39 protein-coding genes and 2 pseudogenes are annotated in these 46,633 nt (G+C 46.7%); 17 read left to right on the top strand and 24 right to left on the bottom strand.

The window, feature by feature from the left end; all coding sequences use genetic code 11:
• Positions 1-499: 499 nt before the first annotated feature.
• The 5 genes from QUA43_RS25230 to QUA43_RS25210 all read right to left on the bottom strand — a co-directional run bounded on the left by QUA43_RS25230 (position 500) and on the right by QUA43_RS25210 (position 5,384).
• Complete coding sequence (locus QUA43_RS25230) at positions 500-2,713, bottom strand: phosphoketolase (protein WP_333377398.1); 2,214 nt, start codon at positions 2,711-2,713, stop codon at positions 500-502.
• Between the two features lie 216 nt (positions 2,714-2,929).
• Entirely contained in the window at positions 2,930-4,153 is a 1,224-nt protein-coding gene (locus QUA43_RS25225; RefSeq protein WP_333377396.1) for a COP23 domain-containing protein, read from the bottom strand.
• A gap of 32 nt (positions 4,154-4,185) precedes the next feature.
• Entirely contained in the window at positions 4,186-4,425 is a 240-nt protein-coding gene (locus QUA43_RS25220; protein ID WP_333377394.1) for a hypothetical protein, read from the bottom strand.
• A 5-nt stretch (positions 4,426-4,430) separates the two neighbouring features.
• On the bottom strand, positions 4,431-4,652 hold the full coding sequence (locus QUA43_RS25215) for a hypothetical protein (protein WP_333377393.1): 222 nt from the start codon (positions 4,650-4,652) through the stop codon (positions 4,431-4,433).
• Between the two features lie 165 nt (positions 4,653-4,817).
• Entirely contained in the window at positions 4,818-5,384 is a 567-nt protein-coding gene (locus tag QUA43_RS25210) for a COP23 domain-containing protein (protein ID WP_333377391.1), read from the bottom strand.
• Between the two features lie 693 nt (positions 5,385-6,077).
• On the opposite strand from QUA43_RS25210, the gene QUA43_RS25205 reads away from it, so the two are divergent.
• Positions 6,078-6,683, top strand: a complete 606-nt coding sequence (locus QUA43_RS25205) for a hypothetical protein (protein WP_333377390.1) — start codon at positions 6,078-6,080, stop codon at positions 6,681-6,683.
• A 138-nt stretch (positions 6,684-6,821) separates the two neighbouring features.
• Positions 6,822-8,198 (top strand): cytochrome P450, encoded by a 1,377-nt coding sequence (locus tag QUA43_RS25200; protein ID WP_333377388.1) that lies wholly within the window; start codon positions 6,822-6,824, stop codon positions 8,196-8,198.
• A gap of 539 nt (positions 8,199-8,737) precedes the next feature.
• Here the strand turns inward: QUA43_RS25200 and QUA43_RS25195 are convergent.
• The gene (locus QUA43_RS25195; RefSeq protein ID WP_006632921.1) at positions 8,738-9,025 is read right to left on the bottom strand and encodes a hypothetical protein; all 288 of its coding nucleotides are present in this window, start codon (positions 9,023-9,025) and stop codon (positions 8,738-8,740) included.
• Between the two features lie 494 nt (positions 9,026-9,519).
• On the opposite strand from QUA43_RS25195, the gene QUA43_RS25190 reads away from it, so the two are divergent.
• The 3 genes from QUA43_RS25190 (at position 9,520) to QUA43_RS25180 (ending at position 11,970) form a co-directional block, all read left to right on the top strand.
• Positions 9,520-9,780, top strand: a complete 261-nt coding sequence (locus QUA43_RS25190) for a MoaD/ThiS family protein (RefSeq protein WP_333041629.1) — start codon at positions 9,520-9,522, stop codon at positions 9,778-9,780.
• 491 nt (positions 9,781-10,271) lie between these two features.
• A complete protein-coding gene (gene thrC / locus QUA43_RS25185) occupies positions 10,272-11,570 on the top strand; it encodes a threonine synthase (RefSeq protein WP_333377386.1) in 1,299 nt (432 codons plus the stop codon).
• Positions 11,571-11,694: 124 nt separating this feature from the next.
• A complete protein-coding gene (locus QUA43_RS25180) occupies positions 11,695-11,970 on the top strand; it encodes a MoaD/ThiS family protein (RefSeq protein WP_242723592.1) in 276 nt (91 codons plus the stop codon).
• Positions 11,971-12,202: 232 nt separating this feature from the next.
• Here the strand turns inward: QUA43_RS25180 and QUA43_RS25175 are convergent, their stop codons facing one another.
• The 3 genes from QUA43_RS25175 to QUA43_RS25165 form a co-directional block, all read right to left on the bottom strand.
• Positions 12,203-14,092 carry a ribonuclease J gene (locus QUA43_RS25175; RefSeq protein ID WP_333377383.1) on the bottom strand — a complete coding sequence of 630 codons (1,890 nt, stop codon included), beginning with the start codon at positions 14,090-14,092 and terminating at the stop codon, positions 12,203-12,205.
• Between the two features lie 364 nt (positions 14,093-14,456).
• Positions 14,457-15,380 carry a 4-hydroxy-tetrahydrodipicolinate synthase gene (gene dapA, locus QUA43_RS25170; protein WP_333163212.1) on the bottom strand — a complete coding sequence of 308 codons (924 nt, stop codon included), beginning with the start codon at positions 15,378-15,380 and terminating at the stop codon, positions 14,457-14,459.
• A 106-nt stretch (positions 15,381-15,486) separates the two neighbouring features.
• Positions 15,487-16,530 carry an aspartate-semialdehyde dehydrogenase gene (locus QUA43_RS25165; RefSeq protein ID WP_333377381.1) on the bottom strand — a complete coding sequence of 348 codons (1,044 nt, stop codon included), beginning with the start codon at positions 16,528-16,530 and terminating at the stop codon, positions 15,487-15,489.
• Between the two features lie 118 nt (positions 16,531-16,648).
• On the opposite strand from QUA43_RS25165, the gene QUA43_RS25160 reads away from it, so the two are divergent.
• The 5 genes from QUA43_RS25160 to QUA43_RS25140 all read left to right on the top strand — a co-directional run bounded on the left by QUA43_RS25160 (position 16,649) and on the right by QUA43_RS25140 (position 22,141).
• The gene (locus QUA43_RS25160) at positions 16,649-16,858 is read left to right on the top strand and encodes a hypothetical protein (protein WP_333377380.1); all 210 of its coding nucleotides are present in this window, start codon (positions 16,649-16,651) and stop codon (positions 16,856-16,858) included.
• A 711-nt stretch (positions 16,859-17,569) separates the two neighbouring features.
• A complete protein-coding gene (gene tig / locus QUA43_RS25155) occupies positions 17,570-18,985 on the top strand; it encodes a trigger factor (protein WP_333377378.1) in 1,416 nt (471 codons plus the stop codon).
• A 328-nt stretch (positions 18,986-19,313) separates the two neighbouring features.
• Entirely contained in the window at positions 19,314-20,003 is a 690-nt protein-coding gene (gene clpP / locus QUA43_RS25150; RefSeq protein ID WP_333377376.1) for an ATP-dependent Clp endopeptidase proteolytic subunit ClpP, read from the top strand.
• Positions 20,004-20,012: 9 nt separating this feature from the next.
• Entirely contained in the window at positions 20,013-21,356 is a 1,344-nt protein-coding gene (clpX, locus tag QUA43_RS25145; protein ID WP_333377375.1) for an ATP-dependent protease ATP-binding subunit ClpX, read from the top strand.
• A gap of 26 nt (positions 21,357-21,382) precedes the next feature.
• Complete coding sequence (locus QUA43_RS25140; RefSeq protein ID WP_333377373.1) at positions 21,383-22,141, top strand: GNAT family N-acetyltransferase; 759 nt, start codon at positions 21,383-21,385, stop codon at positions 22,139-22,141.
• 2 nt (positions 22,142-22,143) lie between these two features.
• Here the strand turns inward: QUA43_RS25140 and QUA43_RS25135 are convergent, their stop codons facing one another.
• Positions 22,144-24,204, bottom strand: a complete 2,061-nt coding sequence (locus tag QUA43_RS25135) for a DNA polymerase III subunit gamma/tau (RefSeq protein WP_333377400.1) — start codon at positions 24,202-24,204, stop codon at positions 22,144-22,146.
• Positions 24,205-24,328: 124 nt separating this feature from the next.
• Here QUA43_RS25135 and QUA43_RS25130 point away from each other — a divergent pair, with 124 nt between their 5' ends.
• A complete protein-coding gene (locus QUA43_RS25130; protein ID WP_333377371.1) occupies positions 24,329-25,597 on the top strand; it encodes a transposase in 1,269 nt (422 codons plus the stop codon).
• 536 nt (positions 25,598-26,133) lie between these two features.
• Entirely contained in the window at positions 26,134-27,045 is a 912-nt protein-coding gene (locus tag QUA43_RS25125) for a hypothetical protein (protein WP_333349268.1), read from the top strand.
• A gap of 17 nt (positions 27,046-27,062) precedes the next feature.
• On the opposite strand, the gene QUA43_RS25120 is transcribed toward QUA43_RS25125, so the two are convergent.
• From QUA43_RS25120 to QUA43_RS25110, 3 genes and pseudogenes are all read right to left on the bottom strand, one after another.
• On the bottom strand, positions 27,063-27,785 hold the full coding sequence (locus QUA43_RS25120; RefSeq protein ID WP_333377369.1) for a DevA family ABC transporter ATP-binding protein: 723 nt from the start codon (positions 27,783-27,785) through the stop codon (positions 27,063-27,065).
• Between the two features lie 57 nt (positions 27,786-27,842).
• Positions 27,843-28,135 (bottom strand): annotated as a pseudogene (locus QUA43_RS25115) (Uma2 family endonuclease); the annotation flags it as partial.
• Positions 28,136-28,526: 391 nt separating this feature from the next.
• On the bottom strand, positions 28,527-29,963 hold the full coding sequence (locus tag QUA43_RS25110) for an NB-ARC domain-containing protein (protein WP_333377367.1): 1,437 nt from the start codon (positions 29,961-29,963) through the stop codon (positions 28,527-28,529).
• 814 nt (positions 29,964-30,777) lie between these two features.
• On the opposite strand from QUA43_RS25110, the gene QUA43_RS25105 reads away from it, so the two are divergent.
• The gene (locus tag QUA43_RS25105) at positions 30,778-33,684 is read left to right on the top strand and encodes an interleukin-like EMT inducer domain-containing protein (protein WP_333377365.1); all 2,907 of its coding nucleotides are present in this window, start codon (positions 30,778-30,780) and stop codon (positions 33,682-33,684) included.
• A gap of 92 nt (positions 33,685-33,776) precedes the next feature.
• Here QUA43_RS25105 and QUA43_RS25100 read toward each other — a convergent pair whose 3' ends face one another.
• From QUA43_RS25100 to QUA43_RS25085, 4 genes are all read right to left on the bottom strand, one after another.
• A complete protein-coding gene (locus QUA43_RS25100) occupies positions 33,777-33,911 on the bottom strand; it encodes a hypothetical protein (RefSeq protein WP_333377363.1) in 135 nt (44 codons plus the stop codon).
• Positions 33,912-33,980: 69 nt separating this feature from the next.
• Positions 33,981-35,141, bottom strand: coding sequence for an ABC transporter permease DevC (gene devC, locus QUA43_RS25095; protein WP_333377362.1), 1,161 nt, complete (start codon positions 35,139-35,141; stop codon positions 33,981-33,983).
• A gap of 268 nt (positions 35,142-35,409) precedes the next feature.
• Complete coding sequence (locus tag QUA43_RS25090; protein ID WP_333377360.1) at positions 35,410-37,053, bottom strand: HlyD family efflux transporter periplasmic adaptor subunit; 1,644 nt, start codon at positions 37,051-37,053, stop codon at positions 35,410-35,412.
• A 71-nt stretch (positions 37,054-37,124) separates the two neighbouring features.
• A complete protein-coding gene (locus tag QUA43_RS25085; protein WP_333377358.1) occupies positions 37,125-37,862 on the bottom strand; it encodes a phycocyanobilin:ferredoxin oxidoreductase in 738 nt (245 codons plus the stop codon).
• A 139-nt stretch (positions 37,863-38,001) separates the two neighbouring features.
• Here QUA43_RS25085 and tatA point away from each other — a divergent pair, with 139 nt between their 5' ends.
• A complete protein-coding gene (gene tatA, locus QUA43_RS25080; protein WP_006632937.1) occupies positions 38,002-38,193 on the top strand; it encodes a twin-arginine translocase TatA/TatE family subunit in 192 nt (63 codons plus the stop codon).
• A gap of 61 nt (positions 38,194-38,254) precedes the next feature.
• On the opposite strand, the gene panB is transcribed toward tatA, so the two are convergent.
• From panB to QUA43_RS25050, 6 genes are all read right to left on the bottom strand, one after another.
• Complete coding sequence (gene panB / locus QUA43_RS25075; RefSeq protein ID WP_333377357.1) at positions 38,255-39,031, bottom strand: 3-methyl-2-oxobutanoate hydroxymethyltransferase; 777 nt, start codon at positions 39,029-39,031, stop codon at positions 38,255-38,257.
• Positions 39,032-39,559: 528 nt separating this feature from the next.
• Positions 39,560-39,976: a hypothetical protein gene (locus tag QUA43_RS25070; RefSeq protein WP_333377355.1), complete on the bottom strand. Its 417-nt coding sequence runs from the start codon at positions 39,974-39,976 to the stop codon at positions 39,560-39,562.
• A 66-nt stretch (positions 39,977-40,042) separates the two neighbouring features.
• Positions 40,043-40,885: a hypothetical protein gene (locus tag QUA43_RS25065; RefSeq protein ID WP_333377353.1), complete on the bottom strand. Its 843-nt coding sequence runs from the start codon at positions 40,883-40,885 to the stop codon at positions 40,043-40,045.
• A gap of 95 nt (positions 40,886-40,980) precedes the next feature.
• Positions 40,981-41,415: a hypothetical protein gene (locus QUA43_RS25060; RefSeq protein ID WP_333377351.1), complete on the bottom strand. Its 435-nt coding sequence runs from the start codon at positions 41,413-41,415 to the stop codon at positions 40,981-40,983.
• A gap of 64 nt (positions 41,416-41,479) precedes the next feature.
• A complete protein-coding gene (locus QUA43_RS25055; protein WP_333377350.1) occupies positions 41,480-43,237 on the bottom strand; it encodes a serine/threonine-protein kinase in 1,758 nt (585 codons plus the stop codon).
• Between the two features lie 301 nt (positions 43,238-43,538).
• Positions 43,539-43,694 carry a hypothetical protein gene (locus QUA43_RS25050; protein WP_333377348.1) on the bottom strand — a complete coding sequence of 52 codons (156 nt, stop codon included), beginning with the start codon at positions 43,692-43,694 and terminating at the stop codon, positions 43,539-43,541.
• Between the two features lie 155 nt (positions 43,695-43,849).
• On the opposite strand from QUA43_RS25050, the gene QUA43_RS25045 reads away from it, so the two are divergent.
• From QUA43_RS25045 to QUA43_RS25035, 3 genes are all read left to right on the top strand, one after another.
• Entirely contained in the window at positions 43,850-45,280 is a 1,431-nt protein-coding gene (locus QUA43_RS25045) for a form I ribulose bisphosphate carboxylase large subunit (protein WP_333377347.1), read from the top strand.
• Positions 45,281-45,417: 137 nt separating this feature from the next.
• Entirely contained in the window at positions 45,418-45,831 is a 414-nt protein-coding gene (gene rcbX, locus QUA43_RS25040; protein WP_333377345.1) for a RuBisCO chaperone RbcX, read from the top strand.
• Positions 45,832-45,876: 45 nt separating this feature from the next.
• Positions 45,877-46,212, top strand: a complete 336-nt coding sequence (locus QUA43_RS25035) for a ribulose bisphosphate carboxylase small subunit (protein WP_333228670.1) — start codon at positions 45,877-45,879, stop codon at positions 46,210-46,212.
• An 80-nt stretch (positions 46,213-46,292) separates the two neighbouring features.
• Here QUA43_RS25035 and QUA43_RS25030 read toward each other — a convergent pair.
• A pseudogene (locus tag QUA43_RS25030) lies at positions 46,293-46,633 on the bottom strand (hypothetical protein); the annotation flags it as partial.

Below are 46,633 nucleotides of genomic sequence, written 5' to 3'. Positions count from 1 at the left end.
TTAATTAATCCGAAACATCTCAAAAACTGGTTTACTAATTGCTGCTACTGTACCTCATAACATCCGGAAGTGCTGTAAAGCTGCACGTGTAGCTGTAGAATCCTATCATATCAAATCCGGTAGCATCGTCGGGCGTCAAATCTAGTCAATAGTCAAAAATCACGGACTGTGCAACAGGAATTTATCTAATTCATATGCGTTAATCTGTGTTTATCTGCCTGTATCTGCGGTTAAAAAAAGAGAATGTATTAACCGCCCCGGACAAGGGATTGACGCTGATTCACGCAGAGGTCGAGAAGAGAAATAGGAATAATTCCGCTCCTAATAGATTTAATATCAAAGTTATAAATTTTCATATTAGCGAGCGCTTTTTTAAAGCTTTCATGTTCTTCGCCTTTCTTCTAAAATTTTTGCTGTCATAGGTATCACCATCATATTTTAAATATTACTAGCCCCTACCCAGCACAAACCAGGCAGGGGCATTCACTCACATTCTAACTTAATGAACTAGCTCGATCGCCCTTTTCGTCAACGCCTCAGCAGTCAACCCGTTAAACGCCATCAACTGACCAGCACTAGCAGTAGTTTCCCCCCGCTTCCAAGCGAAAGTATCCCGCTTGCAATTGCTGCGAAGCATCACAGGTTCTAACATCCCAGAAGCACCGCCTGTCACGCCAATCAAGGCATCTCCGCCAAACATTTCGGCAAATTTATCATCGCTCAAAAAGCCGCCGTCAGCTTCGGAACAAGTATCCCAAGCAACATCGCTAGCACGATACAAACGCCGGGGATTCACAACAGAAACAATCCGCACTCCAATCCCTTCTGTTTCTAAAAATGCCGCCGCTTCAAACACTGGCATTAACGTCATGTCGCCGACAACTGCAAACACAACTTTCTTATCTCCTGCTATTTCGTGTAGCACTATTCCACCGTCTTGCAAACCTTGGCGAGTCTGTTCAAAAGTAGTGCGAATTGGCAGTGGTGACTTGCTCGCAGTAATCACAACTCCCTTATTCTTAGCAGTCAAAGCCCACTCGTAACAAGCTTGAATGCTGTTAGCATCCGGTGGAAACAAAGGAAACACATTTCCATTCCGCATCATCGCCGCAAAATAAGCCTCAATTTCCGGCCGCTGGTGCGTCCAACCGTTGCGACCTTGTTCCAATGCACCCGCTGTAAATAAGGTGACAGTTGCCGGAGTTGGACGGCGCAATTCTGCCATTGCTTGGGTTACAGTTTGCCAAATTGGTAAACCGTTAATGGCAAAAGATTCGTAGGAACACCACAAACTCCGCGCTCCGAATAGCGATAAACCTACCGCTAAACCGGCGCAAGCATCTTCGCTCAAAGGTTCGTAAACTTGACCGTTTGGCGATTGATTGTACAGGGCATCTGTCGTCGGGTGAATAATCTTAAGAGCTTGGTTGATATTGGCAATTGCCGATGCTTCATTGCCGTCAGCATTAGTGACAAGAAAAGTCCGATCGCGCTCGCCAACTTTCCCTACCAAACGTCCCATTGCTGTTGTCGAAATCTTCGCTTCTCCCCCAACTGCAAATTCTTCCAAAGGCAATTCACCTAAATCTGCCAGTGGCAATGTAAACTCAGTAACAACTGTTTTTGCCGCCGGCCCGCCGCCCGCACGCTCGCAATTTGTCCGCACCAACTCCCAAGCGGCCGCAGTCAAAGCGCGCTCTTTTAAAGCACTGATAATGTGGGGAGCATCCAGCGTATCTTTCGGATAAAGGTTGTGAGATTTTGCGCCGCGCGCGTGGACACCGGCACCTTTCAACTGTTTGATAATAAACACAGTTAACTTGCCGCCGAGAGCAGATTTTGCCGCTTTGTCAACTCCTTGTAAAACAGCTTTGGTAAATGCCATGCGCTGTTCGAGCGAAAAAGCAGTGCTGTCAACATAATCTTCCGGTTGATTTTTATCGTCAAATTCCTTAGCATCAACTAAGATAACTTCTTCAAAACCGTTGCCTTGCCAATAAGCAATCATTTCAGCATTAGTTTTAGTCGAAACCATGCTGTGATGTTCCTGAGAATATCCGTTCCAAACCAACACAGGCAAAAAGTTAGTAACGCTCGGATAAGCTGTGTGGAAATGCGCCATGCTGCTCATCGGATAGGGTTCGCCCATGCCGCCGTCGCCCATTGTGAAAGCAAACAGTTTTTCGCGGTGCAAAAGCGCTCCTGCCATTGCGAAATGCTGCCCTTGTCCGAGGGGGCCTGCAGGCGCTAAAAGGCCGGGAATGAAACCGGAAAGATGTCCTAACAAACCGTCTTTTTCTCGGAATTTATCGCGCACTTGCTGCACGTTGAAAATTCCCATATCCTCTAAAGATCGATCGAGAAACATGGCACTGTAAAAGCCGGGGGCGTGATGGCCGACTTCGGTGACAATGTTCTTGTGTCCGAGCATCACCAAAGCGGCATAAGCCTCAGCTTGGCTAGCAAAACCCCCTGGATGTCCCGATGCCTTGCTAGCGGTGACTTGCAGCGTCAGGTAGCGCAGCGCGTCTGCTCCCAGCATCGTTTGAAAGACGGCGACGGGATCGGCAGGATCGGCGATCGACTTGCTCCCCTCGGCGATCGCAGGTGTTTTCCCATAAGTATCAAAACCAGGGACTGTTTCAGAAAAATATTGAATGCCTTCGCAAAAAGCGGGCGTTGTTGACGTTGCCTGCGGGGTAGTTGCTGTCATGCTTGATACCGGAAAAATTTGAATTGGATTAATGTAAGAGTAATTTTATAGCTTCCGTGTTCCAAAAAATCATTAGTTCTATTATGTGAATGATAAATAAGTAAAATATCTCAATTTTTAAGCTAATAAGTAGTTGTTTGAGAACCCCGACTTCTGCAAAAAGTCGCGGTTCTGTGTTTACCCATTACTAATCCATCACAAATATCAAATCCCAATCTAAAATTGTTCCAGCCGTTCCCGGACATCGATATAAAGCACAGTACCGCTTTCAGAAAGAGAAGGCACAGCCTTTTGATTCCCCAGCCAAACAAAAAAACTGCTAAGTGCAGGAGTCGGATCTTGATCGCGGCGCAGCGTGTAGATCAAACCTTCGCAAGGCCCATTAACGCGGCTACTCGTGCAAATCGCTTTCTGGTTATTTATAATACCCACAGTCACATAATTTAGCTGTTTATTGCGGTTATAATTCTCAAGGCGCTGAGTCACTTGTTGGCAGCGAGTTAGAGGATCGTAGCCCGAACTAGAAAAGAAATTAGAATTCCAGCGAATCCAAGGCTCCCTGAACCCTTGCGGATTTTGATACACAGTAACTGGTTCCCCGGTCGAGGTATCGCACACAAATCCTCCATAACCCCGATTCGGTTGGTTTTGATCGAAGGCGCTGCTGATAGAAAGATTGCTGAGAATATCAAAGCTGTTTCGCTTATTTTGTGATAGCAACTCCCTAAAAGCATCGATCGGGATTGCTGCATTCAACCCCGTTTTAATCTCCTCAATCTGACCGTTCCACTGACTCCTAATTGTGCCAACAGTATCCCCCTGGCCGTGAATTCCTACCACCCTGCCATCAGCATCAAATACAGGCCCGCCGCTCATCCCGCGCCTGGTTACAGCTTGGTAGCGCAGACGATACCCTGATGAGGCGCTGCCCAAGCGAGAAGAGATGATACCAGCAGTAAACTCAAGTTTTCGTTCAAATCCCGAAATTGGCAGTGGATAGCCAGAAACGTAAATAGCAGAACCGACAACAGCACGTTCTGACTCGCCCATTGGTGCTACTGGATACTGTTCTCGGCTCTGAAACTGTATCAAAGCCAAGTCTATATCCCTGTCATTTTTCGGTAGGCGCTGTATTCTAATCGCAGCATAATCCTTCTCCAAATGAGTGCGAATGCTGTATTTTTGAGCGAGGCTTGCCACCACATGATTAGCTGTCAGAACAGTGTATATATTACCCTGTTTGGCAATAATTACTCCCGATCCACTAGCAAAAAAACCCAGCGTGTTGTTGACTTCCACAGTTGTCAACGTCGCTAGCTGGGCAATTTCTTCGGCTGTTTTGGCACAGGCAGCATATTGTTGGCTGACAACCGCCGTCACTGTTAATGCACCTGTCAAGATGATTGTCAGCGCGTCAAACCGCAAACTCCACACATTCATCGATAACTCCCTAGATGAAACGAGGCGAACTGCTATATACTAATCGGAATTCCCCAACTGGATTTAACCATTTTCTCCAATAATTCCGCTTTTGGTTCACTTCCATCTTCAAAAGCATATACGCCAAAATTTGGATCTCGATACTTGCCCCTACAGTTAATCCCAATCAAGAAACCTTTGGCATTAAAAATCGGGTCGCGACTCATACCGATTTTAACCTCATTTGTATAGCCCAAGCTATAACCTTGAGGCAAAGATTTGGGTAGCGGCACCGAAACTAAGCCCGTGTCACCGCCAAACCCCCAACCTCAGCACCTGCAGGAAAGCCGACTGCCAACACTGCCTCAGACACCGCTCCGGGTTCAATGCTAAATGGTGCTATTTTATACTCGATCGCGCTGCGAAACAGAACGATCGCCAGATCGGTATCGCCCAGCCGCCTCAGAGCTCCTAGCAGTGGGTAGAGGAGGCTGTCGTCGGTGACAAGTCCGATCGCCACAACGTGCTAGTTAGTAAGCACCCTATAGATTTGGCCCTGCTGCCGGACGGACGATCGTCCCAGAACCAGAAGATATTCCCGTCGGGATGCGTACCTGTGTTTGACGCGCCAAATTTTCCACCTCAATCCTTGGAATTGGTGATCGGATGGAAAATTTGCCAATCTTTAAGGCTGTCCCGACGGCGGGGAAAAAGAGGGCTGTTGCGCCTCATCATCCATGTTTTCCCCTAGCTTTTCGCTGACATCAATGTAAGGAATTTTACTGGTTTCATCAAAAGACGGCATCCCGACATATCCTTGGCGCCAAGCCAACAAATTATACAAAGAGCCGATCGGGTCTTGGCCGGGTCTGAGGGTATAAATCAAATTTTGACACCGCCCATTGATTTGATTTGCCGTGCAGATGACGTTCTGGCCGTTCATTTGGCCCGCAGTAATGTACTTAAGCATTCGTTGGCGGCGATAGATTTCGAGGCGTTGACTCACTAATTGACACCGAGTTGCCGGATCGTAGCCAGAACCGGAGAAATAATCGGAAGTCCACTCAATCCAAGGCTCTACGGCACCTTGAGGGTTTTTGTACGCCGTCACCGGCGCACCGGTCGAGGTGTTACACCAAAATCCACTTTCCCCCGGTGCTCGCCGACCGTAACTCGGTCCAGAAGCAACCGTCAGGCCGCTGAGGGCGATCGCTGTTGCCACCAAAACTTTTGTCAATAATTGCTGTTTCATGATTTTCTCACTCTTTTTGATGGGAATCGACACAAAAATCACCGAATGCTGCGATAACACCCTTGACACGCCTGTTCGTTAAAGATCCGCTGACTGAGGAAGTATGTGATTCGCGACTTGACCAGAAACCAGTTTTTTTTACGAAAACACTTCGTTGCAGCCGTTATGCCTGGTTAAACAACCCGGTTTCTTTGCTCTCAATGCGTAAGTTTTGATATTGTTCGCGACTTGCACATTCCCTCTAACCGCGATTTCGGCGCTGTTAAAAAAGCGCTCCGAAGCCGAGCTTAAAATGCGCGCGCCAGTCGGAATTCTGTCCTCTTTACTACTAATCCAGCTCGGACTGTCGCAAACCGGAAAGAGGCTCTTTACCTCAGATATTGGAATGGCTCGAATTGCAACGGTACATCACACCTACTGACACGGTATTTGATATCACTGTGCGATCGGGGCCCCTAGCTTTATCTGCTGAGATACGGAGACTGCAGGGTTGCACAAATGAGGACTAATACTTCCTGTGCCAGATTGATCGAACATGAAAATGAAGGTATTGACCAGAACTCTTAACTTGTTTTCATCTCCGTATTACGGATACCTAGAAATACTTCTAAGTGAGTGTAATCAGGGACTAACTGCTTTCTACTACCAAAGTTCACCCTCCGTACACAGAAGTTTAGTTGAGTATTAAAAACTATGAACCGTATCTGCAAACAGTTAGGATATTTAGGCATTTGGTTAATTTTGATGGGCGGTAGCAGTTGTTCTAGTTCAGATGCAGCTACCTCAACCGAAAACCAGAGCCAACTCTCAGCCAGCCCCCGTCAGTTCCAACACCTACAGCTAACGGGAAATCAAATTGAGGCTGGCTCAAGTCAATTAACGCAGCCTTCTAACTCTGTTGCCTCAGTTTTAGGCAGTGCTGCCCTCGCAGAGAATACTGGCACCGTTACGGTTTATAAGGTAGACAATTTGTGTCAAACTCTGAAGCCGGAAACAGTTACAGGCCCAGAGAACCAGTTAATGTCATCGGCGGTTAATGAAGTGTTAAAGCAGCAGATTTTCGATAGTCTTGGTTTGGCTGGTTATCGCCTCAAGATCGATCGCGACCTCGGAATAGCTACCGTGGATCTTCGTGCATCGGGAAGTTCACGGCAGAAATTGCAAAATCTGTCCAGTTGTCAAATGTTAGGTTTGTTCGGGGGCGTGCGCCAAACTTTAACCAGTTATGCTCCTTGGCAAATCAAAACTGTTCGTTTTACAGAGCTTGGAGAGGATATTTTGAGCACCGTTCGAGAATAAGCTATTAAAATTATTGGAGATGGGACTTACGCAATTCTCCCTTTAAAAACAAGGGTTGGGAGGGATTGAACAAACCTTCAAACCCTTTGATATTTGTTGATCCTGCTAAGTCCTGCGATCCAAACCCAGGTAATTCCTATGACACTACCTAACGGCCCCACAGATCCACCCTTTGTGCAGCTAATTCAATGGATCGGCGATCCCCTGACATTCATGGATAAATGTGCCAAACAATACGGCGACATTTTCACAGCTCAAGTGAACAACGGGAAACCATTGGTGATGATCCACCACCCGCAAGCTGTTCAGGAGATGCTCAACAGCAACGCGTTTCACGCTCCAGGCAGGCTGAATAGTATTCTCAAACCTATGCTGGGAGAACAATCCATGATTATTCTCTCGGGAGAAAGGCACAAACGCGAGCGCCAATTATTGATGCCACCCTTTCACGGGGAACGGATGCGGAATTACGGCCAACTAATTTGCGATATCGCTCAAGATGTTGCCAGCAAGTGGTCGGTCGATCGACCTTTTGTGGCTCGCAGCGCGATGCAGGAAGTCACCATGCGGGTAATCTTGCAAGCTGTCTTCGGCATGGATGACGGGCCGCGATTGGAAGAGATCAGGCCCTTACTTGCCTCAGTCCTCGATATGACCGGCTCTCCGCTGCGATCGAGTATGCTATTTTTCGGCTGGATGCAGCAAGATTGGGGTTCTTGGAGTCCTTGGGGACGCATGAAACAGCGGCAGCGGAAAGTTGAGGAACTAATCTATGCCGAAATTGAAGAACGCAGACAGCAACCAGACGCCAGCCGCACCGACATTCTCAGCTTAATGATGGCCGCGCGCGACGAAAACGGTCAACCAATGACCAATGAAGAATTGCGTGACGAGTTGATAACGCTGCTGTTTGTAGGCCACGAAACCACAGCAACGGCCCTAGCTTGGGCGTTTTACTGGATTCACCACTTGCCCTCGGTGCGCCAGAAGTTGCTGCAAGAATTGGACAGTTTGGGGGAAAATCCCGACCCGATGGAGATTTTCCGCTTACCTTACCTGAGTGCAGTTTGTCAGGAGACGCTGCGAATTTACCCCGTGGCAATGCTGACGTTTGCGCGAGAAGTGCTCACGCCCGTGGAACTGATGGGATATCAACTCGAACCGGGCACGGTTGTCATCGGCTCGATTTATTTGACCCACAGACGGGAGGATTTGTATCCAGAACCGCTGCAATTTAAACCGGAACGGTTTTTGGAGAGGCAATTCTCGCCTTATGAGTATTTGCCTTTTGGAGGCGGCAGCCGCCGCTGTATCGGCTTGGCGCTGGCGCAGTTGGAGATGAAACTGGTGCTGGCAACCATTTTGCGGGATTTCGACCTAGTATTGGCCGAGAAAAAGCCCGTACAGGCCAAACGCCGAGGGGTGACTTTAGGGCCGGCCGGCGGCGTGCAGATGGCCCTGCTGGGGCGGCGGATGCGGCAGCAGAAGCCTGAACCTGTCGCTACTGGGGTTTGATGTCGCAGCGGTGGCAGCGGGCGATCGAACTTTCAGCTTTGAGTGCAAACAATTTAGCGAGAAGGTGCGATCGTCCGCAAATGCCACCATTTTTTGTAGCACCCGCTACAGATAAATAGCTAGAATCCTTAACCTGTAAGCCTCCCCCCTCTCAATTTTCAAATTCTCAGTCTAAAATAATAGGAGCCTTGCAAACACAGCCTGAAAGCAAAAGTGGGTGATTGCAATAGTCCTCTTGATATCTCAAAAGCCTCCCTGCCATACTTTAAAAACATATGCATACCCTGTTATTCAGCAAGGTCGGAAGCGTGTTGGCATTGCCAGCAATCTTCCGGCCTCTTTATTTTTTGGGCTACTTAAGGCATTGGAGACAAGATGCAGAAGGCAAGGCAAAAGTATAAATTCTCCCCCTGTCCTCGTTTCCCCCTGTCCCCAATCTAGAGCTTCTGCCTCTAATTCCAATAGAATCCGACAGCAAGTTTAAGGAATCACTAAGGAATAATTAATAACTTGTTAAATTATCTCCTTCTGCCCTTCTCTCAATCTTCTGTTTTCAGAAATTCCGATACCGAGACAGACTTCGGGAGACTCTCCAGATCTTGGATTTCGCTTTCGTGGGCAAAAAACTCGACTTCTTTGTCGTCAATCTGGATCTGATAGCTAGCGGTAGCTGTCACAACCCGTCGCTTTTTTTTATCTTCTATTAAAACCCAACACACGACAGGTCTTACCCATCTCTCAACGTGCTGGCTTTGCTTCGTACTCCCAAAGGCATACCAGCCTTTAGCTTCAATAATTTGAAGCACTTTAAAATCGTTATTTGCCATATATTTCTATCGCGTTAACTTCAGTATTCTTCTTAGATAAAACGGCTAGCTTGCTAAGCAGGTAAAGGTTTGACCATTACAATCCGCACTTGATAACCTGAGAATTCGTCAGGATAAGCGGGTTGACAGGGCCTGGTCTGCGTTGTTGACTGCTAAATTTAGTGCGATCTTTTTTGTACTCTCCCACAATTACCGTAAAGTATCTATACTGCCGCGTCAAAAATGAGTCTCACAGTAGCATCAATAGCCGCCAACTAGACCTTAGCTAGCTGCATCTAAGTGGATGCTAACTGCTTCTAACGCCTGGTTGGTGAAAGCGATCGGCATACAATCGTGTTTAGAGTTTTTGCTGCAATCAACTATCATCTTTACCCGATGGGGTAAAACTTAACTAGAGGTTGCCGCTTTCAATTCTAAGCCTCGGCGCGCCTAATTCCTAATTAATTGTATGGTGTAGTTGATAATTGCCAAACCGTCGATCGCACTCAACCGCCGTGTCCAACTCTTCGATTACCATCACCGTTAAACTGTTCGCCGCCTTCGGTGAAGCCTACGGCGTTTCGGAACTTACATTAGAACTTCCTCCCGAAACCCCAGTGTCTCAAGTGCTCGAAAACTCGATCGCCCAATATCCTCAATTAGAACAATGGCGCGATCGCACCCGCTTCGGCCTCAACCTGGAATTCGTCTCCCCCGACACCATCCTCCAAGACGGCGACGAAGTTGTACTCATCCCCCCCGTCAGCGGCGGGTAGGCTAAGTTGGTTAATCTGAAATTAGGTTGCACCATTCTCAATAAGCTTTTTATGAACAGGCAAGATGCCTGTTCCACAAGAAAATTCATCTCTTGTGGAACAGGCATCTTGCCTGTTCTTGAGAATGGTGCAACACCTCAGTTAATCAAAAATTCGAGGTTTTGTAGTTGTGTTCGATCGCACGACTGCCCAATTGTTAGCCCAAAAAAGTTTTATTAAGTTTTGTAACAATTCCGGCGGCAAATCCTCTTTGAGATCGATCGGGCTTGCGTGCGGGCCTGAAAATCTGGATTAAGATCCCGATCCTGAAAACAAGCCAAATCCTTGTGGGGTGGGCGTCCCGCCCGCCCAAATATCCAAGTTAAATACACCGCTGTTTAACTGAAAAATCAATCCCGACTAAAAAAGTCGGGTATTGTTGACGGGGGTAAAGTGACCGTGCTAATCTTGCACAAGAATTAACAAACATCGCAAAACTAGAGAGTTGAGCTATGACCCAGGCCACCAGAACACAATCCACAGCAGCAACCTTCACAGCCCTCAAATGTAAAGAATGCGGCGAAGAGTACGAACTCCAAGCCAAGCACGTCTGCGATTGCTGTTTTGGCCCGCTTGAAGTCAAGTACGACTACGACGCCATCCGCCGCAGCGTCACTCGCCAAACCATCGCAGCCGGCCCCAACTCGATCTGGCGCTACCGCGCATTTTTACCAGTCGCTACAGATAACGTCATCGATGTCGGCACTGGGATGACTCCCCTATTAAAATCCCATCGGTTGGCGCGCCGCCTCGGTCTAAAAAATCTTTATATTAAAAACGATGCCGTCAATATGCCCACTCTCAGCTTTAAAGACAGAGTGGTGTCAGTCGCCCTCAGCAGAGCGAGAGAATTGGGTTTCACAACGGTATCCTGTGCCAGCACCGGCAATTTAGCTAACTCCACGGCTGCGATCGCCGCCCACGCCGGACTCGACTGCGTAGTCTTCATCCCCTCCGACTTAGAAGCAGGCAAAGTCCTCGGCACGCTGATTTACAATCCAACTGTCATGGCAGTTCACGGCAACTACGACCAAGTTAACCGTCTCTGTTGCGAAGTCGCCAATACACATGGCTGGGGATTTGTCAATATCAACTTGCGTCCTTACTATTCCGAAGGCTCAAAAACCCTCGGCTACGAAGTTGCCGAACAGCTAGGCTGGCAATTGCCCGATCACATCGTCGCTCCCCTCGCTTCCGGCTCTTTGTTCACAAAAATTTACAAAGGCTTTAATGAATTCATCGAAGTCGGTTTAGTGGACGAAAAGAAAGTCAGATTCAGCGGTGCCCAAGCTGACGGCTGTTCCCCCATCGCCCAAGCATTCCGCGAAGGCCGTGATTTCGTCAAACCGGTGAAACCGAATACAATTGCTAAGTCGATCGCGATCGGCAATCCAGCCGACGGTATGTACGCCCTCGACATCGCCCGCAAAACAGGCGGCAATATTGAATCCGTCAGCGACACCGAAATCATCGAAGGCATGAAACTGCTAGCAGAAACTGAAGGCATATTCACCGAAACCGCAGGCGGCACTACAATTGCAGTCTTGAAGAAACTCGTAGAAGCAGGTAAAATCGACCCCGACGAAACTACCGTCGCCTACATTACCGGCAACGGCTTAAAAACTCAAGAAGCCGTCCAAGGTTACATCGGCGAACCCATCACCCTCGAACCAAAAATAGAAGCCTTCGAGCGTGCCCTAGAGCGCGCCCGCACCCTCGAACGTTTAGAATGGCAACAAGTTTCGGTTTAATAGTCATTAGTCATTGGTCATTAGTCATTGGTCATTAGTTATCAAGCTGTTGACTGTTGACTGTTGACTACTGACTACTGACTAAGGACTACTGACTAAGGACTACTGACTAAGGACTAAAAAAATGACTGTTAAAGTTTTAATTCCCACTCCCCTGCAAAAATTCACCAACAATCAAGCCACAATAGAATGCGGCGGCGGCAACATTTCCGAACTGATTGAATCGCTGGAAACAAATTGTCCCGGCATCAAAAAGAGCCTGTGCGACGAACAAGGAGCACCTCGCAGATTTCTCAACTTTTACGTCAACAGTGAAGACATCCGGTTTCTGGAAGGTACAGAAACTGCTCTTAAGGATGGTGATGAAGTGAGTATTGTACCGGCGGTTGCTGGTGGTTGATTTTTGACCGCAGATGCAGGCAGATAAACACTGATGAACGCAGATAGTTATTGAATCTATCTGCGTTTATTTTTTGTGTTTATCTGCGGTTGCAAATCAAAGTTTTAATTCCTCTGATTTTTTTTGGCAACCGCAGATGGGGGCAAATAAACACAGATGAACGCAGATAATGATTTAATTTAATCTATCTGCGTTTATTTGCGTTCATCTGCGGTTGCCAATCACGATCGTACTAGGAGGCGACGGAAGCTACTTTTGCAGCAGTCCGGGGACGGCGCCGGCCCGTCACCTGATTGGCAGGAGATGGCAAGGATGGCGATGCCGATGATGGCGATGCCGATGATGGCGATGATAATAGCTTAGGTGCTTCCAGGGAACCCGGAGATACTGCTGCTTTTTCCGATCGCACTGCTTCTTCTGGAATTTGCATCAGGAATACCAGCAGCGGATTGCTTTGCAGTTCCCGGCGCATCACTCGCTGAATAGCCTTTTCTATTTGCGTTTGAACTCCTACCCAGTCAATGTCAACTTGCGAGTCAGCAGTGGCGGGTTTGACAAATTCTGACCAACGATCGCTCAAAACTGTTTCAATGGTTTGAGTGATTAATTTGATCACCTCCGCCCGATCGGCTGATGTCACTACACCTTTCAAGTGAACTTCTGGTTTGGCAACTAATTTGCCTTCCCAATTCAAAGCCGCCGCTACAGTTACAACGCCATCTCCAGCCAACTGCTGACGTTCCTTGAGGACGCTGGCTTTGACAACGCCCGATCGAGAAGCATCTACCAATTCAATTCCTGAAGGCACTTGACCAGCGACTCGCATCGAATTTTCAGTTAATTCTACGACATCGCCGTTATCAATAACCACCATATTGCTAGCGGGAATGCCCATGCTTTGAGCCGTCTTGGAGTGCTGGATCAGCATCCGGTGTTCCCCGTGCACTGGCAAGAAGAACTTGGGACGAGTCATGTTAATCATTAACTTTTGGTCTTCTTGACAACCGTGACCCGAAACGTGAATGCCTTTGTCGCGGCCGTACACCACGTGTGCTCCCAGCATCATCAGTTTATCGATCGTGTTTACCACTGCGATCGTATTTCCCGGAATCGGATTAGCGGAGAAAATGACTGTATCGCCCTTTCTGATTTTCAGTTCGTGATGTTCGCCGTTAGCAATGCGAGTCATCGCCGCCATCGGTTCGCCTTGGGAACCTGTAGTTAAAATCAGTACCTTGTCTTCAGCCAAATTGCGGATTTCTTTCAGCGGTTTGAAAATACTATCTTCGCATTTGATGTAGCCGAGATTGCGGCAGTGAGCGATGACGTTAAGCATCGACCGGCCAACCACTCCGACATAGCGATTGTTTTTCTTAGCCAAGTCCAAAACAATTTGCAATCGGTGTACCGACGAAGCAAAAGTCGTCAGCATTATCCGTCCCGGTGCTTGAGCGATAATTCTGTCTAAATTCGGCGCCACAGAACGTTCCGAAGCGGTAAAACCGGGAACTTCCGAGTTAGTAGAATCGCTGATCAAGCATAGTACGCCTCTCTCGCCGTACTCCGCCAGCTTTTGCAAATCAAAATGCTCGCCGTCTACAGGAGTGTGGTCAATTTTAAAGTCTCCAGTGTGGATCACAATTCCGACGGGAGTGTGAATTGCCACAGTAAAACTGTCGGCCATCGAGTGAGTGTTGCGAATGTATTCGACTAAGAAATTCTTGCCAATTCTGACAGTATCCCTGGGTCGAACCGTTCTCAATTCAGTGCGGTGAGACACTCCGGCTTCTTCGAGTTTTCCGGCTAGCAAAGCCATCGCCAAACGGGGGCCGTAGATGACCGGAATTTCAAATTGTTTGAGGTGGTAAGGAATCCCCCCGATGTGGTCTTCGTGACCGTGTGTCACGATCATACCTTTAATTTTGTGGCTGTTTTCCCGCAGGTAAGTCATGTCTGGGAGGACAATATTTACCCCGTGCATTCCATCTGTCGGGAACGCTAAACCGGCATCTAAAAGAATGATTTCGTCGCCGTACTCGAACACACAAGTGTTTTTACCGATTTCGTGCAGCCCGCCGAGGGGAATAACTTTTAGAGCAGATGCAGTTGTATTTTTGATCATGCGTATCCTTTGTTAGTTATTTTTGTTATGGGTCTGTGGTCTGTTAACTGTTGACTGTTGACTGTTGGCTGTTCGCTGTTGACTGTTGTCTGTCGTCTGTCGCCTACTGTCTATACCTCTCCAATAATCCCTGTGGAACAGGCATCCTGCCTGTTCAAGACAAGCTTTTTGGGAGGTGTTTATCTGTTGTTCGTTGATGGGGGCGATTTTTTCCAAGATATTTGTGGAAAACTCCCCTACGGGGTTTTACTCTCCCGTGCAGTCAGTTGTCTCCAATCCTCGATCAGCAATTCTTAATTATCAGCTAATAACTCATAGCTCATAACTAATGACTGATGACTGATGACTGATGACAACCAAATATTCAGTTGTCTGAAAACTCGTTCTCGCTCGTCTTGCTAGCTGATACTGCTGCTAGCTGACTCAGTACGTCCTTTAACTTTTGAGTTACCTCAACGGGCGGATCGCACAGGGGCGGACGGGTGGAGCCTACATCCCAGCCTTGAAGCTTGAGAGCTGTCTTGACGGGAATGGGATTTGTGGTGAGAAAAAGAGCTTTAAACAGGTCAAAAAGTTGCAAGTGAATCTGGGTAGCGACTTGAACTTGACCGGCCTCGAAAGCTTTGATCATCTGTTGCAGTTGCTCTCCTACCAGATGGCTGGCTACGCTAACTACACCAGATCCTCCTACTGCCAACATTGGCAAAGTTAGGGAATCATCTCCAGAATAGATGGCAAATTCAGGGGATGTCAAGCACCGAATTTGACTTGCTTGATCCAAGTTGCCACTTGCTTCTTTTACGGCCACAATGTTGGGGATTTGGGCCAATCGAGCCACCGTCTCCGGCAACATATTCTGACCCGTGCGACCGGGGATGTTATATAACATTATAGGCAATTCTGGAGCAGATTGCGCGATCGCCCGAAAATGATTGTACAAACCTTCTTGCGGCGGCTTGTTGTAATAAGGAACCACCTGCAAACAACCATCTAACCCTAGTTTAGCTGCTTTTTTCGTAGCTGCGACTGCTTCTGAAGTAGAATTAGAGCCTGCTCCTGCGATTACCAACGCCTTACCGGCCACCGCCTTTTGTACCACCTGAAATAATTCGTACTCTTCATCCCAGGTCATAGTGGGAGACTCGCCAGTAGTGCCGCACACTACCAAGCTATCAGTACCGCGATCGGCTAAATGAACTGCCAATTGTTCTGCTACCGCATAGTTAACGCTGCCGTCTTCCTTAAACGGCGTAATCATTGCAGTCAGAACCCGTCCAAACTTTACCACACTTTCTCCGATTTTAGACTGTTGATGTTTGATTTTAAATTTTTGATTTCAGATGAAAGGTTTATCTAAAATCCCCAATTTCAATTTCCCAATTGCCAGGGTTCCCCTAATTAGAAGCCGCCGCCACTGGGGTTCGCAACAAATTTTTTTGGACCAGCAACTCAGCTATCTGCACCGCATTTAAAGCCGCCCCTTTGCGGATTTGATCGCCAGACAGCCACATCTCCAACCCGCAGGGGTGAGAAATATCTTGGCGAATCCTGCCGACTAACACGTCATCCTTACCGCTGGCCTCGACAGGCATCGGGAAATAATTAGCTTGCCAGTCTTCTACCAGCTTAACCCCGCTTGCCTGCTTTAAGATTTCCCTGGCCTCGATCGCGCTAAAAGGCTCTGCAAACTCTAGATTAATCGCTTCCGAATGAGCACGCAGTACGGGAACCCGCACACAAGTTGCCGTAATTTTAATCTCGTCCGTACCAAATATCTTCCGAGTTTCGTTTACCATTTTCATCTCTTCTTCACAATACCCCAAATCATTAATCGGCGTGTTGTGCGGAAACAAATTAAATGCTAGAGGGTAGGGAAATATATCTGTTTGGGGCGTTTCCCCCTGCAAAATTGCTCTTGCTTGAGCTTTCATTTCCTCCATTGCCCTCGCCCCCGCCCCGCTGGCAGACTGGTAAGTCGCTACAACGATGCGCTTTACCGGCCTAACTTTGTGAAGTGGCCAAACAGCAACTGCCATCAAAATAGTCGTGCAGTTGGGATTAGCAATTATACCTCGGTGAGCTGTGGCCGCTTGGGGATTGACTTCTGGAACCACTAGCGGTACGGTCGCATCCATGCGGAAAGCGCTAGAATTGTCAATTACCACGGCTCCGGCTGCCACCGCTTGCGGAGCCCATAACTTAGAAGTCGAGCCACCTGCCGAAGCGAGCACCAAATCTACATTATCAAAAGATCGCGCCGACACTGCTTCGACCGGCAGCATCTCACCGCCAAAAGGCAAGGTAGTGCCTGCTGAACGTTCCGAAGCCAGCAGCTTCAAGTCAGAAATCGGAAAACTCCGGCTGTGCAATAGTTCTAGCAACTCGGCACCAACTGCGCCGGTAGCTCCTAAAATGGCAACTCGATAGGATTGAGACAAATTAGTTTCCTCCACAAATTAAAGTCTAAACGATCAAAATCAAAAATTTAAATAACTGCAATTCTCAATATCAAACTTAATTAATGTTATGCGATATCAGGAGCATGAGAGGATGGCAATGGTGCAGTTAACCGAAACGGGCGATCGGACTTCCCGATTGATCCGTGCGATCGTACCCAATGCCAGTTTAGCATCTTTTGCCGTTAGCGAAGCTTGCAGAAGAGGATCGCCCACGCCCAATCCGCATCCGGTTAAGTTTTGCGATATATCTGCATTTTCGCAGGCACATCCATTGACTTTAACTAGCTGCCGGGGCCGGCAAGATTGACATCACAGGCCGATATGTGCTATGGTGCATCGGCAATTAGTGGACTTAACCTCCACATTCCTAGCAGCAAAAGCTAGTATCCTCAAACCAAAACTATTTGGCAAGAGCCAAAAAAGTAGCCGGCAATGACTTACAGTCTCATCCGGTAAAGGTGTTGTAATTGTGCCGTTACGAGTCAAAGCGTACAAAATTAAAATGCAGGCAAAGTCATATTTGTATGTATTTTATCAAGGAAATTGGGTCTAAAACCCTGTCCTTCTAGGACGGCTTTAATTTCTTAAATCCCTTCCTAAAAGTCAGGAAATTTCTAGTAGACTACAGTAGTCAAGGTTAAACTCCTGCGCCATAGTGCATAAAAACAGTTAACGACACACTTGGGCGCGTAAACCGGGGGACAAAGAGCGGCGAAAACTCTATAAACAGCTAGGGGCTTAACACAGTTCCTTTAACCACCAGAGAAACAAACTATTTAGTCTTGTTAAGTAGGGTAGGGCATACCCGAACTCTAGGTAAATATCCTAGTACGCTTTTGGAGATAGACCCTCTGGGATGACTGCGAATCAGGCTCGTTAATTGGTAGAATTTCTACGGTTAAAAAGTTTGAGGATTGCCGAAAGGACGCAACATTTTAAGGTCAGTCGCTGAATTAAGAATCCCTGTCCTTTAGGTCAGGGAGTGTCAATACACTATTGTTAAATATCAAAAAAGCCGATGAAAGTAACCCAGGAAAAACTTCCAGCTAGCCAAATTGGTCTGGAAATCGAAGTACCGTCAGAAAAGTCAAAACAAGCTTACGAGCAAGTAATTAAACAATTTGCTCGCGAGGTTAATATTCCTGGGTTCCGCAAAGGCAAAGTTCCCCGTCAAGTTTTGCTACAGCGCCTAGGCCAGACTCGCTTGAAGGCGACGGCTTTGGAAAATTTGATTAATGATTCCCTGCAAAAAGCCCTCGAACAAGAAAAAATTGCCGCAATTGGCAGTTTTGAACTGAGCACGGAGTTTGAAGAATTACTAGCTAAGTTCGATCCTGAACAGCCTCTGATTTTTTCGGCGAAGGTTGATGTACAACCCGAAGTGAAACTGGGCCAGTACACAGGTTTGCAGCTTCAAGCAGAAGAAGCTCAGTATGATGAGGCTCAGGTAGATGAGGTATTGGCAAAATATCGATCGGACAAAGCTACTTTAATCCCCGTAGAAGGCCGGCCGGCTCAGTTGGGAGACACGGCTTTGGTTGATTTCGCCGGTAGATTTGCAGAAGCACCCGAAGGCGAAACTCCCGCAGAAATTCCCGGTGGCGAAGCAGAAGACTTCCAAGTAGAATTATCGGAAAATCAGTTTGTACCGGGCTTTATCCAAGGCATGATCGGGATGAATCCAGGAGAAACTAGAGAAGTTTCCGTGCAGTTCCCAGAAGAGTATAGCAGTGAAGAACTAGCTGGAAAACCGGCAGTATTTACGATTACCCTCAAAGAACTTAAGGAAAAAGAATTGCCGGAGTTGGACGACGACTTCGCCCAAGAAGTCAGCGAGTTTGAAACTTTAGCAGAACTGCGCGAATCGCTCGAAACTCGGTTTAAAGCAGACCAAGAAAACAAGACATCCGCTAATAAGGAAAAAGCTATATCAGCAGCCCTCGTGCAGCTCATAGACGTGGAAATTCCCGAAACAATGGTCGATCGCGAAATCGATTATTTGTTGAATCAACAAGCCGTCCAATTGAAAAATTACGGCATAGATATCAACCAACTGTTTACGGAAGAAAATATGGGCCCGATGCGGGAACGCTCGCGCCCGGAAGCAGTCGAGCGCCTCAAGCAGAATTTAGCTCTGGCAGAAGTAGCCAAGCTGGAATCCTTATCTGTTGAACCTGCAGAAGTAGCAGCAGAAGTAGCAAAAATCAGAAAGCAGTTTCCCAGAGGAGATTTTGACCCCCAAAGGTTGCAGGAATTTGTAGCAGAAGACTTGCTCAAACAAAAAACCCTGAAATGGTTGGAAGAAAAAGGGACAATCGAACTCGTACCTGAAGGCTCTCTGACTCCCGCAGCAGAAGAATCAGAAGAATCGGACGCTGAAGATTCAGCAGAAGCAGCCACGAGCGTTGAAGTGGAAGTTGTAGGCGAAGAATAGAACTTAATTTGTTCAAATGTCCTAATTGGGGACATTAAATCAACCGTGATTTTAGCGGCGCACCTGATCCTTAACTACAAGCTCCGGGTGCGCCTGATCCTTACTAAAAGCTCGGGGTGTCCACTAGAAGCAGCAATGATTTACAAGTAAGTGTTTTAACTCATTGCCCCGCCAGCGTGGCGCCCAGCGCAGAAAGCAATTTCAGAACTCAAAACTCCCCATTCCCCCGATATCTGTTCAGAAGAGGCATAATAGTTAAAAGCTGGCGGCTTAATTTAAAGCTTTCATCAGCAGCAGCAAATTGTCTAGAATCCTTGACTGGTGTCTTATGGTTGTATCTCAATCTTCCAATTACCTAATTACAAGCTATAACGATTTTGATGTCAGTTCCAGCCCCAGCAATGTAGTGCCGATGGTACTAGAACAGTCGGGGATGGGCGAGCGGGCTTTTGACATTTACTCGCGCTTGCTGCGGGAGCGAATTGTGTTTTTAGGAACTCCCGTAACCGACGAAGTTGCTGACTCAATAGTGGCTCAGCTATTGTATCTAGATGCCGAAGACCCAGAAAAAGATGTCCAAATGTACATTAATTCCCCCGGTGGCTCGGTGACGGCCGGCATGGCAATTTATGACACAATGCAGCAAATCCGCCCGGATGTGGTGACGATTTGTTACGGTTTGGCAGCGAGTATGGGCGCATTTCTACTGACAGCAGGAGCCCACGGTAAGCGGATGTCTCTTCCGAGTTCCCGGATTATGATTCACCAGCCGCTTGGAGGCGCTCAAGGTCAAGCAGTTGATATTGAGATTCAAGCCAAAGAAATCCTTTATCATAAGCGTAAGCTGAATCAACTGCTAGCGCACCACACAGGTCAACCGATCGACAAATTAGAGGCGGATACAGAGCGTGACTTTTTTATGTCAGCCGAGGAAGCCAAAAATTACGGTTTGGTCGATCGAGTTATCGCCAAAGAAAACCTTCCGGCAGCGGGAGAGAATGTCACTCCACTGAAATAAGAGGCTGTTATGTCTAAGTACGACTCCCATCTAAAATGTTCGTTTTGTGGCAAGTCTCAAGAGCAAGTACGCAAGTTGATCGCAGGGCCCGGGGTGTATATCTGCGACGAATGCGTTGACTTGTGCAATGAAATTTTAGATGAGGAGTTGTTTGATTCGAGTGCAGTGCCCGCAGCGGCTGTGGCCCCGAAGCAGGAAACCACGCAAAAGCGCCGCGCTACCTCGGGCAAAAGTATGTCGATGAGCCAAATTCCCAAGCCGAGGGAAATTAAAAATTACCTCGACGAAAACGCGATCGGGCAAAATGAGGCGAAAAAGGTACTCTCGGTGGCAGTTTATAACCACTACAAGCGCCTCAGCTTTATCCATGCCAAAAATAGCGGCAAACACCCGCCGGAAGAAGTAGAACTACAAAAATCGAATATTTTGTTAATCGGGCCGACGGGCTGCGGCAAAACTCTGCTGGCTCAGACTTTGGCGGATATGCTAGACGTACCCTTTGCGGTGGCTGACGCGACGACGCTGACGGAAGCGGGCTATGTCGGGGAAGATGTGGAAAATATTTTGCTGCGGCTGCTGCAAGTGGCAGATATGGACGTGGAAGAGGCGCAGCGCGGAATTATTTATATTGATGAAATTGACAAAATTGCCCGCAAGAGCGAAAATCCTTCGATTACGCGGGATGTGTCGGGTGAAGGCGTGCAGCAGGCGCTGCTGAAAATGCTGGAGGGGACGATCGCCAATGTACCTCCTCAAGGCGGCCGCAAGCATCCCTACCAAGACTGCATCCAAATTGACACTAGCAATATCATGTTTATCTGCGGCGGTGCTTTTGTCGGTCTGGAAAAAGTGATAGAGCAGAGAACGGGTAAAAAGTCAATGGGTTTTATTCAGCCCGGAGAAGCTCAGCCGAAGGAAAAGCGGGCTGCTGATGTACTCAAGCAACTGGAACCGGATGATTTGGTGAAGTTTGGGATGATTCCTGAGTTTATTGGGCGGGTGCCTGTGGCGGCGGTGTTGGAACCGCTGGATGAGGAAACGCTGATGGCGATTTTGACGGAACCGCGCAATGCTTTGGTTAAGCAGTATCAAAAGCTGCTGAAGATGGATAATGTGCAGTTGGACTTTAAGCCAGAGGCGATTCGGGCGATCGCCCAGGAAGCATACCGCCGCAAAACTGGAGCACGGGCGCTGCGGGGAATTGTCGAAGAATTGATGTTGGATGTGATGTACGAGTTGCCGTCGCGCAAGGATGTTGCCCGGTGTACGATTACTAAGGAAATGGTCGAGAAGCGATCGACGGCTGAGTTGTTGGTACTTCCGTCTTCGCTACCAAAACCGGAATCGGCTTAAAAGCAAGGTTTTCAGCACAGCCACTTATGCAATCTCGCATTCAATCATACCTGCGCTTTGCCGCGAGCCAGCAGCGCGACACCGACCGGATCGGGCCGTTCCTCGCTACCTTCAGCCGTCACAGCGCCAACCCTTATCTGAACTATGCGATTCCCGACGACGGCGCCGCACCCTCGCTCGCCGATGTCAACGCCCTAATCGCTGCGTACTCTCAGCGCGGGCGAAAGCCGCGTTTGGAGTATGTCGCGAAACTAGCGCCGGCTGTCGAAGAAACGCTGATATCCGCCGGTTTCACCGTTGAGGGACGCTTGCCACTGATGACTTGCACTCCGGGTTCCGAGAAATTGCTTCCCATCCCCCCAGACATCGAACTAATTGTGCCAGTTTCCGAGGCCGAGATCCTCGGTACAGCGGCGGCGCAACACGAGGCTTTCGGAGAGGCTGCACCAAGCCCTGAAGACGTTGACACTCTTCGGAAAAGTCTGGTAGCAGGCAGCATCGCGGTACTCGCCCGCGTAGCAGCAACGGGCGAACCTGCGGGGGCTGGAATCTGTACTGTGCCGGCAAATCAGACGACAGAAATCGCCGGTATCGGCGTGCGCGTCCCTTTTCGCCGGCGGGGCATAGCAGGGGCATTGACGGCCCGGCTGCTGCGAGAAGCTTTCGACGCGGGTGTTGCGGTGGCGTTTCTGATGGCGGGACACGAGGAGGAATTTCGAGTTTACACCCGCGCTGGATTTTGTGCCAGCGGCGAAATTTTGCATATTTCGCTGCCGCAAGCATAGATTTACCAATCGATGAAATCATCCTCATCTGACTCTGAAGACAACTCTGGAAAATTTTCCTCTGATTCCAATCTAAAAGTTTCCGACTCCCAAATCTCCAAGTCATCCGACAAATCGACTACTTCCCCGTCAAACATAGCAGCCAATTGCCTAGCCGTATTCGCGACATATTGAGCGTCATCACGCACCGCTATAGCCTGAGCTTTAGAGTCATTTTGAGAGTCGGTAGAGCCGTTGGTGGGCGATCGCGATTCGGAAATTGCCGACACATTAACGGCGGTATTTTCAGCCGCTGGCGGGTGTTTTTGTTCTTCTCCACCCTTCCCCAAAAAATCATCTGTAATCTCAGAACCCGCCGAGTTCTGCACCTGTTGGCCCGCATCATCCGCAGGATGAGAATTCCTGGGATTTTCGCCAACACGTCCGTTAGAAGTAGGCAAATCCTTGGCGCGGGAACTATTAGTTTCAGCGGGATTTGTCAAGCCCACTTTTACTGTTACTCGACGGTTAAAAATTTGCAAAAAAGCTTCTTCAATATTAGCTACTTTATCTTTAACCATATTGAGCAACGGCTGCGAACTAATCTTAACATGAGCAGTATTATTGCTAAAAATTACTAGCTGTCCATGTTGGCGAAGTAGCGATTGAGTGCCATGCGGTCGCACGCGGTCAAGTACCTGTTCCCACACTCGATTTAAATCGATTTCATCGGCTGAATTAGTCGGTGAATAATTTGTTTGATTCGTTTCAGCAGTTGGTACAGGTGCGGGAATCGCAGCAGGAGGTGTGCTTTCTGTTCTATTAGCCACAGGCGGCGAAGTCGGTGGAGGATTTTGAGGTTTGGCAGCGGGAGGTGGTTCAATATTAGATATCTGACTCCCCCCCTTAGCAAGGGGGGGTTGGGGGGGGTGATTTTGTGGTGGTTGAGTAATATTTTTAGATGGTTCCGCTGTTGGTTGTGGCTGAGTTCTAATTGCTGAGGGCAACAATCCCAACAGCGTTACTTCCAGCCATAAACGCGGCTGAGTGGTATTTTTAATTTGCACTTCATGGGTTTGCAAATGTTTCTGACCTGCCAAAATCAACTCCGCATCCCAATGGCGGGCAAAATCCCCCAGTTTTTCCCAAGTTGCAGATGTTAAAGCTACTAAATCTGACCGTTTAGGTGCAGCTTTTGCTATTAGCAAATCTCGGTAAAAGCTGGCGAGACTTTGCAGCACGATTAGCGGTTCCCGACCGCGATCCATGAGGTGGCGGGTCATGTCTATTAGTGCTGTAGCGTTATCTGTATCAATAGCTTGTAGCAAATCCATTAAGTCATTTTCAGGGACTGCGCCGACTAAATCCCAAACTTTTTCGACTGTTACTTGACCGGGAAATAAGCTCAGTTGGTCGAGCAAACTTTCGGCATCTCGCAGACCTCCTTGGGCCATTTGAGCAACCATTTGTACTGCATCACTGGCAATATTGATATTTTCTAATTGGGCAATTTTGTGCAAGTGAGCAATCATTGCTTCGAGGGGAATGCGGCGAAAATCGAACTTTTGACATCGAGAAATAATAGTTGGTAATACTCTTTGTGGGTCGGTTGTGGCGAGGACGAATACAACGCGATCGGGCGGTTCTTCTAATGTTTTTAATAAGGCATTAAATGCCTGGGTACTGAGCATATGAACTTCGTCGATTACATATACTTTATAGCGGCACTGTACGGGGGAAAATTGAGCTCGTTCGATCAAATCCCGAATGTTATCTACTCCGGTGTTGCTGGCGGCGTCAATTTCGATGACATCTAGTGTCGAACCTCGGGCAATTTCTTGGCAAACGTTGCATTTGCCGCAGGGTGTGGGGGTGGGGGCAACTGTAGAAATACAGTTGAGGGATTTGGCGAAAATTCTGGCACTAGAGGTTTTACCGGTGCCTCTGGGGCCGGTGAATAGATATGCTGGTGCTATGCGCTCTTGCAGGATGGCGCTGGTGAGGGTTTGGGCGATCGCCTCTTGACCGACTAATTCGGCAAATGTCTGAGGGCGATATTTGTGATGCAGGGGTTCGTAGGTCACGATCGAATATTGGTGGTATTGTAAATCTTCGTTGAATTTATAAGCAATTATAAACAATAATGGTATCATATCGCTATGAGTGTTGAACAAGAAATACGCACAACTCAAAGAACGGAAGTCTCAAATGCAGCTAACAGAGAGGCACATCATTAAATCGACGGAACATCGTTTTGTCAAGATTGACGAATTAGCTTTCAAGTCCAAAAACCTCTACAATGCCGCCAATTACGTCATTCGTCAGAGCTTTATTTATGGATGGGGTTATGTCAACTACAACGAAATGAACCGATTGATGAAGTCTCACGAAGCATATAAGGCTTTGCCTGCTAAAGTAAGTCAGCAAATCTTGATGGTGCTAGACAAGAATTGGAAATCGTTTTTTGAAGCAGTTAAAGCTTACAAGGCTGATTATTCAAAATTCACTGGTCGCCCAAAGCTGCCAAAGTACAAAGATAAAGTCAAAGGGCGAAACCTTCTCGTCTACACGATTCAAGCGATTAGTAGTAAACAGTTGAAGAAAGGAATCATTAAACTTTCCGGCACTGAACTTTCAATTAAAACCCAACTCAATCCCAACCAGATTTGTCAAGTTAGACTGGTTCCGAAATGTGATTCCTATGTAATTGAGGTGATTTATGATGAACCGGAGTCTACCCTTGGCAATGCCAACTCTGTAGCTAGTATTGATTTAGGACTGGATAATTTAGTGGCGTTAACTTCAAATCAGCCGGGATTTATCCCTTTGTTGATTAACGGGCGACCATTAAAATCGATTAACCAGTTCTACAACAAACGCAAATCCCGATTACAATCCCAATTGAAAGGGAATCGCAAAACTTCACCCCGGATTCAGCGCTTAACTCGCTGTCGCAACCAGAAAGTTGATAATTATTTGCATCATGCTAGTCGTGTGATTGTTGACCATTTGGTAGTGAACCAAATGGGAACGCTGGTAATCGGCAAAAATGCACAGTGGAAAACCGATATCAATCTAGGTAAACAAACCAACCAAAACTTTGTCAGCATTCCTTACTCTCGATTGATTGAGATGTTAGAATACAAAGCTCGCTTGGTGGGAATCACACTAATTGTGCAGGAAGAATCCTACACATCCCGCTCCAGTTTTTTAGGTTTAGACCCAATTCCTGTTTATGGAAAAACCGAAAAAGAGCCTGTGTTCACTGGTAAACGGATCAAGCGAGGTTTGTACAAAACATCGACGGGTCAGTTAATTAATTCTGACGTGAACGCAGCGTATAACATTCTCAGAAAAGCAATCCCAAATGCGTTTAGCAATGGGATAGAGAGCTGCGTACTTGGGCCGAGGCGGGTTAATCCGCTCAAAGTAAAAGTGAAGGGGGAGGGACTTGAAGCCTCCCATGTCTATAAATGACTATACTTTTGCCAGCTATTAGCTGTAATCTTAGCTAAGGAGATGTTGTTCGATCGCACCCTAGCTCGATTTTCACCCCAAGCCACCCCGTGGGCTTGGACGGCGGGAGTGAGCCAACAGTAGGAATTAGCACTCTCCAAGGTCGGCCCCTCGATCGTCCGGGCGATCGGCTGTTCTGCTTGATGTTTTCCGCAGCTCGCTCTCAGAGTTACTATTAATTTATGTGTATTTCTTTTTATTTTTCTAGAAACGGATACCGCCCAACAAACATTTTTTTAGCTGTATTGGTATAATATATTACAGAGAATTCACCATTTCTATTGGCCAGTACCAGCACGCGATTTTCCGATATTTCGGAAACCTGCTTGCAGTTAAAGATAAAGTATTAATTAGAGGGTGCGTGCTCCAGTTGCAGAAATCCAGTTGTACCAAGATGATGGTGGAATGATGTCAATGTTGGTTGATCCAGTTGCACTACCAGCTCTACTCTGGAGTTCTGTATAAATATAGCGTCAAATTTTACCCTTTAAAAGCCCATGTCAACCCAAATAATCCTTGTAGAACCAAGGTTGGCAGTAGCCTCTCCCAAACCTAAACAGGCTAAACCTGGAGATCCGTCCTCAGACCAACTCTTCATGGGAGCGTCGGGATTACTGTTGTTATTGCTTATCGGTTTAGCGGTGTTTACCAAGCTAAAACTCGACGATTTGAGCAAAAAGCTCAAGTTTGAGGAGTTTAGAAATCGAGAACTCCAGAAAAAATACAAAATGGCTCTGGAAACCATGTCGAAGATGGAAAAGAATCCCGACCTTATCCACTCGCGAGACTTTAATTTAGACTACCTGAGAATGCGGATGGCGGAAGAAGTCTTTCACTTTGCCATTGTCAACCAAATTAAGGTAAAAGTCAAAGAAAAAATTAGTATTGCCCTGCGTCCGACTCAGGCTGCAGTGGGAGATAAAAACGGGAATGCCGGCAGCGGCAGGCAAGTGGATTCGATGTTTGATATCGAATACGAAACTGGCGATCCCGCAGTAAAAATAGAAAAACGTGTGCTGTTTCGGATTCAAATTAAGCTGATGAAACTGCCGACTCAGGCAACATCGGCGACAATTAATCAAATTATTGACTGTTTGGAAACTTATCTGAGTCCTTCAGACGACCACGACAGTTGGCAGCCGACAATTCAAGGTCGCATAGTTCATATTGAGTGGGATCAAAAAGCCAAGCCGACTCCGATGTTGGTGCTGGAACAGTCGAATGAAGGGGTGAATGTTACCTTTAGGACTACGAGAACGCCTGCCGGCAGACCTACCAATGCCAATGATAGCCAATTGGTAGGAGCTAAGGGTCAAAAAAGTGGCAAAAGTAGTTCTAAAACTCCAGCCAAAGGTGCAACAAAAAGTCCTGCCAAGGTAGGAGGAAAGCGTCCCGGTTCTCGGAAATAAGTTGAGGTGAATTAATATTATTTTCCCGAAAGAACGCCTGTGGCAGCCGTTGTGGATGTGTCTTGTGCGAGGTAGCCGTCTTCCATGTGAATAATGCGATCGGCTATGTCTAAAATGCGGTTGTCATGGGTGACAAGCAAAATAGTGCAGTGTTGTTCTTTGGCCAAACCTCGCATAATTTCTACCACATCTCGACCTGATTTACTGTCTAGTGCTGCTGTGGGTTCGTCTGCTAATACTAATTTCGGCTGGCTGACTAATGCCCGGGCGATCGCAACTCTTTGTTTCTGGCCACCAGAAAGACTGTCGGGGTAATAATCTATTCTTTCTCCCAAGCCTACAGCTTGCAGCATTTCCTCTATTTTATCATTAGTTTCTTGGGGAGAAAGATGGTTGTGCAGGTCGAGGGACATTTGCACATTTTGCCTAGCTGTCAAGCATTTAAGCAAATTATGAGCTTGGAAAATATAGCCGATGTCGCGACGGACTTTAACTAATTTATTTTTCGGCGTTCCCCGCAATTCTTGGTCGAGAATTTTCAGACTACCTTCTTGGATCGATCGCAAAGCTCCAATCAAGGTTAACAATGTTGTTTTACCAGACCCTGAAGGCCCAGTCATCAGCACGATTTCGCCCGGATAAATTTCGAGGTTGATGTCAAATAAGGTCTGTTTACGAAGTTGTCCTTCGCCGAACGAATGATTGAGATTTTGAATTGAGACAACTGGTAAAGTGTTCATAGTAATGGCTAGATTTAACAAGATCGAACTAATGCCATATAGAGCAACAGCCCCGGCTCATATGCGATGGGGATCGATTCCCTGCGATCGCAAATAAGTCGCCAATCCCTCTTTTTGTTCTCGTTCGCGATTTGCTCGTTCTCGTTCAGCGTCGGCCCGTTGGCGTTCTTGTTCGGCGTGCAGGCTTTCCACCCTAGCTCGCTTCCCGTCAGCAACAAATTTCCCTCGCTATCCCACCAGCGCAACCAATGCTGTGTCTGATTTTGATAGCTACCCGACCATACACCCAACTCTACTCCCATCAGGTCGATCGGGTAATGCCCGCGATCGTTCGGTTCCAAACGCCGATACCCAGCCAACATACTACTTCTGTGCGAGTGCGGCAATAGGGAGGGTTTGGCTATTATATCGCAAAGAGTGCTTTTTGTCAACCTCTTTTACTGGACTGGCGCTCTAAAATTAAGTCTACTCGTGGAGCTGCCAAGCTCAAAGCCTGGGACTGTTGCCGTTCAAGATGGCACGAAAAAGTCCCTAAATCAAGAACACCAAGACGCGGGCTGGCACTGCGTACCTTACCACGAACGATCGTGTAAAAATGGATTTTTTGCATAGTTCCTGACTCTGAAAGGGCGATCGCATGGCAGTAGCAAAGTCAGCGCTCGATCGCCGCATAATTAAACGGAAGTTCCCCCGCGCGCTCTTACAGCGGATTGCAAGTGAGTAGAGAAACATCCGCTGCGGCTACCCAACCGATGAAAAGCGATCTTTTACCGGGAATTGGGTAATATTAGCTGCGGCTACTTGGTTAGCAACATAGTCCATCACCACCGGCTGCATGAAGAAAAGTTCCGCCTTTTTTTCAATTAAAGAGCGCTCTTGGAGAGATTCCAACACCCCTAGCAGTTTTTGCGGTGATAGCGATCGGAGGAGGTGCGATCGCATTTCTGCAAATGAAGCCGGTTTGCCATTAATCGCTAGCCATTCGATCGCTGCTTTTTCTTCCTCTGATAAACCTTTAAGCTGCTGTTCAAAAACCTGGCTAATTTTGCCAAAAATTGCGATATTTTGATTCACAAATTCCGGAATGCCCCCATCAAATAAATTGCAAATGCTTGCAGAGACGAGATTTAATAACAATGGATTGCCACCGTAGTAATTAGTTAATCTGCTACATAGCGGTAGTGATTCACAGTGGCTGCACTCGACGGGTGATTCACAGTAGCATCCTTTGGATTGAAAGATTGCCTTGACATCTGTTGGTTGCAAACCTGTCAATTTGAGCGAGCGGAGGGGTAGAGTTTGACCTTCTTTATGGGCTAACCATGTCGGTTTTTCACGGGCGGTGAGGATTAAACAGCTTTGATGGAGGCTGTCTCCCAGACATCGAAATAGCTGCCCGTAACCCTCATATCCCGATCGATAAGCAGTGCCATTACTGTTGCTAAGGATTGATTCGACATTATCGAGAATTAGCAAACACCGGTGCTTTTTCAAATACTCCATCAACCGCAAGATACTGCGGTCTATCGTATCTGGTAGGGGCGATACTTCTGTGTTTTCTTGCTGGTTAGAAAAGAATAGGATTAACTCTGCTAACAAGTCTTGGATGGGTGGGGTATTGCGGAGACTGCGCCAAATTACAAACTCAAACTCATTTTGAATTTGTTGTGTCAGCTTCACGGACAAGCTGGTTTTACCCATCCCTACCATGCCGACAATCGTCACCAGCCGACAGCCTTCTGCTAAAATCCAGTGCTTTAGAGTTGCGAGTTCTTCGGTGCGTCCGTAGAAAACAGAAACATCGGGTGCTGCGCCCCAATCAATTCGATTTTGGATAGCGCTACCCGCCGCTACGCTAGAGGATTTGGGATTTTCGATTAGATGGTGAGTGCTAATTGCAGCATCCGGTTGAGGTAACTGATAATCACTGGTTTCAAGCTGTAGGTTAAAAGCCCTGTAGCATTGACGGAGGGTACTTTTATCAACCCCAACTTCACAAGCAAAGACCTTTCTGAGGGTATCAGAGTCTAAGCCAGTGCGAAAGCTTAAGGTTTCAAAGGTGTAACGTTTGTCAAAATTGTCGCGACTTTCGGCTTCAGATTTTGCATCTTGAAGTTTCTTCAATCCTTGAAGCGTCTGGATTACACCGCGTCTGCGGCTGCCTTTTTGCGGATTCATAGGAAGGTTCTCCGTTTTTTAAATACGCTGATAAAACACGTGAAACAATCTGCCTGTGCTATACAGGCCAGATACACCCTTCTGTGAATAGACTTTTTGCCAAAGTCAGTCTTTAAAATGTTTCAAGGCGAAGTATATGGGGTTATTTACCAATCGACCAAGTTTTTATTTGAGCGCTTCACCCATCCAAGGTCTTTTGTTAAAAAGTCTAATCTTAATAGATAGTTACAAAGGAGAGATGATACTTGTCCAGATTGTTAAGGGAAGTTAAGGTTGGAAGACTGACTGGAGTAGAGGCACAATATTTATTTTTATCTTATCATAATTTTCAGATGCAGAAGTTAAGAATTTTTTCCTAATTTAAGGAAGTTAGTACCCGCTAGTCAGCAAAGAGGTATTGGCAGTTAACCGCTCTGGAGATAACTGCTCAATGAGTGCGCGCGTTTGCGAATATCGGCGGCTCGGTGTCATGGATGGTCGCGCTTGCCTGTATCCGATCCAATTGTACTCAGAGGGGCTGATGATGAGATTGAGGGGTAGAAGGGCGAGAAGGGCGCTCCCTCCTCTTTATCTCCTGATGATTTAGCTTCTACAAGTAGAGACCGAAGTTAAGGTTAATTTATCAATTTTAAGTGCAGAAGCAGAAAAGGGAGTTGAATTTAGTAGTGATTAAAATGCTTTCTAATGCCACTTTAGGAAAGTGATAATAGGAAGTTTTAGATTTGTTCTTAAGTTCGTGAACTTCGGTTGCTTTATGTAAGCAGATCGATCAAAATACATACAGAAATATATTTAACAAAAGGAAAGATAAGAAATGGATAAGCTAAGCATCGAAGTTCTATCAAAGGGATACTTATTTGGTAATTCCGCATCGATAAAAGTAAATGGGCAAGATATAGGAGATGGGGATTACGGACGTGGTTTAAATGTGGCAGTTTTGAACGAGACTACCGGGGAAAAGCTCTGGTTTCGCCACTTCGATACTCATGTTAGCGAACAGGACTCAACGGCATTTGCGGAAGCGATCGAGGCACTTCCGATCAGCTGTATCGTCACGATCGCGGTAGCAGATGAAGCCGCTTGTTATTTGACAGAGCGTGCCAAACGTGCTTGTCAAACTATCGGTAGCAGTCAAATCTACAATTTGGGCGATCGTAATTCATGGGCTATTATCGGTCAAAAGGGTGCCGCTCCTGGAATCAGTCGAGAAGAGCTTTCTAGCACGTCAGCGGTCACTCTAGAGCATCAGATTACCCTTCAATCAACGAACGACAATGGATTCGAGATCGAAGCCAGATCGGCAGGGTTCCATGTTGGTAATTCAGCCTCAATCTTAGTCAATGGTGTTGAAATCCTCATTAACGGGGGGTACCAACGGGGTATGAACGTTATTGTATTCGATGAAAACACCGGAGCAATATTAGATTCCAGAAGCTTCGACACTCACGTGGGTGATTCCCTGTCAGATGCCTTCGCTCAATTTATTGAATCACTCCCACTAGGTCGCATCGTGGCTATTGCTGTCGCCGATGAAGCCGTTTGCCATTTGACAGAGCGCGGAAAAATCGCTTGTGAATCGATCGGTAGTTCTTTAATTCGCCAGCTTGGAGATCGTGGTTCCTGGGCGATCGTTGGTCGCAAGGGTAATTCTAAAGGAAATGCTGCCGAATCCTTGTCTAATACTGGTAAAGCTCACTGTTCTAACTGGTTGATTCCGCTCACACAACAAGAAAATGGTTTCTCTATCTCAACGCGGTCGGCAGGAGGTAACTTTGGTAAGGATGCCGAAATATTTGTCGATGATCTACCCGTCTTTGATTCTGCTGCAACTCAGCGAGGTTTAAATGTTGTCGTGATTGACCCAGATACGGGGACTGTCACGGACAAAAAAAGCTTTGATGTTTATGGAAATATTGATGCAGCTCAAGCTTTCGCTCAATTCATTGAGAATGTTTCCGTTGGCTCTATTGTGGCGATTGCGGTTAAGGATGAGGCATCGTCCAACCTGACAGATGCGGCGAGGCGAGCGTGTCAGTCTCTCGGAAGCTCGTTGATACATAATTTGGGATATCGGGATTCATTCACCCTCATTGGTCGGAAAGGAGCCGCGCCCGGTTCTGTTCCCGAAATCTTAAGAAGCGACGGATGTGCGGCTTTGTCATTCCGCTTTCCGCTTTCCCAAGAGACTCTCAAGCCATTCCATACTATCACCGTGTTATCGGCAGGTTGTGCTGTTGGCAATTCCGCGCAAATCGCTATCGACGGTATCCCGGTCAATATGCCAAATGGCTATCAAAGGGGTCTAAACGTTGTCATGCTCGAACCCACTGGTCATGTTCAGCGTGCCTGCAATTTTGATACCTATCTGAATACCGCGCAATCTGAAAAGTTCGCTCAATTAATTGAGGATGCAAGCGATGGACAGTTGGTTATCATAGCAGTTATGGATGAAGCCACTGGTCAATTGACAGAACGGGCAAAAGCTGCTTGTGAATCGATCGGTAGTTCTTTAATTCGCCAGCTTGAATACCGTGGTTCTTGGGCGATCGTCGGTAAAAAAGGAGCCATACCGGGCATCGTATCTGAATCGATGTCCAATAGTGCAACAGCTATCTGCCATGATTGGATCAACCCCACATCTGAGGCGATGTTTGGCTCCTATTTAGTAGCTAAATCTGCTGGTTGTAATTCAGGAAATATGGCTGCGATATTTGAAAATGGTACTGTTGTACCCATTGAGGGAGGCTATAGGCGCGGATTGAATGTCATCATTTTTAATGAATTAAATGGTGCACTGCTATCAGCCCAAAATTACGATACCTATGCCAGTTCAGAAGCGGCAGATACTTTCGCTCAGTTCATAGAATCGCTACCACTAGGACGGGTTGTAGCCATAGCAGTTATGGGCGAAGCCACCGCTCATTTGACAGAACGAGCAAGAAGAGCTTGTGCATCCATAGGTGGTAGCCAGATTTACAATTTGGGCTACCAATGGTCATGGTCAATTATCGGTTATAAGGGGGCTGCATCAGGTTCGGTGATGGAGAGTTTGAATGACGCTGGTGCTGTTTCTTCAAAGATGTGGATGCCATATTTCACCACTGACGAAAACTATGCTCAAAAACGTAATCCTTTGTTTGCTTTTTTTGCTGTTGTGGCTGTTATAATAGCAACTGTGCCATTAATATTCCTGCAACCAAAATCCAAGAAAAAAACTGTTACCGTATACGTTTGGGCATATGATTATTTCAACATGGCATGGGGACATGCTTCATTGAAACTCGACGAGGACACATATATAAGTTGGTGGCCTTCAGAACAAACAAACCGAAAATTGCCTGTAAAATTTAAAAATATGGCTCTTCTGGGAGAACTGTATTCGGCACCACCAATATTACCTAGAAGATTTGAAGATGACGTAAAAAGTGAAAATGGAAGACAACCGAAATACACAATTGCTCTAAATGCTGTAGGCATTAACAATAATGTACGCATTGACACTCAAAAAATAAAAGAATGGTGGAATGAGTTGAGTAACGATCCAAATTCACGATGGATAACTTTAAGTCAAAATTGTTCTACGACTGTTGTCCAAGCACTTTATCAAGGAGGAGCTTTCTCACTTCTTACTCCACGAGAGTATGATAATTTCACGAATGTTATTGTATGGTCACCAAGTCATGTTGTAGCATTAGCTAATGAATTAGCAAGGCATAACTGAGTAGGTGCAAATAAACCAAGTCATGTAACGAAATGTAATTAACAAAATGCTTGCGATTGTTTCGTTTCACTTCGTTCCACTCGCAAGCGACTCTAGAGCGAAAAAGCGATCGCCCCTTCCTTCCCCATCTTAGTAGAGCGATCGCACCTCGTCGAATCCTTCATCCTGAGCGATGTCTGCGACGGGCTGCGCCTACGCATTTCTTCTGGTGACGGACTGTCTCTCATAAAGTGTGATCGCCCATTATTTTGGTCAAGTTACCAATTCCCTCCGCTACGCTGCGCCCATTACCTAATTTAAAAAATATCTGCCGGATCAGCCGCCTGCAATTTCCTAACCGCGATCGCCCCCGACACAGCACACATGACAACTGTCATAATAAAAACAGTCATAGCTTTCGCCAAAGTCATATACATCGGCAAACTCGTAGCACTTCTCCCTAAATTGTACAGCACCAAAGAAACTCCAAACCCTGGCAAATAACCAATAATTGCCAAAATCAAAGCCTCTTGAAACACCACACCCAAAAAGTAAATGTCCTTATATCCCATCGCCTTCAGCGTCGCGTATTCTGGTAAATGATCGGTAACATCAGTATAAAGAATTTGATAAACAATCACTATCCCAACGATAAATCCCATTGCCGCGCCGAGAGTGAAAACAAATCCGATTGAGGTACTTTCCTGCCAATATTTTTTTTCAAAATCTACAAACTCTTCTTTAGTAGAAATTATCACATCTTTCGGCAAAGTTGCCCTCATTTTATCAACAACAGCCTTAACATCTGTTCCCGGCTGCAAGTGAACAATACCTATATCGATTAAACCTCTTGTTCTCCGCGTCGAAAAAATCCGCAGAAAGTTCAAATCGCTGGTGACAAGATTTCCGTCGGCACCGAAAGAGGCTCCTATACTAAATAAACCATCTACCCTAACGCGGCGATTGTCAACTTCAGTTTCAACAACTTTTCCCTGTTTGAAATATTCTGCTACCGGCCCAAACTCCGGCCGGGAAGCTTGGTCAAATAAAACCACATCTGAAATTTTGATTTTGTCCAAATTATTTTGGATTTCAGGCAGATCAAAGATGGGATGAGCGGGGTCAAAACCAATTACCATCAATTGCCGAGTATTTCGCTGGTTGGGGTCGGGGTTTTTCCACAATCCAAAGCCTAAATATACGGGACTAATTGCTGTAACACCGTCAAAACTCAAAGCTTGATACAAGCGACGCTGGGGAAAACTTTTCATGGCTATTAAAGCCGTAGACTGGGTGCTGGTGATAAAAATATCTCCTTTTAACTGTGAGTGAAAGGTGATGGAGCTTTCAAATAGCGCGTCTCTAAACCCGAACTGCATAAACATTAGCAAGTCGGCGAAGCCAATGCCGGCTAGTGCGACGGCTAAGCGCATTTTTTCGCGGGTTAATTGTGCCCAAGCTAGTGGTATTTTGGCCATACAATGAAGGAAGTTCGGCAACGGATTATGTAACGGATGTAACGGATGTAACGGATGTCAGGAAGAAGGAATAAGGAAGGAGGAAGAGGGAAGAACTCCTCTGACCAATTACCAATTACCAATTATATTATGTCCCGTCGATTACCCATAATACAGTAGGGGCGGGTTTACGCAAAATATCTGCCAATAATTGACAATCTCAAAAACCCGCCCTTTTAATCGCGGTCACTCGATCGGACATGATATTACCAATTACCAATTACCCATTTTAGATGTCTATTTTCACTTCAACCTGCAAGTTTGTTAGGGTTGCAACTTTCTTGCTCGATTCCGGATCGAGGCGAATTCTTACTTCGATAACTCTCGCGTCGGTGTCGGCGGCGGGGTCTGTATTAAGGACATCTTTTTTGCCGATTTGTTTGCCAATGCGAGCGACGGTTCCTGCCAAAGTGCCTGCAAAAACCGGGCTGGTGACTGTTGCGCGCTGGCCGTTTCGCACTTTGGGAATGTCGGTTTCGTAAACTTCTGCTACGGCGTACATTTGGTCGGTGCCGCCTAGTTCTACGATGCCGTCTTGAGTGTTGACACGTTCTCCTTGTCGGCTGTGAACTTTGAGGATGTAGCCGGATACGGGTGCTTTGACGTAACTTAAGTTTAAGTCTACTTGAGCTTTTTGTTTGGTGGCGATCGCACTTTCGACGGCGGCTTGGGCGGCTTGCACATCTTCGGGGCGGACTTCGGCAATTTGGTCTAGATTTGCTTTGGCTTGATTGATTTGTTCTTGGCCTGTTTCTGCTTTTTGTTTGAGTATTGCTTCGGCTTGATTGATTTGTTCTCTACCAGTTTCTATCTTTTGATTTAAGGTGGCTCTGGCTTGGTTAATTTCCTGCCTACCTGTTTCTAACTTGCGTCTGAGATTGGCGCGGGATTGATTGATTTCCTGCTTGCCTGTTTCTACTGTTTGTTTGACTGTGGCTTTAGTTTCGACTATTTCCTCACGCAAAGTTTGCACGGTTTTTTCTAATACAGCTTGAGCTTCTTTTACTCTCTGGCGAGCGGTCTCTACTGCTAAACGTTTGGTGTCGTAGGCGGAAGCAGAAATTGCGCCTGTTTCTGAGAGTTCTTTATTGCGTTTTTCCTCGGCTTCGGCGTTGGTTAATTCGGCTTTTAGCCGATCGACTGTAGCGTTTTGAGAGGCAATTTCGCCGCGCAATTGAGCTTCTAGCCTAGCCAATTTCGATTGCTGCACCTCTGTTTCTCTTTCTAGTTGTGCCTCAAATTTAGCAAGATTAGCTTGTTCGGCTTCGGTTTCTCTTTGCAGCGCGGCCTCGAATTTGGCGACGTTAGCTTGTTCAGCTTCGGTTTCTCTTCGCAGTTGAGCTTCTAAGCGGGCAACATTGGCTGCTTCGCCTTCAGTTTCTCTTTGCACTTGTGCTTCAAACTTGGCAACTTCTGCTTTTTGAGCGCCGACAACACCTGTTTTTGCGCCTGCTTGAATTTTCGCTAATTCTGCTTGTTTGACTTTGACTTCTTTGTCGGCTTGTTGGAGGATTGCTTGGAGCCGATCGCGCGTATCGAGAACTGCTATGATTTGTCCTTGACTGACTCGATCGCCCTCTTCCACCTGCAACAGTTCAATTCTTGCTCCCTCCGACGCCGAAGGGGCCGACAATTTGATAACTTCCCCCTGCGGAGTCAACCTACCCAAAGCGGTAACGCTGTTGCGGGTGGCGACGGAAGTTGCAGCCGCCGTTGCAGCCGCCGCCTGTAACTCTTCGGCTTTTTTAAGTTGAGATACTTGCCAAAAACCGACTCCTGTGGTAATAACAGTGGCGGCGATCGCTAAACCGATGATTCCTCGCCCTGGGGGTTTTAAAAATGATTTATCCTTGACCCGTGATTCCTTTCCCATGACTTATAAAGTAGGTGATTTCCTAATTAAGTTTTGCCCACCTACTATTAAGTATTGTAAACCAATTTCAGCTATTTAGGGATATCAAAAAGCACCTCGGTCATGTAATGTTCTGCCCAATCTTGACCGAAAGCTTTTTCGAGTACGCGGCGGGTTTTGTCGTTTTGCTGCTGCTGGGTGCAGTAGTAAATTTGAGCGTCGAGAATTTCCGATGCTTCGGTGGCAGAGACAGGTTCGGAAGCGACTGCCTGTTTGCAGTGAATTTCAACGTAGGATTCAACAATATCCAAAAACCGACTGTTTTCTTCGATCGACTCTGGCCGCACAAACAGACAAAATTCTGAGAAAATATCCCCCCATTCGGGAATTTGGCGGGGACAAGAAAATTGCTTGAGGGGCAAAATTTCCAGTTGGGTTCGGTAGGTTTCCGACAAAGTTCGATCTCGATTGAGGGGAGAAAGGTCTGCGATCGCGGCGCTAACTTGACCTTTGCCTGCTACTATATCCGTACCGAACATTGGCAAAGCATAATTCGGTCTGGGAAACATCACGCAGTGCAGAATGTCAAGTACCGGCCCGACTTTAGCGAGTTCGAGGTGGATTTTGCGGAACTGGGGCGTTTGATAGCAGCGGTTTTCAATGATCAGTTTTTCTCCTTCCAAGCGGCCTTCTACGTATCCCAATTCAGCGGGCAGGTGGTAGGGTTCGAGGTCGAGATAGCGGTGCCATACTGCTTCCATCCGGTCTGCTAAATCGCGGATGAGATGGTGCTGTTGCTCGCGTAGAGAAGGCTGGGATATATCTAACATTCTTATTTATCGGGGGATAGCTTAATTAAACTTGATTCTACTGTTGCAGGATGCAGGAAAAAAGGTAGATACTTTAACAATATCAGTAGATTGACTTAAGATTGACTTAAGATCGAGCAAGTTTTAGAGGAGATTTTGTATGTTTGGTCTGGGATTGCCCGAAATGGGCATTATTGCGGTGGTTGCCATACTAATTTTCGGTCCCAAGAAGATTCCTGAGTTAGGAAATGCTTTGGGCAAAACGCTGCGGAGTTTTAAGGAAGGGGTTGGTCAATCTGAGGATGAAGCTGTTGAGAAGGATAAAGAGGAAGAGGGCCAGCCCAAAGTGTAAATTAGGTTTGTAGTGAGGATTTTAGTCCTGATTTTTAAGGGTTCAAGCCCTCACTACGAACCTATTCGGGAAATTTGCCTTCTCTAACTTCAAGGGAATAATCTTTCACAGCTTGGGTAATTGTTTCTCGCAAATTGGCGTAAGCTTTGGCAAAAGGTGGCTGTTTTTCGGAAAGTCCCAGCAAATCGGAAGTAACTAATACTTGTCCGTCGCAGTGCGGCCCGGCGCCGATACCAATGGTGGGAATAGTTAATTTTTGGGTAATTTGAGCGGCTAAGTCTGCGGGAATGTGTTCTAAGACGATCGCAAAGGCACCGGCTTCTTGAAGTGCGATCGACTCTGCTATGATGCGATCGGCTGCTTCGACCGTTTTTCCTTGTTTTTTGTAGCCGAGTTGGTGTACCGACTGCGGAGTTAAACCGACGTGGCCCATAACTGGAATTCCGGCGGATGTTAGCTGCAAAACTGTGGCTGCCATTGCTGGATATCCACCTTCTAATTTTACAGCTTGAGCGCCGGTTTCTTTCAAAACTCTCCCCGCCGAGTGCATGGCTTGCTGGGGACTTTCTTGGTAAGTCAAAAACGGCAAATCGACCACAATTAATCCTTGTTTAACTCCACGGCGCACTGCTTTAGCGTGGTGCAGCATTTCATCGAGGGTTAGCGGTAGGGTTGTGTCGTAGCCTAAGACTGTCATGGCGAGGGAATCGCCGACTAGGATGATATCTACGCCTGCTTGGTCTATGAGTTGGGCGATCGCATAATCATAAGCTGTCAGGGCAACAATTGGTCGCTGTTGTTGTTTCCACTGAATTAATTGATGAGTAGTGACTGACATTTTAGTGCAAAAATATAATATTTTTTCTGGGTATTACTTATGATATCAAATCCGGGCGATCGTAGGTTATATTATTTATCATTTTGCTATTGAAATCGCTTAAGAGTCCAACTTTCGTTCCAGCAGAGGGGGGACTAAGAGTAAGATGAGAAAATTAGATAAATTGTATACGCGAAAATAACTTTGCATTCCCTCTGCGGGCAAAAGAATTAACCCCTGATTTTTCAAGTTCCCTTCTCAACCCAAATTTTCCTGGATAATTAAGCCAAGTCAAGGTTTTTCTCCTGCGGGACGTTCTACACAATCATACCTGCCTTCTCGTCCAGCTACGGCAAGACCAACATTTTTGAACAGACGAAATAGTCTAGATCCTATTGCTGTATTTCCTTGGATTTCACCAACTAAAGTTAAACTTAACTGAGCGATCGTACAATTTAGGGTACATATTATATCTATATTTTAACAATATTTGTAACTGAGAGCGCTGTTGTTCTTTATTGTTTAAATTGGGTTGACAAATCTGGCAAATTAATAGCAAAAATGTTCTCTACTTATTGAGTTACGAAGCTTCTGCCATTCTTGTTTAGAAACATCTGCACGAGTTTTGTCACCCGATGGATCGCGGATATCCCAAATTGTATCTGCAATCCGATCGAGCGATCGCCCATGAGAACGATAATCGAAGTCCCAGAAAGCATCACCGACGCAATCTCCTTGTGTAGTAATCATTTCTCGATCGACTGTACTACGAATAGCATTCCATTCGCGGATGTAGGCAGAAGAATCGTCAGATCGCAATTTGCGACCTCCTAATTGAGGATTCACTCTATAAAAAAACCAATCCGTCAACCTATCCACAGCTTGTTCTCGCGATTCTAAATCGCGCGCTGTAGCACTGTCTAGATTGGAACCACCGAGTACAAGGGCTATAGCTAATGCACACACCCCTAAAAACTTCGATCTTGACTTAATTGAAAGTAATTTAATTAGCACGATTAAACCCAATAAAAATTATCGATCTCTCCGATATAGCTGGTGATAAATCTTTTGTTGCCATCCATCTCTAGAACAAGAACTTCCTCCTGTTTGAGGTGCTAGAGTAGATAAACACCAATAATTTTTACCATCAAACACAACGCCTTTTTTGATAGATTGTAACTCAGAGAGAGGTTGCCACGGTCGCTCGATATTAGACTCGTCATAATATCGATATTGTTTTCCTTTGACCTCTAAACCCTGATCCGTACCTCCCAACCAATAACGACCTTCTTCAATTATGTTTGATGACGATTTTTGTTGATGGTTATCTGTCTTTTTCTCAATCCACCAATTCCTCACAAAACGTTTTGTATTTTCAGCACCTCTTGTCGTAGCGACTATAACTAGCAGTTCTCCTTGTTGATTGATAAACTCAAAACGACAAGGCCCCTCTCCTGTGCCCGAACAATCCTTAATCTCTTTATATCCCAAATCAAATAGCTCTTTAACCGAACGATCTCTGAGGTTAGGTTGACCTTGTAAGCTGGGCTGCCACCCTTGTTGAATCAGGATTTGACGCGCCTCTTTGTATGGCATACCTTGTTGAAGAGGTATTTTTTTAGGGGAATTTACAGAATTTTCAAGGCTGACTTGAACTTTTTTATTTAAAGCCTCGATTGTTGAATTTTCTTCGGAATTATTGATGTAATATTTTTGACTTCCTGTATCGACTTTCGCACTATTTATGCTGGGAAATTGTTGCTGTGGGGCTGCATCGGCACAACTTGTATATCCAATGGCGATTAGTCCCATCAATGGTGCAATAATTCTGGTTGTAATAAGAGTGCGATCGCATATCCAACTTTTCATACTCATCGGTTAAAAACCTTTCTTTTTACAGAGTTATGTAGAGATGACCTCTACTCTAGGAGTTATCTTCGATAAATGCTGCGCTGTAAGGCGATCGAATCTCACAGTCCACAATTGGAAATATACATTTCGCGTCGAATTGCTGACCATTCACTAATGCCGATCCGATCGCTTTTGGGAATTGGCTGTCCGGTTCGTTGAGGATGGCGGCTGTAAAAAATTGTATCTGCAAGTATATCGTAGGTTTGTTCGTAGGTTTCGCCGTTAATTGTCGTGAATTCCCATCCTGTCTCTTCTGGGGCTGGCCTAAAACAGACTTCTTGTACCGACTTGACTCGCGGATCGATCGCTTCGCGCAATCTCCGCCATTGATTGCTATATTCGCGATCGCCCGCTTGCAGTTTGCGATTGTTTAACTGAGGATTAACCCTGTAGAATAAGAAATCGGTCAATCGATCGACGGCTTGTTCTCGCGATTCGGCTTTGGCTAGATTGGGGCTGCTGAGGACAAGGGCGATCGCCAGAGCACCAACCATTGAAAATCTTGAGACAAATTTAATTGACAACGACTCGATTAGCATATTGATTTGGTGTTAATTTCTACCGCCAGCCCAACCACCTGAGCACGGGCACAACTAAATAATGACTGACTCCCAAACAAAGCCCGATCGCACTTCCCAACAAACCAAAAAACACAATTGAACCCCAAACTTGCAGCCAGCCGAAGGTAACGTTAGACAGTGACAAAATCCCAAAGAAACTCCCCGGAAAAATGTTCCACGCATTCAGAAACAGAAACATTCCCGTAGAGAAAACAGCCACTACCAAAGCGTGAACTAATTGATGACTCCGCAAACCCATTCCCACAGTCAAAGAAGCGATCGCAAAAGCTCCCAAAATAACCCCCTGCACACCACTAGAAGCTGTTGCTTCCATCCAGCACAAACCCGCCAACAAATAACCCTGAGCTCCCATTAATCCAGACAGCCAATACTGTTTTTGCTGGCGAAAACTCCCCGCATCAGTCAAACCGATCGCAGTTCCCAATCCCGCAAACCCAAACAGCAGCACTTCCGGCCCCACAGCGAAAGTCATGTTAGGCATTAATTGCTGCAAACCTTCATTCAGAAAACTGGCAATTTCCGGGCCAATAGGCGAAGCATAACCCAAAACCAAACCGCCGATCGCCCCCGCACTTCCACCAACGGCACCCAGCACCATTTCCCAGCCCGTATCCAGAGAAGCTACCACGATTTGGGCGATCGCGCCGAACAGCAAAACCGTCAAATTTGCCGTTTTTTGCGCCCCTGCCACCACTACTTGCCGGCAGAATTCTACAATAGCTTGACCCATTGGGGCGAGCGCGATTTTGCCCTTACTCCTAGCATAAATCTCCTGCAAACGCGCCCGAACATCACCAGCAGTCGCCGGACGTTCCCGCACATTCGATCGCACCATATCGTCCAACAAATTAGCAAAAGGCGGACTCACCGATACAATATGGCGCCACCGCAACTCCCCCGTCATCGGATCTTCAATTTCCGCCGGATACTTCCCCGTCAGCAAGTGAATGCAAGTCCGCCCCAGCGCATAAAAATCCGTTGCCGGCACGACACCGCCTCCCACAATTTGTTCCGGGGGACTGTACCCAGGCGAAATCAACCGCGTCGAACTCGGAGAATCTTTCCCCACGGATTCGACACCGCCCATCTGTTTAACTCCCCCAAAGTCGATCGTCACCAATTGCAGTCCGCCCAAACCCTTGCTTAGCAAAACTTGGGGCGATTCCGGGTCTCGCAGCATCAAATTTGAGGGTTTAATGTCGCGGTGAATAATCTGACACCTGTGCAACTCCTCTAAAATTTCCACAGCTTGACTCAGCCAACTAAACACCCATTCCTGTGGACATCCTTGAGGGTGCTCGTCGAGAACCTCTTCTAAAGTTTTGCCGTGAATCTTTTCCATTACCAAACAAGGCAGTCGCTTCGCCGCAGGATTTCCATCCCCGCCTGCAAAATTTTGGGTTTGGACGTGAAAATAACCGTCAGGCTCGACTCTAGGGACGCCTGGGTGTCGCAAAAGTGCCAAAACCCAAGCTTCTTGCTCGAACAGTTTCAGCGCTTTGGCGGAAGTTTCGAGCAACACTTTCAGTACGCGCTCGGTTTCTGTTTCTGTGTCCCAAACTGTGAAAATTGCTGCAAAACCCCCGGAACCGAGGCTTTGTAGAGGCACGTAGCGATTTTTTAGTCGCAGGGGAGCTCCGCAACTATGACAAAAATTGTTGCCCCAAGTCTGAGGGTAGGGCCTTGGGCAATCTGGATTGATGCAGTGGACGGCTTTTGAAGGGGGGTGAGGCACAACCAGAGTAAAAATGGGGCTAAATATCCATAGTAGACTTACGCGCAGCTAACGCAGAAACCCGGTTTTCAGCGAGGTTAAATGGCTGTAACCACGGATTTGGTTTGAGAGCACAAGTCCTGTCCATATTATGTGGTATGCTGTCGATTTTTGAGTTGGCGCTCTGGAAGTCACGGGATTTTAGATTTTAGATTTTGGATTTTGGATTTTAGATTGCATACTGGATCACAGTTGAGATCGATCTTAACTCCCAACCACAACTTTAGGTATTTCTAACTACTTCCCCCAGGCCCATTACCCCTTACCAATTCTGATTTTTAAGTATTAAATTCTTTACATAAACCGTATTGATCCGCTGTTCGGCTCGCTGCACAATATCTTTCGGTCGATCAAAATTCCCCCCCCACTCTGCGATCCCCAGCCTTTCCTCCTGCATCCTTCGCCACTGGAATTTCATAAGATATGTTACAAATATTTGCCTAATGTAAAGCAAAATAAATAATACTTATGATGATTAAAAGAATATTAAAATTTGAGAGTGACACTTTGTTGATATATTTTTAACAGCCTGCGATCGGGCAAAAAAATTAAGCGAATACTAGGAAGCGAGATATGGCTTACGCGCAAACCCAAACTCAATCAAAGGCTGGGTATAAAGCCGGAGTTCAAGACTATAAACTAACGTATTACACGCCGGACTACACGCCGAAAGATACAGATATTTTGGCTGCCTTCCGCGTCACACCGCAGCCGGGAGTTCCCCCCGAAGAAGCTGGAGCTGCTGTGGCTGCTGAATCTTCTACAGGTACATGGACGACTGTTTGGACTGACCTCCTGACCGACCTCGACCGCTACAAAGGTCGCTGCTACGACATCGAACCAGTTCCCGGTGAAGACAACCAATACATCTGCTTCATTGCTTATCCTTTGGATTTGTTTGAAGAAGGTTCCGTCACCAACTTGCTGACCTCTTTGGTCGGTAACGTGTTCGGTTTCAAAGCTCTGCGCGCTCTGCGTTTGGAAGACTTGCGGATTCCCATCGCTTACCTGAAAACCTTCCAAGGCCCTCCTCACGGTATTACCGTTGAGCGGGACAAATTGAACAAGTACGGCCGTCCTTTGCTGGGCTGTACAATTAAACCCAAATTGGGTCTGTCTGCTAAGAACTACGGCCGTGCCGTTTACGAAGTTCTGCGCGGCGGTTTGGACTTCACCAAAGACGACGAAAACATCAACTCGCAACCGTTCATGCGCTGGCGCGATCGTTTCTTGTTCGTTCAAGAAGCTATTGAAAAAGCCCAAGCAGAAACCGGCGAAGTCAAGGGTCACTACCTCAACGTAACCGCCCCTACCTGCGAAGAAATGATGGAGCGGGCTGAGTTCGCTAAGGAAATCAAAACCCCCATCATCATGCACGACTACCTGACCGGTGGTTTCACTGCAAACACCACCTTGGCTAAATGGTGCCGCCGCAACGGTATTTTGCTGCACATTCACCGCGCCATGCACGCAGTTATCGACCGTCAGAAAAACCACGGTATCCACTTCCGCGTGCTTGCCAAGTGCTTGCGGATGTCCGGTGGAGACCACCTGCACTCCGGTACAGTTGTGGGTAAACTCGAAGGCGAAAAAGGCATCACGATGGGCTTCGTAGACTTGATGCGCGAAGACCACATCGAAGAAGACCGCAGCCGCGGTATTTACTTCACCCAAGATTGGGCCTCCATGCCCGGTGTCATGCCGGTTGCTTCTGGTGGTATCCACATCTGGCACATGCCGGCTTTGGTGGAAATCTTCGGCGACGACTCCTGCTTACAGTTCGGCGGCGGCACCTTGGGCCACCCTTGGGGTAACGCACCTGGTGCAACTGCTAACCGCGTTGCTTTGGAAGCTTGCGTCCAAGCTCGTAACGAAGGCCGCAACTTGATGCGCGAAGGCGGAGACATTATTCGCGAAGCTTGTAAGTGGAGCCCTGAACTGGCTGTTGCTTGCGAACTCTGGAAAGAAATCAAGTTTGAGTTCGAGGCAATGGATACCCTTTAAGGATTTTTGGTTTGAGATTTTAGGTTTTAGGTCGCAAACTTGCTGGGAAGTCTTTATCTTTGAAGAAGATTTACAAGTAAGTTTGCATCCAAAATCTAAAATCCAAAATCTAAAATTTGAGGGAGCTGGGGTCAAAAATGGATCTCAAACAAGTTGCGAAAGACACCGCTAAGGTGCTGGCAAGTTACCTAACCTATCAATCCGTGCGGATTGTGGTCGCTCAGTTGAGCGAAACCAATCCTCCTCTGGCAATCTGGTTGAACGACTTTTCCACTAAGGGCAAAATCCAAGATGGAGAAGCTTATATTCAAGAGTTGCTTTTGGAAAATCAAGATTTAGGCTTTCGGATCATGACTGTGCGAGAGTATCTGGCTCACGATGTGACGGAATTTTTGCCAGAAATGGTTTGTACTGGCATTCAACAGGCAAATATGGAACACAGACGCCAGCATTTAGAGCGAACTACGCAACTTAATTGGTCTGTGGCTAGCAGTAATCCTGAAACATCCTCAATAGATTCTGAACCGAATCTAGATAATTTGTCGAGTTAATCGATCGACAAGTGCGATCGAACACACACCTTAGAGATACAAAAAATGAAGACTTTACCTAAAGAGCGTCGTTACGAAACTCTGTCCTATTTGCCCCCGCTGACAGACGCCCAAATTGCCAAGCAACTCCAGTACATCCTGGATCAAGGCTACATTCCCGGCGTAGAATTCAACGAAACCTCTGCTGCTGAAATGCGCTACTGGACTTTGTGGAAGTTGCCTTTGTTTGGTGCTCGCAGCGTCCAAGAAATCATGGCTGAAATTCAATCTTGCCGCCAAGAAAATCCGACGTGCTACATCCGCGTCATGGGTTTTGACAACGTGAAGCAATGCCAAGTGCTCAGCTTCATCGTCCACAAGCCTAACACCAGAGGCTACTAAAAAGTATTGGCTGGCTAATCTAACTTTTAGGTTAACAGTCATTGCAGAATGGAGGCGGGGAATTTTCTCTGCCTCTTTTTTTATAGTTTACAAATAGCTTTTAAAACTTGCAGCAACAAAATTGAAGAGTCGGACTCCATCAAAGTCAGAAAGGGCATTAGCTGATAGGTTGGGGGATTTCCTCTGCGGATATTGACAAACTGATAAAACTCGCCGCTAGTTGCCAATCCCCAAACAGACTCTTGATATTCTAAACTTTTAGAGGCGTAAGTTAGGAGTTGGGGCAAACCTGCGCGGGGAGCAATTAGACTATTTTTAGATTCTACTACTAAAATCCAAAATGGTATACAGCACTTCCGGATGTTATGAGGTACAGTAGCAGCAATTAGTAAACCAGTTTTTGAGATGTTTCGGATTAATT

Source organism: Microcoleus sp. N9_B4, assembly GCF_036701635.1.
In the GTDB taxonomy this organism is placed as follows: domain Bacteria; phylum Cyanobacteriota; class Cyanobacteriia; order Cyanobacteriales; family Microcoleaceae; genus Microcoleus.
The sequence above is the reverse complement of the archived record's forward strand: the minus strand, read 5'-3'. Positions and strand labels throughout refer to the sequence as shown.

Bases quoted from the DNA above. Each gene is read 5' to 3' on its own strand.
- QUA43_RS25230 (WP_333377398.1), bottom strand. From the start codon at position 2,713: ATGACAGCAACTACCCCGCAGGCAACGTCAACAACGCCCGCTTTTTGC.
- QUA43_RS25225 (WP_333377396.1), bottom strand. From the start codon at position 4,153: ATGAATGTGTGGAGTTTGCGGTTTGACGCGCTGACAATCATCTTGACA.
- QUA43_RS25210 (WP_333377391.1), bottom strand. From the start codon at position 5,384: ATGAAACAGCAATTATTGACAAAAGTTTTGGTGGCAACAGCGATCGCC.
- QUA43_RS25205 (WP_333377390.1), top strand. From the start codon at position 6,078: ATGAACCGTATCTGCAAACAGTTAGGATATTTAGGCATTTGGTTAATT.
- QUA43_RS25200 (WP_333377388.1), top strand. From the start codon at position 6,822: ATGACACTACCTAACGGCCCCACAGATCCACCCTTTGTGCAGCTAATT.
- QUA43_RS25195 (WP_006632921.1), bottom strand. From the start codon at position 9,025: ATGGCAAATAACGATTTTAAAGTGCTTCAAATTATTGAAGCTAAAGGC.
- thrC (WP_333377386.1), top strand. From the start codon at position 10,272: ATGACCCAGGCCACCAGAACACAATCCACAGCAGCAACCTTCACAGCC.
- QUA43_RS25180 (WP_242723592.1), top strand. From the start codon at position 11,695: ATGACTGTTAAAGTTTTAATTCCCACTCCCCTGCAAAAATTCACCAAC.
- QUA43_RS25175 (WP_333377383.1), bottom strand. From the start codon at position 14,092: ATGATCAAAAATACAACTGCATCTGCTCTAAAAGTTATTCCCCTCGGC.
- QUA43_RS25160 (WP_333377380.1), top strand. From the start codon at position 16,649: ATGGTGCAGTTAACCGAAACGGGCGATCGGACTTCCCGATTGATCCGT.
- tig (WP_333377378.1), top strand. From the start codon at position 17,570: ATGAAAGTAACCCAGGAAAAACTTCCAGCTAGCCAAATTGGTCTGGAA.
- clpP (WP_333377376.1), top strand. From the start codon at position 19,314: ATGGTTGTATCTCAATCTTCCAATTACCTAATTACAAGCTATAACGAT.
- clpX (WP_333377375.1), top strand. From the start codon at position 20,013: ATGTCTAAGTACGACTCCCATCTAAAATGTTCGTTTTGTGGCAAGTCT.
- QUA43_RS25140 (WP_333377373.1), top strand. From the start codon at position 21,383: ATGCAATCTCGCATTCAATCATACCTGCGCTTTGCCGCGAGCCAGCAG.
- QUA43_RS25130 (WP_333377371.1), top strand. From the start codon at position 24,329: ATGCAGCTAACAGAGAGGCACATCATTAAATCGACGGAACATCGTTTT.
- QUA43_RS25125 (WP_333349268.1), top strand. From the start codon at position 26,134: ATGTCAACCCAAATAATCCTTGTAGAACCAAGGTTGGCAGTAGCCTCT.
- QUA43_RS25120 (WP_333377369.1), bottom strand. From the start codon at position 27,785: ATGAACACTTTACCAGTTGTCTCAATTCAAAATCTCAATCATTCGTTC.
- QUA43_RS25110 (WP_333377367.1), bottom strand. From the start codon at position 29,963: ATGAATCCGCAAAAAGGCAGCCGCAGACGCGGTGTAATCCAGACGCTT.
- QUA43_RS25105 (WP_333377365.1), top strand. From the start codon at position 30,778: ATGGATAAGCTAAGCATCGAAGTTCTATCAAAGGGATACTTATTTGGT.
- QUA43_RS25100 (WP_333377363.1), bottom strand. From the start codon at position 33,911: ATGAGAGACAGTCCGTCACCAGAAGAAATGCGTAGGCGCAGCCCGTCG.
- devC (WP_333377362.1), bottom strand. From the start codon at position 35,141: ATGGCCAAAATACCACTAGCTTGGGCACAATTAACCCGCGAAAAAATG.
- QUA43_RS25090 (WP_333377360.1), bottom strand. From the start codon at position 37,053: ATGGGAAAGGAATCACGGGTCAAGGATAAATCATTTTTAAAACCCCCA.
- QUA43_RS25085 (WP_333377358.1), bottom strand. From the start codon at position 37,862: ATGTTAGATATATCCCAGCCTTCTCTACGCGAGCAACAGCACCATCTC.
- tatA (WP_006632937.1), top strand. From the start codon at position 38,002: ATGTTTGGTCTGGGATTGCCCGAAATGGGCATTATTGCGGTGGTTGCC.
- panB (WP_333377357.1), bottom strand. From the start codon at position 39,031: ATGTCAGTCACTACTCATCAATTAATTCAGTGGAAACAACAACAGCGA.
- QUA43_RS25065 (WP_333377353.1), bottom strand. From the start codon at position 40,885: ATGAGTATGAAAAGTTGGATATGCGATCGCACTCTTATTACAACCAGA.
- QUA43_RS25060 (WP_333377351.1), bottom strand. From the start codon at position 41,415: ATGGTTGGTGCTCTGGCGATCGCCCTTGTCCTCAGCAGCCCCAATCTA.
- QUA43_RS25050 (WP_333377348.1), bottom strand. From the start codon at position 43,694: ATGAAATTCCAGTGGCGAAGGATGCAGGAGGAAAGGCTGGGGATCGCA.
- QUA43_RS25045 (WP_333377347.1), top strand. From the start codon at position 43,850: ATGGCTTACGCGCAAACCCAAACTCAATCAAAGGCTGGGTATAAAGCC.
- rcbX (WP_333377345.1), top strand. From the start codon at position 45,418: ATGGATCTCAAACAAGTTGCGAAAGACACCGCTAAGGTGCTGGCAAGT.
- QUA43_RS25035 (WP_333228670.1), top strand. From the start codon at position 45,877: ATGAAGACTTTACCTAAAGAGCGTCGTTACGAAACTCTGTCCTATTTG.